At 69.5% G+C, this 56,477-nt stretch carries 50 protein-coding genes, 1 tRNA gene and 3 pseudogenes (1 of these 54 only partly in view); 28 read left to right on the forward strand and 26 right to left on the reverse strand.

Annotated elements, in window-relative coordinates; all coding sequences use genetic code 11:
* Positions 1-762, reverse strand: partial view of a zinc-dependent alcohol dehydrogenase family protein gene (locus IEY95_RS12900; protein ID WP_189186121.1) — the 5' portion only. The gene continues 231 nt to the left of window position 1, outside the view; the window shows 762 of its 993 coding nt (coding positions 1-762); its start codon is at positions 760-762; its stop codon lies off the left edge, out of view.
* Between the two features lie 76 nt (positions 763-838).
* Positions 839-2,308, reverse strand: a complete 1,470-nt coding sequence (locus tag IEY95_RS12905; protein ID WP_189186122.1) for an MFS transporter — start codon at positions 2,306-2,308, stop codon at positions 839-841.
* Between the two features lie 85 nt (positions 2,309-2,393).
* On the opposite strand from IEY95_RS12905, the gene IEY95_RS12910 reads away from it, so the two are divergent.
* Positions 2,394-2,780, forward strand: coding sequence for a MarR family winged helix-turn-helix transcriptional regulator (locus tag IEY95_RS12910; protein WP_189186123.1), 387 nt, complete (start codon positions 2,394-2,396; stop codon positions 2,778-2,780).
* A 92-nt stretch (positions 2,781-2,872) separates the two neighbouring features.
* Here the strand turns inward: IEY95_RS12910 and IEY95_RS12915 are convergent, their stop codons facing one another.
* Positions 2,873-4,381, reverse strand: a complete 1,509-nt coding sequence (locus tag IEY95_RS12915) for an FAD-binding oxidoreductase (RefSeq protein WP_189186124.1) — start codon at positions 4,379-4,381, stop codon at positions 2,873-2,875.
* 487 nt (positions 4,382-4,868) lie between these two features.
* Here IEY95_RS12915 and IEY95_RS12920 point away from each other — a divergent pair, with 487 nt between their 5' ends.
* Complete coding sequence (locus IEY95_RS12920) at positions 4,869-6,365, forward strand: vanadium-dependent haloperoxidase (protein WP_189186125.1); 1,497 nt, start codon at positions 4,869-4,871, stop codon at positions 6,363-6,365.
* A gap of 9 nt (positions 6,366-6,374) precedes the next feature.
* Positions 6,375-6,461: pseudogene (locus tag IEY95_RS48895) on the forward strand (NAD-dependent deacetylase); the annotation flags it as partial.
* Positions 6,462-6,782: 321 nt separating this feature from the next.
* Here the strand turns inward: IEY95_RS48895 and IEY95_RS12925 are convergent.
* Complete coding sequence (locus IEY95_RS12925) at positions 6,783-7,706, reverse strand: SDR family oxidoreductase (protein ID WP_189186126.1); 924 nt, start codon at positions 7,704-7,706, stop codon at positions 6,783-6,785.
* A gap of 86 nt (positions 7,707-7,792) precedes the next feature.
* On the opposite strand from IEY95_RS12925, the gene IEY95_RS12930 reads away from it, so the two are divergent.
* Both IEY95_RS12930 and IEY95_RS12935 read left to right on the forward strand, forming a co-directional pair.
* Complete coding sequence (locus tag IEY95_RS12930; protein WP_189186127.1) at positions 7,793-8,359, forward strand: TetR/AcrR family transcriptional regulator; 567 nt, start codon at positions 7,793-7,795, stop codon at positions 8,357-8,359.
* 200 nt (positions 8,360-8,559) lie between these two features.
* A complete protein-coding gene (locus IEY95_RS12935; RefSeq protein WP_189186128.1) occupies positions 8,560-9,363 on the forward strand; it encodes an NAD-dependent epimerase/dehydratase family protein in 804 nt (267 codons plus the stop codon).
* An 83-nt stretch (positions 9,364-9,446) separates the two neighbouring features.
* On the opposite strand, the gene IEY95_RS12940 is transcribed toward IEY95_RS12935, so the two are convergent.
* The 3 genes from IEY95_RS12940 to phoU all read right to left on the reverse strand — a co-directional run bounded on the left by IEY95_RS12940 (position 9,447) and on the right by phoU (position 10,855).
* Entirely contained in the window at positions 9,447-9,695 is a 249-nt protein-coding gene (locus tag IEY95_RS12940; RefSeq protein WP_189186129.1) for an SCO4226 family nickel-binding protein, read from the reverse strand.
* 176 nt (positions 9,696-9,871) lie between these two features.
* Positions 9,872-10,024 (reverse strand): hypothetical protein, encoded by a 153-nt coding sequence (locus tag IEY95_RS12945; RefSeq protein ID WP_189186130.1) that lies wholly within the window; start codon positions 10,022-10,024, stop codon positions 9,872-9,874.
* A gap of 141 nt (positions 10,025-10,165) precedes the next feature.
* Positions 10,166-10,855: a phosphate signaling complex protein PhoU gene (gene phoU, locus IEY95_RS12950; protein ID WP_189186131.1), complete on the reverse strand. Its 690-nt coding sequence runs from the start codon at positions 10,853-10,855 to the stop codon at positions 10,166-10,168.
* A 269-nt stretch (positions 10,856-11,124) separates the two neighbouring features.
* Here phoU and phoR point away from each other — a divergent pair, with 269 nt between their 5' ends.
* Together phoR and phoP are read left to right on the forward strand one after the other, a co-directional pair.
* Positions 11,125-12,402, forward strand: coding sequence for a two-component system sensor histidine kinase PhoR (phoR, locus tag IEY95_RS12955; RefSeq protein ID WP_189186132.1), 1,278 nt, complete (start codon positions 11,125-11,127; stop codon positions 12,400-12,402).
* 5 nt (positions 12,403-12,407) lie between these two features.
* The gene (gene phoP, locus IEY95_RS12960; RefSeq protein WP_010985401.1) at positions 12,408-13,079 is read left to right on the forward strand and encodes a two-component system response regulator PhoP; all 672 of its coding nucleotides are present in this window, start codon (positions 12,408-12,410) and stop codon (positions 13,077-13,079) included.
* A 105-nt stretch (positions 13,080-13,184) separates the two neighbouring features.
* Here the strand turns inward: phoP and IEY95_RS12965 are convergent, their stop codons facing one another.
* A complete protein-coding gene (locus tag IEY95_RS12965; protein ID WP_189186133.1) occupies positions 13,185-13,862 on the reverse strand; it encodes a DUF461 domain-containing protein in 678 nt (225 codons plus the stop codon).
* Between the two features lie 660 nt (positions 13,863-14,522).
* Here IEY95_RS12965 and IEY95_RS12970 point away from each other — a divergent pair.
* The 6 genes from IEY95_RS12970 (at position 14,523) to IEY95_RS12995 (ending at position 21,125) form a co-directional block, all read left to right on the forward strand.
* Positions 14,523-15,005 carry a CarD family transcriptional regulator gene (locus IEY95_RS12970; protein WP_003953493.1) on the forward strand — a complete coding sequence of 161 codons (483 nt, stop codon included), beginning with the start codon at positions 14,523-14,525 and terminating at the stop codon, positions 15,003-15,005.
* Positions 15,006-15,385: 380 nt separating this feature from the next.
* The gene (gene ispD, locus IEY95_RS12975) at positions 15,386-16,138 is read left to right on the forward strand and encodes a 2-C-methyl-D-erythritol 4-phosphate cytidylyltransferase (protein WP_189186134.1); all 753 of its coding nucleotides are present in this window, start codon (positions 15,386-15,388) and stop codon (positions 16,136-16,138) included.
* A complete protein-coding gene (gene ispF, locus IEY95_RS12980; RefSeq protein WP_189186135.1) occupies positions 16,128-16,631 on the forward strand; it encodes a 2-C-methyl-D-erythritol 2,4-cyclodiphosphate synthase in 504 nt (167 codons plus the stop codon). The genes ispD and ispF overlap by 11 nt, the downstream gene beginning before the upstream one ends.
* Positions 16,632-16,825: 194 nt before the next feature.
* The gene (gene cysS / locus IEY95_RS12985) at positions 16,826-18,226 is read left to right on the forward strand and encodes a cysteine--tRNA ligase (RefSeq protein WP_189186136.1); all 1,401 of its coding nucleotides are present in this window, start codon (positions 16,826-16,828) and stop codon (positions 18,224-18,226) included.
* Positions 18,227-18,327: 101 nt separating this feature from the next.
* Positions 18,328-19,269: a 23S rRNA (guanosine(2251)-2'-O)-methyltransferase RlmB gene (gene rlmB / locus IEY95_RS12990; protein ID WP_189186137.1), complete on the forward strand. Its 942-nt coding sequence runs from the start codon at positions 18,328-18,330 to the stop codon at positions 19,267-19,269.
* Between the two features lie 158 nt (positions 19,270-19,427).
* Positions 19,428-21,125, forward strand: a complete 1,698-nt coding sequence (locus IEY95_RS12995) for a DoxX family protein (protein WP_229702866.1) — start codon at positions 19,428-19,430, stop codon at positions 21,123-21,125.
* A 103-nt stretch (positions 21,126-21,228) separates the two neighbouring features.
* Here the strand turns inward: IEY95_RS12995 and IEY95_RS13000 are convergent, their stop codons facing one another.
* The 3 genes from IEY95_RS13000 to IEY95_RS13010 form a co-directional block, all read right to left on the reverse strand.
* Complete coding sequence (locus IEY95_RS13000; protein WP_189186138.1) at positions 21,229-21,960, reverse strand: nucleotidyltransferase family protein; 732 nt, start codon at positions 21,958-21,960, stop codon at positions 21,229-21,231.
* 129 nt (positions 21,961-22,089) lie between these two features.
* A complete protein-coding gene (locus IEY95_RS13005; protein ID WP_189186139.1) occupies positions 22,090-22,539 on the reverse strand; it encodes a hypothetical protein in 450 nt (149 codons plus the stop codon).
* Positions 22,540-22,815: 276 nt separating this feature from the next.
* Positions 22,816-23,952 carry an ABC transporter ATP-binding protein gene (locus IEY95_RS13010; RefSeq protein ID WP_189186140.1) on the reverse strand — a complete coding sequence of 379 codons (1,137 nt, stop codon included), beginning with the start codon at positions 23,950-23,952 and terminating at the stop codon, positions 22,816-22,818.
* 225 nt (positions 23,953-24,177) lie between these two features.
* Here IEY95_RS13010 and IEY95_RS13015 point away from each other — a divergent pair.
* Positions 24,178-24,251, forward strand: a tRNA-Thr gene (locus IEY95_RS13015).
* Positions 24,252-24,370: 119 nt separating this feature from the next.
* Here the strand turns inward: IEY95_RS13015 and IEY95_RS13020 are convergent.
* Positions 24,371-25,405, reverse strand: coding sequence for an endonuclease/exonuclease/phosphatase family protein (locus IEY95_RS13020; RefSeq protein ID WP_189186141.1), 1,035 nt, complete (start codon positions 25,403-25,405; stop codon positions 24,371-24,373).
* Positions 25,406-25,619: 214 nt separating this feature from the next.
* Here IEY95_RS13020 and IEY95_RS51050 point away from each other — a divergent pair.
* Positions 25,620-25,840 (forward strand): annotated as a pseudogene (locus tag IEY95_RS51050) (IS630 family transposase); the annotation flags it as partial.
* On the opposite strand, the gene IEY95_RS13025 reads toward IEY95_RS51050, so the two are convergent.
* Entirely contained in the window at positions 25,833-27,026 is a 1,194-nt protein-coding gene (locus IEY95_RS13025; RefSeq protein WP_444544763.1) for an acyltransferase family protein, read from the reverse strand. The pseudogene IEY95_RS51050 and the gene IEY95_RS13025 sit on opposite strands and share 8 nt — an antisense overlap.
* Before the next feature lie 308 nt (positions 27,027-27,334).
* On the opposite strand from IEY95_RS13025, the gene IEY95_RS13030 reads away from it, so the two are divergent.
* On the forward strand, positions 27,335-27,946 hold the full coding sequence (locus IEY95_RS13030; protein ID WP_189186143.1) for a tetratricopeptide repeat protein: 612 nt from the start codon (positions 27,335-27,337) through the stop codon (positions 27,944-27,946).
* An 85-nt stretch (positions 27,947-28,031) separates the two neighbouring features.
* Here the strand turns inward: IEY95_RS13030 and IEY95_RS13035 are convergent, their stop codons facing one another.
* Both IEY95_RS13035 and IEY95_RS13040 read right to left on the reverse strand, forming a co-directional pair.
* Positions 28,032-28,523, reverse strand: a complete 492-nt coding sequence (locus IEY95_RS13035; RefSeq protein WP_189186144.1) for a GNAT family N-acetyltransferase — start codon at positions 28,521-28,523, stop codon at positions 28,032-28,034.
* Between the two features lie 9 nt (positions 28,524-28,532).
* A complete protein-coding gene (locus IEY95_RS13040) occupies positions 28,533-29,456 on the reverse strand; it encodes an aminoglycoside phosphotransferase family protein (protein ID WP_189186145.1) in 924 nt (307 codons plus the stop codon).
* Here IEY95_RS13040 and IEY95_RS13045 point away from each other — a divergent pair.
* The 3 genes from IEY95_RS13045 to IEY95_RS13055 all read left to right on the forward strand — a co-directional run bounded on the left by IEY95_RS13045 (position 29,455) and on the right by IEY95_RS13055 (position 34,274).
* Entirely contained in the window at positions 29,455-30,108 is a 654-nt protein-coding gene (locus IEY95_RS13045; protein ID WP_189186146.1) for a rhomboid-like protein, read from the forward strand. The two genes, IEY95_RS13040 and IEY95_RS13045, sit on opposite strands and share 2 nt — an antisense overlap.
* Positions 30,109-30,118: 10 nt before the next feature.
* Positions 30,119-31,525 carry an NAD(P)/FAD-dependent oxidoreductase gene (locus IEY95_RS13050; RefSeq protein WP_189186147.1) on the forward strand — a complete coding sequence of 469 codons (1,407 nt, stop codon included), beginning with the start codon at positions 30,119-30,121 and terminating at the stop codon, positions 31,523-31,525.
* A 115-nt stretch (positions 31,526-31,640) separates the two neighbouring features.
* Positions 31,641-34,274 carry a glycosyl hydrolase gene (locus IEY95_RS13055; RefSeq protein ID WP_189186148.1) on the forward strand — a complete coding sequence of 878 codons (2,634 nt, stop codon included), beginning with the start codon at positions 31,641-31,643 and terminating at the stop codon, positions 34,272-34,274.
* Positions 34,275-34,344: 70 nt separating this feature from the next.
* Here the strand turns inward: IEY95_RS13055 and IEY95_RS13060 are convergent, their stop codons facing one another.
* Genes IEY95_RS13060 through IEY95_RS13070 form a run of 3 tightly spaced genes read right to left on the reverse strand, consistent with a single transcriptional unit; the run spans position 34,345 to position 38,089 of the window.
* Positions 34,345-35,844 carry an MFS transporter gene (locus tag IEY95_RS13060; RefSeq protein WP_189186149.1) on the reverse strand — a complete coding sequence of 500 codons (1,500 nt, stop codon included), beginning with the start codon at positions 35,842-35,844 and terminating at the stop codon, positions 34,345-34,347.
* Between the two features lie 56 nt (positions 35,845-35,900).
* Positions 35,901-36,881, reverse strand: coding sequence for a zinc-binding dehydrogenase (locus IEY95_RS13065; protein ID WP_189186150.1), 981 nt, complete (start codon positions 36,879-36,881; stop codon positions 35,901-35,903).
* A 41-nt stretch (positions 36,882-36,922) separates the two neighbouring features.
* Positions 36,923-38,089, reverse strand: a complete 1,167-nt coding sequence (locus IEY95_RS13070; protein ID WP_189186151.1) for an FAD-dependent oxidoreductase — start codon at positions 38,087-38,089, stop codon at positions 36,923-36,925.
* 123 nt (positions 38,090-38,212) lie between these two features.
* Between IEY95_RS13070 and IEY95_RS13075 the strand changes: the two genes are divergently transcribed.
* Positions 38,213-38,932, forward strand: coding sequence for a pentapeptide repeat-containing protein (locus tag IEY95_RS13075; RefSeq protein ID WP_189186152.1), 720 nt, complete (start codon positions 38,213-38,215; stop codon positions 38,930-38,932).
* A 68-nt stretch (positions 38,933-39,000) separates the two neighbouring features.
* Here the strand turns inward: IEY95_RS13075 and IEY95_RS13080 are convergent, their stop codons facing one another.
* Positions 39,001-39,501 carry a hypothetical protein gene (locus IEY95_RS13080; RefSeq protein WP_189186153.1) on the reverse strand — a complete coding sequence of 167 codons (501 nt, stop codon included), beginning with the start codon at positions 39,499-39,501 and terminating at the stop codon, positions 39,001-39,003.
* 273 nt (positions 39,502-39,774) lie between these two features.
* On the opposite strand from IEY95_RS13080, the gene IEY95_RS13085 reads away from it, so the two are divergent.
* Positions 39,775-41,181: a M1 family metallopeptidase gene (locus IEY95_RS13085; RefSeq protein ID WP_189186154.1), complete on the forward strand. Its 1,407-nt coding sequence runs from the start codon at positions 39,775-39,777 to the stop codon at positions 41,179-41,181.
* Positions 41,182-41,215: 34 nt separating this feature from the next.
* On the opposite strand, the gene IEY95_RS13090 is transcribed toward IEY95_RS13085, so the two are convergent.
* From IEY95_RS13090 to IEY95_RS13100, 3 genes and pseudogenes are all read right to left on the reverse strand, one after another.
* Positions 41,216-42,772, reverse strand: coding sequence for a M4 family metallopeptidase (locus IEY95_RS13090; RefSeq protein ID WP_189186488.1), 1,557 nt, complete (start codon positions 42,770-42,772; stop codon positions 41,216-41,218).
* Positions 42,773-43,128: 356 nt separating this feature from the next.
* A pseudogene (locus IEY95_RS13095) lies at positions 43,129-43,704 on the reverse strand (GNAT family N-acetyltransferase); the annotation flags it as partial.
* Positions 43,705-43,958: 254 nt separating this feature from the next.
* Positions 43,959-44,534 carry a TerD family protein gene (locus IEY95_RS13100; protein WP_189186156.1) on the reverse strand — a complete coding sequence of 192 codons (576 nt, stop codon included), beginning with the start codon at positions 44,532-44,534 and terminating at the stop codon, positions 43,959-43,961.
* A gap of 247 nt (positions 44,535-44,781) precedes the next feature.
* On the opposite strand from IEY95_RS13100, the gene arfB reads away from it, so the two are divergent.
* The gene (arfB, locus tag IEY95_RS13105) at positions 44,782-45,210 is read left to right on the forward strand and encodes an alternative ribosome rescue aminoacyl-tRNA hydrolase ArfB (protein ID WP_189186157.1); all 429 of its coding nucleotides are present in this window, start codon (positions 44,782-44,784) and stop codon (positions 45,208-45,210) included.
* Between the two features lie 260 nt (positions 45,211-45,470).
* Positions 45,471-46,400 (forward strand): sigma-70 family RNA polymerase sigma factor, encoded by a 930-nt coding sequence (locus IEY95_RS13110; protein ID WP_189186158.1) that lies wholly within the window; start codon positions 45,471-45,473, stop codon positions 46,398-46,400.
* Between the two features lie 46 nt (positions 46,401-46,446).
* Here IEY95_RS13110 and IEY95_RS13115 read toward each other — a convergent pair whose 3' ends face one another.
* Positions 46,447-46,929, reverse strand: a complete 483-nt coding sequence (locus tag IEY95_RS13115) for a flavin reductase family protein (protein ID WP_229702935.1) — start codon at positions 46,927-46,929, stop codon at positions 46,447-46,449.
* Between the two features lie 448 nt (positions 46,930-47,377).
* Here IEY95_RS13115 and cdgB point away from each other — a divergent pair, with 448 nt between their 5' ends.
* Both cdgB and IEY95_RS13125 read left to right on the forward strand, forming a co-directional pair.
* A complete protein-coding gene (cdgB, locus tag IEY95_RS13120; RefSeq protein ID WP_189186160.1) occupies positions 47,378-49,084 on the forward strand; it encodes a diguanylate cyclase CdgB in 1,707 nt (568 codons plus the stop codon).
* A gap of 115 nt (positions 49,085-49,199) precedes the next feature.
* Complete coding sequence (locus IEY95_RS13125) at positions 49,200-50,183, forward strand: carbohydrate-binding protein (RefSeq protein WP_189186161.1); 984 nt, start codon at positions 49,200-49,202, stop codon at positions 50,181-50,183.
* Between the two features lie 23 nt (positions 50,184-50,206).
* On the opposite strand, the gene IEY95_RS13130 is transcribed toward IEY95_RS13125, so the two are convergent.
* From IEY95_RS13130 to IEY95_RS13140, 3 genes are all read right to left on the reverse strand, one after another.
* On the reverse strand, positions 50,207-51,136 hold the full coding sequence (locus tag IEY95_RS13130; RefSeq protein WP_189186162.1) for a 1-phosphofructokinase family hexose kinase: 930 nt from the start codon (positions 51,134-51,136) through the stop codon (positions 50,207-50,209).
* 185 nt (positions 51,137-51,321) lie between these two features.
* A complete protein-coding gene (gene nagA / locus IEY95_RS13135; protein ID WP_189186163.1) occupies positions 51,322-52,467 on the reverse strand; it encodes an N-acetylglucosamine-6-phosphate deacetylase in 1,146 nt (381 codons plus the stop codon).
* Positions 52,467-53,417: an ROK family protein gene (locus IEY95_RS13140; RefSeq protein WP_189186164.1), complete on the reverse strand. Its 951-nt coding sequence runs from the start codon at positions 53,415-53,417 to the stop codon at positions 52,467-52,469. Before IEY95_RS13140 ends, nagA begins: the two co-directional genes overlap by 1 nt.
* 163 nt (positions 53,418-53,580) lie before the next feature.
* Between IEY95_RS13140 and IEY95_RS13145 the strand changes: the two genes are divergently transcribed.
* The 3 genes from IEY95_RS13145 (at position 53,581) to otsB (ending at position 56,368) form a co-directional block, all read left to right on the forward strand.
* Positions 53,581-54,846 carry an ABC transporter substrate-binding protein gene (locus IEY95_RS13145; RefSeq protein WP_444544764.1) on the forward strand — a complete coding sequence of 422 codons (1,266 nt, stop codon included), beginning with the start codon at positions 53,581-53,583 and terminating at the stop codon, positions 54,844-54,846.
* A gap of 209 nt (positions 54,847-55,055) precedes the next feature.
* Positions 55,056-55,283 (forward strand): DUF3263 domain-containing protein, encoded by a 228-nt coding sequence (locus IEY95_RS13150; protein ID WP_189186166.1) that lies wholly within the window; start codon positions 55,056-55,058, stop codon positions 55,281-55,283.
* A 221-nt stretch (positions 55,284-55,504) separates the two neighbouring features.
* The gene (otsB, locus tag IEY95_RS13155) at positions 55,505-56,368 is read left to right on the forward strand and encodes a trehalose-phosphatase (protein ID WP_189186167.1); all 864 of its coding nucleotides are present in this window, start codon (positions 55,505-55,507) and stop codon (positions 56,366-56,368) included.
* Positions 56,369-56,477: the final 109 nt, after the last annotated feature.

Raw genomic sequence — 56,477 nt, forward strand, 5'->3', positions numbered from 1 at the left:
CACCGGCAGCGTCGTGGCCTCGCTGCTCAGCGCTCCGTAGACGATCACGGTCCCACCGGGTGCGGCGGCCCCGATCAAGTCCGCCAGAGCAGGTCCTCCCACGGGGTCGAAGATGACGCGGGCGCCGTGGCCGTCGGTGAGCTCGTTCACGCGGGTGACCACGTCTTCCTCGCCCGTGACGACCACTGCCTCGGCGCCTTCGTCCAGGAGCCGCCGGCGCTTGGCGCTGCTGCGGGTCAGTGCCACGGGCCGGGCCCCCACGCTGCGGGCCACCTGGATCGCGGCCAGCCCGACGCTGCTGGAGGCGGCCGGGATGAGCACCGTGTCACCGGCCTTCAGGTCCGCGGTCTCGATGAGGGCGCCGTAGGCGGTCAGGTACTGCCCCCACAGGGCCGCGGCCTGCTCCCAGGACAGGGTGTCGGGGTGCTTGACCACCTCGGTGGCGGGCGCGATGGCCAGCTCGCCGTGGATGGGGTAGTTGATCGGCGTGTTGATCGGCGTGGGGATCATGCTGACGGCATCGCCGACGGTGAAACCTTCGACGCCTGGGCCGATGGCGTCGACCTCACCGGAGGCCTCCCATCCGATACCGGAGGGAAGCTCCACGAGGTGGTTGTTGCGGAACACCTCATCGGCTCGGTTCACCCCGAGAGCCCGGGTGCGGATGCGGATTTCGCCCGGTCCGGGTTCGCGGACCTCGACGTCGTCCAGGGTCAGGACCTCGGGGCCACCGGTGGCGTGAAATCGGACGATCTTGCTCATGTGAGTGGTCTTGCCTTTCAAGTCTGGGGATGGATGCGGCAGTTCAGGCTCGGCGGTCGGCCGTCACCCGGTGATCTCAGGTGACCTTGTCGAGCTCCGGTTGGTCGCTATTCCTGTCCGTCTGCGCAGTCGCCGTGCGGCGTCCCAGCGCCCCGGACAGGGCGACGAGCAGGCCGATGGCCGCGAGCACGGTGACGGTGATCATGGCGGGGGTGAAACCGGCGAGCAGGGTCTTGGGCCCGCTCTTGCCTTCGTTTCCTGCGGTGAGGACCGCGGTGACGATGGCGAGGCCGATCGCGCCGCCGATCTGCATGGAGGTGTTCAGCAGGCCGCCGGCCAGGCCTTGCTCGTGGTCAGGGATTCCCGAGGTGCCCTCGATCTGGAAGGGCGCGAACGCCAGCGTGAAGCCGATGCTGAGCAGGAGCATGCTGGGCAGCACACCTACGGCGTAGGGGTGGTCCCGGGCGATGGCCAGGAAGAGCGCGTAGGCGGCCACGTGCGCGATGACGCCGGCGATGATGCTGCGCGAGGTGCCGAATCGCGCGATCAGGTGCGGGATACGCGGCGAGGCGACGGTGACGATGGCGGCGGCGGGAAGGAAGCCGAACGCGGTCTGCAGCGCCGACCACTGCAGCACCTGCTGGAAGTACAGCGTCACCACGAACTGGAAGCCGACATAGGCGCCGAAGAACACCGACAGGCCCACGTTGGCACGCACCAGGGAGCTGGAGCGCAGGATGCCCAGACGGACCAGCGGCTGCGCGCCGCGCAGCTCGATCACCACGAAGGCGGCCAGCAGTGCGGCAGCGAGCCCGAACTCCACCAGCGTGCTCGCCGTGGTCCAGCCCTTCTGCGGCGCTTCGACCACGACGTAGACGAGCAGCAGCATTCCGGCGACCAGGGTGAGTGCGCCGGGCAGGTCGTAGCTGCCGACGGTGCGCGGGCCGTCCTTGGGCAGGGCGCGGATGGCCGCTGCCAGGGCGATCAGCGCCACGGGCACCGGCAGGAGGAATGTCCAGCGCCAGCCGACCTCGGTCAGTGCACCGGACAGCACCAGGCCCCCCGAGAAGCCGCTGGAACCGAAGAGCGTGTAGATCCCGATCGCCTTGTTGCGGGCCGGCCCCTCGGCGAACGTGGTCGTGATGATGGAAAACGCCGCGGGTGCGGTGAACGCCGCCGACACGCCCTTCAGGACACGGGCGACGATCAGAAGGGTCCCGTCGTCGACCAGGCCGCCGACCAGCGAGGTCACGGCGAAGACCGCGACCGCCGTCAGGAAGACGCGGCGGCGGCCGAGGATGTCGGCGGCGCGTCCGCCCAGCAGCAGAAAGCCGCCGTAGCCGAGGACGTAACCGCTGACGATCCACTGCAGTGCGCTTGTGGACAGGCCGAGGTCGGCCTGGATCGAGGGCAGGGCGACACCCACCATGTTCACGTCCAGCGCGTCGAGGAACCCGACGATCGAGACGGTGAGCAGGATTGCCCACAGCCGCGCGTTCCATGTGGGCGAGGACGTGGACAAGGGCGATGGAGCGGAAGGACTCATGCCGATAGGCTCACATGCTCGTATATAAAATGCAAGCGCATCTAATGCATGAACATTAAATGTGGGTGCATGCTACGTTGGCCGCATGGATGCTGGTGACGAGGGGCAACTGGTCAAGGAGTGGCACGATCTCGTGGTCCGGCATGCCGTCGTGCACCAGAGCCTCGAGCGCGAGTTGCAGGCACGGCACGGCATCGGCGTCAGCGAGTTCGAAGCGCTCGAAGCCCTCGCCTGCTCCGAGAACACCCAGTGCCGCGCCCAGGACCTCACCGACGTCGTGCACCTGAGCCAGAGCGCCGCAAGCCGGCTGATCGCCCGAATGGAACGCGAGGGCTTCCTCGAGCGCGCCCTATGCGAAGCCGACCGCCGCGGCATCCTCGTCGTCCTCACCGACGAGGGCCGCGAGCGTCATCTGGAGGCCCAACCCACACACCGCTCCGTGCTCGCCAGAACACTTCGAGAGACAGGCTGACCACCAGGGCCGACCGTCCAGCCAAAGGCTCAGGACGGGTAGGCACAGCTGAGCCCCCTCACCTGTCGGGAGGGGGCTCAGGTTCTGCTCGGTCAGCAGGACGCGGGCGGGATGCTCTGGTCGTACTGGAAGACGTTGTGCGGGTCGTACTTCGCCTTGATCCTGCGCAGCCGGTCGAAGTTGGATCCCCAGTAGGCGGTCTCCCAGTCCTGCACGCCGATGTTCGGCACGTTGACGTAGGCGCCGTCCACGTAGGGGCGCAGTGCCTGGCTGAATTCGGCGATCCAGGCCTGGGCCTGCGGGGTGAGCGGGTCGCAGATGCCCGGCTGGTCACTGCGCTTGCCCCAGCCGACGCCGGGCTCGGCGTAGAAGAGCGCGTCGCGGTGTGGGAACGCGGTGCCGCCGCGGGGGCTCTTCCTGACCGCCCCGCCGAATGCCTGAACGAAGAAGTTGCTGTCGTCCGTGGGGGCGTCCTTGATGAACGACGTGACCACGTCGATCGCCTTGGTCGGGAACGGCTTCTTGGCGAACTGTGAGTAGAACTTCCAGTTCGCGGGTTCGTCCTTGATCGGGATCTGGAATCCCGAATACACGTCGCCCCAGTTTCCTTCCTGCGTAGAAACCTGGGGGCTGTCGATCGACAGGATCGGGGCCAGCAGCTTTGTCGCCTCCGCGGGTGTTCCTTCCGCAAGGACCGCGAACAGCAGGATCTGGTTCCGGTGGATTTCGAGCTGAGTGCCGAGGCGGTTGTCGGTGTACGGCGCAGTGCGCTGGTAAGCCTCGAGGAGCCTGCTCAGGTCGTCGATTCCGTCCCACGTCGCCTGTACATACGCGACGCTCTTCAGCGGGGCCAGCTTGTAGGTGAGCGAGGTGACGATTCCGAAGTTGCCGTTGCCCGCTCCGCGCAGCGCCCAGAGCAGATCCGAGTTGTGGTTCAGATCAACCTTGATCACCTTGCCGCACTCGTCGCCCTTCGCGACGACGATCTCAGCGCCGATCAGGCTGTCGCAGGCCATGCCGAGCCAGCGCGTGAGGAAGCCGAACCCGCCGCCGAGCGTCGCTCCGGACAGACCCACGCTGCCTTCGGTCCCCGTCGTCACCGCGAAGTTGTGCTTCGCGAGCGTGGTCACCGCTTCCAGCTGGTTGAGACCGGAGCCGACCGTCGCGATGCGAGAGGCACTGTCGATGTGGACCGACTTCAGCTCACTGATGTCGATCACGAGGCCGCTGTCGACGTTCGACCAGCCCTCAAGGCTGTGGCGGCCGCTCCGGATCCGCAGTGCGACGTCGTTCTGCCGCGCCCACGTCAGGGCGTTCACCACGTCCTGGGTGTTCTGGGCGAAGACGATGACCAGCGGATAGTGGGAGAAGAGCTGGTCCCAGCCGAGACGCGCGTCCGTGTACCCGGGGTCGTTGGGGCGGACGATCCGGCCGGTCAGCTTTGCCGGCCCGCACTCCGCCCCATACCCATCGCCCCCGGATGCGCCGGTCACGGCGCTCGCACCGGGGGCTGCCGCGGCCGCGGCGCCCGACACGACGACCGCACCGGCACCGGCGACCGCCGTTGCCTTGAGCATTCCGCGACGGGAAAAGTCGTTCATGGTCCGTGTCCTCTCGACCGCCGGCAGACGCGAATCGGTCTTTTAGGAATGATTTAGGCGAAGTGGACGGTAGCAAGGACGGCCACGGTGGATCGTCTTGACACGCTCGCAACCACGGCCAAGGCGCCTGATGCCGTAGCTCTCCGCCTCGCGCGCCGGCCTCGCCCAGATGAATCCGTCAGTGCAGCGGCAAACCGGGGCGGCGCTTTGTGGCGCGCGGAGATCTGACGGACGAGCAGTGGGCGGTGCTGGAGTCGCTGTAGCCAAGGAACGACCACCGTTCGGTGGATCCGGAAATTGCTCACGCGAGTGAGACCTCGTCACGCCTGAGCCGTCACAGCTCGGTTGGCTGTCAATGCCCGGATGGGCATTTCCGAGTAAATCTTGATGTATATAAGATTCTCGGCTTATCGGCGTGGTTCATCTCGAACTTGGCATATCCGACATTACGTTGTCGCCGTTGATCAGCGACGTCGAAAGGAATGCCATGGCTCCCGAGCCCGATCACGGCCGTCAGTCGGCCGCGAAGTCAGTGCTCCCACGCCTGAAGTCCCGTGTTGGCGGACGCCAGGGACGGCTGCGGGCCGCCGTCGTGGCTGGTGCCCTGCTCGCCGGACTGAGTCCGGTGGTGGCCGGTGCGCCACCGGCCGCCGCCGCGACAGGGCACAAGGACGATCCGACGCAGTACTGGAACAAGGTCCTGCTCCAGACGTTTCGCAATGCGCGGGGCTGGGACGCCTCGCCCGGCAAACTCTCCAGGTCCGGGGCGATCGTCTTCGCGGCGATCTACAACGCGGAGAGCGCCTATCAGTACACGTACGGAACCCTGAAGTACGAGCCGTACCTCAATCGGCCGCTGAAGTATGCCGACAAACACTCGCGGCCGCGACCGGACGAGGAGGAGCGGCTGATCGACCGCACGGCGTACCGGATCATCTCGCAGCTGTACCCGGGCGATCAGGCCTACATCGACGCCAAGTACAAAGCCCGGACCGGCCGCTCCCCCCACTCCTACGACCCCCTCGACCGCCTGGTCGTCGACCCGGTGGTGAGGCAGATCAACAAGGCCCGGGCGGGCGACGGTTCGGACAACCCGAAGACCTACAGCCGCGACACCACCACACCTGGTGCCTGGCGGCCGACGGGTGAAGCGGCCGGCGGGGGTGAAGGGGACTGCAAGCAGCCGAGCGACGCGGTGACCCCGAACTGGGGCAAGGTGAGGCCGTTCGTGCTCCGCTCCGGCTCGCAGTTCCGGCCCCCCACTCTGCGAGGCTTCACGTCCTACGCCGATCTGGTGGCCAGCCCGGAGTACGCGAGCCAGCGCGACGAGGTGCGACGGGTCGGTGCCGTCGACTCCACCGAGCGCACCCACAATCAGACCGTCGTCGCCTGGTTCTGGGACCATGACCTGAACGGCACCTACCACCCCCCGGGGCAACTGCTCGAGCTGACCGGGACCGTCGCCAAGAAGTTCAAGCTCGACACGTACGAGACCACCCACCTGTTCGCGCTGTCGGCACTGTCGTTGGCGGATGCCGGGATCGCGGCCTGGGACAGCAAGTTCGACTCCCCGATCAACCTGTGGCGCCCGGTGTCCGCGATCCGGGCGACGGGCGGCGCGAACGCGAACTGGGAGCCTCTCAGCGCGGACCGCTCAGGGGCGCCGTTCACCCCGTGCTTCCCCGCCTGGACCTCCGGGCATGCCAACTTCACGGCTGCGTGGGCAGCCGCGATGAAGCACTTCTTCGGCCGTGACAACGTCTCGTTCACCGCACATTCCGAGGACCCGCACACACTCAAGGCGTACCGCCAGTTGAGCAGCTTCAGCCAGGTCGCCCAGGAGGGCGAGTTCAGCCGACTCTGGCTGGGCGTGCACTTCCGCTGGGACGCCGAGGACGGGAGGGCGATCGGTACCAACGTCGGCGACTACGTGTTCGCCAACGCGCTGCGGCCGACACGACAGGGCCATCCCCACGGGTACTGAAACGACACCGTGCTGGAACTCCGCGGCACCGCCCGCAGCGTGGTGTGCACGAAGTGCCACGCTCGCGGGCCCATGGAGGACGCCCTCGCGGTGCTGGATGAGGTCTGTCCAAGCCGGACTCCAGGCACGGCGGGTCGTCCTTGCCGTCCTCGACGCGGCCGGTAGGGCTGCGGCGAGGCAAACGCCGGCCTGATCGGTCGACACGCCCGTCATCGTGACTGACTGTCATGGGCTGAGGCTCAGACCTCCAAGACCGAGCCTCAGCCCAGGAGGGTGGCAGAGCGAACGGGTCGTGCCGGACCAGCGACAGCAGGTGCGTCGCTGACGGCAGGTGCGTCGCCGACGGCGGACGCGGATGCCGAGGACGATCAGCGGTGCTCCGCCGGGAAGCCGCACAGGTGGCGCCTCCGCGGCCGCTCAGGCGGTGGTGGCAGGGGTGTGGAAGTAATGACCCTTGTCCAGGTCCTCGAGGAGACCGGGGTGGGTCGGCTGCCAGCCCAGCAGTTCGCGGGTCAGGGTGTTCGACACCGGGGTGTCGAGGCCGATGAAGGCGCCGAGCCAGGTGAAGTGCTCGGCCGCGGCCTCGGGGGCCACGGAGGTCACCGGGACGTCGAGGTGACGGCCGATCACCTCGGCGACGTCGCCGATCGGGACGCCCTCCTCTGCGACGCCGTGCAGTACTGATCCCGCCGGGGCCTTCTCGACCGCCAGGCGGAACAGCTGTGCGGCGTCGAGGCGGTGGACGGCCGGCCAGCGGTTGGCGCCGTCGCCGAGGTGGCCGGAGACACCCCTGGCTCGGGCGATGGCGACCAGGGTCGCCATGAAGCCGTTGTCTCCGTCGCCGTGGCAGGTCGGAGACAGTCGCACCACGGACGAGCGCACGCCGCGCGAGGCGAGTGCGAGCACCGCCGCGGCGGTGGCCGATCGGATCGAGACCGGTGAGCCGTCGATCGTGGGCATGTCCCGCTCGGTCGCCACCCGCCCGAGCGCGAGGCCGACCACGCCGGAGGCTATGACGAAGGGGCGGTCGGTACCGGCGAGCGCGTCACCGAACGTGTCGACGGCGCGGCGATCGGCCTCGGCAGCGCCTTGGAAGTCGCCGGTGAAGGCGATGTCGTGCTTGAAGGCGAGATGGATCACCCCGTCCGACGCGGCAGCTGTGCTCCCCAGGACGTCGAGGTCGTCAACGGTGCCGCGGACCACGTCCGCCCCGGCGGCGGTGAGGGCGGCGGCGGAGGCGTCGGAGCGGGCGAGCCCGACAACCTGGTGCCCCGAGCCGATGAGCTCGGGAACGACGGCGGATCCGATCCAGCCGGAAGCGCCGGTCACAAAGATGCGCATGGGAGGAACCCCAAACTGTCGATGTCAGTTACTGTCATCGACCGTAACACCTGATGTCAGTTACTGTCATCGCGTAGGATCTGCGCATGGGTAGATGGGAGCCGAACGCGCGCGGACGCCTGGCGGAAGCGGCGTTGGAGCTCTATGGAGAACGCGGCTACGAACAGACCACGGTGGCGGAGATCGCCAAACGGGCCGGCCTCACCGAGCGGACCTTCTTCCGGCACTACGCCGACAAGCGCGAGGTGCTGTTCGACGGATCGGTCGCGTTGCAGGAGCTGTTCGTGAAGGCAGTCACCGAGGCACCGGAGTCCGCGGCGCCGATCGACGCGATAGCGGCGGGGCTCGAGGCGGTCTCCAAGGTGTTCGTCGGCCGCCGCGAGCACTCCCGGCAGCGCCAGGCCGTCATCGTGGCGAACGCGGAACTCCAGGAGCGCGAGCTGATCAAGCTCGCCTCGATGTCGGCCGGGCTCGCCGACGCCCTGCGCCGACGCGGCGTCGCGGAGCCGGCCGCGAGCCTGACTGCCGAGGCGGGGCTCGCCGTCTTCAAGGTCGGCTTCGAGCTCTGGATCGCGGCGTCCGAGGAACGCGAGATGGCGCAGGTGATGCGGGAATCGCTGGACGAGCTCAAGGCCGTGACCGCGAGCGGCTAGACGGGCGGACCGGTGGTCAGGACTGGCGTTGCTGCCGGTGGTGTCCGGCCGTGGCGGGATCGGTCGTTGGTACCTGGGTCGACCGCTCCCGTGCTCACGGAGATCTGCGGGGCCGCGCTTCGCACCCCCGGTTCCAAACCCTTTGATGAGTCGAGTTCCGGCAGCGATGATGCACGGGTTGTCGAGAATCTGGGGGCTCGGTGAGTTTGGGGACGGTAGCGGTAACAGGCGCGGCGGGGAACATCGGTGGCCTGGTACGAGAGGCGCTGCGGGGCGAGGCGGCGCGGTTGATCCTGCTCGACCGTGTGCCGCTTCGGCCGGAGGCTGAGAACGAGGACCTGCACACCGTGGACCTGCGGGACGCGGCCGCCGTAGAGGCAGCGCTCGCGGGGGCCGACAGCGTGCTGCATCTGGGCGGTGTGCCGGACGAGGCGCCTCTTCCGGACCTGCTCGAAGTCAACGTGCTCGGCACCCACCACGTCCTGGAGGCGGCGCGGCGCACAGGAATCGAGCGGGTGGTGCTGGCCGGCAGCAACCGCGTGACCGGCTTCTACCCGGCCGCGCACCTCACCGGTCCGCAGGAACCGGCACGTCCCGACGGCCTCTACGGGGTCAGCAAGGCGGCCGTCGAGGCCCTCGGGCGGCTGTACTCCGACAAGTTCGGACTGTCCGTGATCTGCCTGCGGATCGGCAGCTTCGAGCATGTGCCCACCGAACCACGGCATCTGGCGACCTGGTTGAGCCCGCGCGACACCGTCGGCTACATCCGGGCCGCGCTGACCGCTCCTCGGTCCACCCGCTTCGCCACGGCATACGCCGTTTCCGCCAACACCCGCCGCTTCTGGGAGCTCCCCGAACCGGCGGTACTCGACTACGCCCCCGTCGACGATGCCGAACTCCACGCCGGAGACATCCCGGGAGCCGACCTTCCGGCCGACCCGGACGCTCCCCAAGCCGGCGTCTACGCCTTGCCCGAGTTCACCCTCAGGCACCTCCGCCCCTGACCCACCCGCCGATCGCCAGGGCGCACCCGCTGAGCACCCGGCGGCCGTCAGTCGGTGGCCGTCATGCCGTCAGCCGGTGGCCGTCATATGGACAGGGGCACCGGATGGACCTCGTCCGTCGGGTGGCCGGAGCGTTCGTGGATGCGTTGGACCGCTTCGGCCGAGGGGGCCTCGGAGAGGCAATACACAATGCCGGACTGCGGGTCCGCCCAGGCCCGCTCGAAGTGCACGCCCTCTTCCTTCTCGATGGCGAGGTCGGCCTTGTGCGCCTCCATCAGCTGGTCGGCCGTGATGCCCTTCATTCCGTGGTGGACGTCCATGAACTGCGTCATGGCCTCTCCACCTCCTTCCGCGTCGGCTCACTCGCCCTGTTCCGTCTTCTCCATGCTGCGCCCGTACGGCGGCGGCGGCGAACTCGGAGTCACCGGTACATGAACCGGTACACGGACCGGCACATGGAAGGGCCCCGCCGTGATGACGACGGGGCCCTTCTGTTGCGCTTGTGCGATCAGCCGCACTGGCAAGGATTGCCGGACTGACATCCGCACCCGCAGCCGGAGCCGCAACCGCAGGCGCCGAACAAGGGGAGGCTTTTGATGTCGGTGGGCTGCTCGGTGTCGAGGTCCTGCGTCGGGTCGGGCGTGCTGGGGGATTCGGCCATGGGTCCCTCCTTCAGGCACGAAGGTGTGCGAGGCACACTGCACCGCACAGCTCCTGTCGCCCATTTGATGCCCACCGAGGCAGGGGTATCAACGGCGCACACTCGGCGCACTGAGGCTTTCGCGCGCCCCCAGAGCGGGGATCAGGCCCCCTCCACCCCCGTCACCGGCTGGATGTCCGCCTGCAGCTCGTCCGCGTGCTCGCCCGTCACCAGGAACACGACGCGCTTGGCGACCGCCACCGCGTGGTCCGCGAAGCGCTCGTAGTAGCGGCCGAGGAGGGTGACGTCGACGGCCGTCTCGATGCCGTGCTTCCAGCGGTCGTCCAGCAGGTGCTGGAAGAGCGTGCGGTGCAGCAGGTCCATCTCGTCGTCGTCCTGCTCCAGCTGCAGGGCGAGGTCGACGTCCTTGGTGATGACGACCTCGGCCGCCTTGGCCATCAGGCGCTGGGCGAGCTGGCCCATCTCCAGGATCGTGGCGTGCAGGTCGTGGGGGACCGCGCGCTCGGGGAAGCGCAGCCGGGCCAGCTTCGCGACGTGCTGGGCCAGGTCGCCGGAGCGCTCCAGGTCGGCGGACATACGGAGCGAGGTGACGACGATACGGAGGTCCGTCGCCACCGGCTGCTGGCGGGCCAGCAGGGCTATCGCCCGGGCCTCCAGTTCGTGCTGAAGATCATCGACCTTCTGGTCGGCCGCGATGACGCTCTCGGCCAGCTTCAGGTCGCCGTCGAGGATGGCCGTCGTGGCGCGTCCGATCGCCGACCCGACAAGCCGGGCCATCTCGACCAGGCCCTCGCCGATCGAGTCCAGTTCCTCGTGGTACGCGTCCCGCATCAGGTGGTCCCTCTCTTACGTCAGCTTCGGGGGTTCCGGGGGCCGGGTCCCGCCCTGACCATTGGACATGGACCAATGGACATGACCACCGGACATGAGCTCCGGACAGGCCCGTGAACCCCACGCTCCCACGTTCCGGCCCGTACGCGTCCGTTTCCGTCACCCCAAATGAACCATCCCTAGCTCCTAGGTGAACTCTGGGCGACGAGTGTTCGAGGTCGCACCCGGATGGCTGTGGCCAGCGGTGACGTCATGCCTAACCTGGATGCATGGACGTGAACGCGGCGGTCGCCGCAGCGGCAGCGATCGCCGGAGTGCTCACCGGTGTCATCGCCATGCTGGCGTTCCGCTGGAGCGAGCGCGACCAGAAACGCCCGACCCGCACTTCGCTGCATACGGACCCGGTGCTTCCGCCGGGTGTCGACACCGTGCTGTCCGTGCTCCGGTCCTCAGCCGTGGTACTCGACGAGGCGGACGCCGTGGTCAAGGCCAGCTCGGCCGCGTACGCCCTCGGGCTGGTGCGCGGCGGCAAGCTGGCCGTCGAGCCGATGCTCCAGATGGCGCGTGACACCCGTCGAGACGGGGAGATACGTCAGGTGGAGCTGGACCTGCCGAGGAGGGGGACGGGGAGGGGGGAAGCCCTCGCCGTCTCCGCGCGCGTGGCGCCGCTCGGCTCCCGGCTCGTGCTGCTCCTCGTGGAGGACCTGACGGAAGCACGCCGCATCGAGGCCGTACGACGCGACTTCGTCGCGAACGTCAGCCATGAGCTCAAGACACCCGTCGGCGCGCTCTCCCTGCTCTCCGAGGCCGTCATGGACGCCTCGGACGACCCGGAGGCCGTCGAGCGCTTCGCCGGACGTATGCAGATAGAGGCCACCCGCCTCACCAACCTCGTACAGGAGCTCATCGACCTCTCCCGGGTCCAGAACGACGACCCGCTGGAGGACGCCGAGCCCGTACGGGTCGACGAACTCGTCGCCGAGGCGATCGACCGCTGCCGCCACCAGGCCGGCACCAAGCAGATCACCATGGCCGCGGGCGGCACCGCCGACCTGAGCATCTGGGGGAACAGGGGCCAGCTGGCCGCCGCCCTCGGAAACCTCGTCGAGAACGCCGTCAACTACTCACCGGCCCGCACCCGCGTCGGCATAGCCGCGCGCCGGGTGACCGGGCCTGGCGGAGACCTCATCGAGATCGCCGTGACCGACCAGGGCATCGGCATCTCGGACAAGGACAAGGAGCGCATCTTCGAGCGCTTCTACCGCGTGGATCCGGCTCGATCCCGCCAGACCGGCGGCACGGGTCTCGGTCTCGCGATCGTCAAGCACGTGGCCGCCTCGCACGCCGGGGAGGTCACGGTGTGGAGCTCCGAGGGTCAGGGCTCCACCTTCACCCTGCGGCTGCCGGAGGCCGGTGCGGCCCGCGACCGCGTGACCGAACACACCATGCCCGGACTCGACGAAGAGGACGAGACCGAGCAGCACGACGGGACGACCACCGTCTCATCCCCGTACGAACCGCTCCCTGCCCCGGAGGTCCTTCCGTGACCCGTGTGCTCGTCGTCGAGGACGAGGAGTCCTTCTCCGACGCCCTGTCGTACATGCTCCGCAAAGAGGGCTTCGAGGTCGCCATCGCGACCACCGGGCCCGACGGACTCGACGAGTTCGAGCGCAACGGCGCCGACCTCGTCCTCCTCGACCTGATGCTGCCGGGGCTGCCCGGCACGGAGGTCTGCCGCCAGCTGCGCGGCCGCTCCAACGTCCCGGTGATCATGGTCACCGCCAAGGACAGCGAGATCGACAAGGTCGTCGGGCTGGAAATAGGAGCCGACGACTACGTCACCAAGCCCTTCTCCTCCCGCGAACTGGTCGCCCGTATCCGGGCCGTCCTGCGCCGCCGCGGGGAGCCGGAGGAGGTCACTCCGGCCGCCCTGGAGGCCGGGCCCGTCCGTATGGACGTCGACCGCCACGTGGTCACCGTCTCCGGCTCCAAGGTCGACCTCCCCCTGAAGGAGTTCGACCTCCTGGAGATGCTGCTGCGCAACGCGGGCCGTGTCCTGACCCGCATGCAGCTCATCGACCGGGTCTGGGGCGCCGACTACGTCGGCGACACCAAGACCCTCGATGTCCACGTCAAGCGCCTGCGCGCCAAGATCGAGCCGGACCCGGGCGCGCCGCGGTACCTGGTGACGGTGCGAGGCCTCGGCTACAAGTTCGAGCCGTAAACCGGCTGCGCGGGACGGCTGCCGGAGCACGACGAAGGGCGGTACCCCCTCTGGAGGGGTCCCGCCCTTCGTGCGTGGTACGAGGATGATCTCGGCGTACGCCGCTCAGTTCCCGGAAGCCGACCCCGAGGCGGTCGCCGTGGCCGTCGCGCTCGACGACGCCGCGTCCGTGGGCGTGCCCGACGCGGACTCGGACGGGGAGCCCGAAGCCGACTCGGACGGCTTGCCGGTCTCGGACCCGGTCGCGGAGGACCCCGGCGCCGCCGGGATGTTGCTCGGGCCCCACTTGGAGAAGTAGCTCTCGGCCGGGACCACGAAGGAGCCCAGCTTCACGTCGCCGGTCTTGCTGAACGTGAACGCGACCTGCTGCACGCTGCCGTCCTTCACGGCCTCGCGACCGTTGGGCAGCACGGCGGAGGCGTTGTCCTTGCCGCCGATCACGAGGGAGCCGCCGGCCGGGACGACGAGCTTGCCGGTGCCCTTGGCCGGCTTGAGCTGGGCGGCCGTGCCGGTCCCCGTGAGGGTGATCGAGTCCAGCGTCTGGTCGGTGCTCCCGTTGTTGAAGAGGGTCGCGGAGACCACGGCCGGGCCGGTCGACTGCAGGTCGGGCTGGGTGATGACCAGGGCGTTCTGGACCTTGATGTCGCCAACGGTGGTCGCCGCGTTGTCCGGCTTGACCTCCAGCGTCTGTGCGTTGCTGCCGGCGCTGCACGCGGCGAGCGAGGCGATCGAGAACGCGATGGCGGCGGCGGCGAGAGCGCCGCGTCGAAGGCTGCTGCTCACGGCGGCGGCAACTCCTTGAACGTGGGCGAAGCAGGGCGACTTCGTTGTAAAGCCGCCCTAAGGGTCTGTCAGCGGCCTTAGGTTACCGAGCCGTTCCCGCGCCACCGCACCCGACCCTCCCCAAGGTCTCGACTTCGTTCGACCAGGGGGTAACCGCACCCAAGCACCGGCGGGCATCGTTGCGCCGTGTGTGCGCCCCGTCCCGCGGGTACTTCATCGCCGTCCCATGAACTACTTTGGCGACGTACTGGTCCGCCATTCACATAAGTACCCCCGGCATCCGCTTGCGGATTTCACGTATGGAATGCGTGGCGGTCCAGAAAATGGATCTTCGGCCCGAGAACGGTGACCGTGATCAATTCCGGATTCGTCTCGTACTCGGCTCCGGTCACCGAACGGAGTAGCGGAAGTCGCACTCTTGGAGCCGGACAAACCGGTACGTTCGGACCCTGGTCAGCCGCTTCCGATGTGTGTAACGTGCGCGTTTCACTTCCCTTGAACAGCCGCTCCGACCTGCGAATACCCTCTTCCGCTCACCCCTCGCAGCACGTTCCTGTTGCGGTTGTCAAGCCCCGAGATATGCCCTGACCTGCGAAAACGCCATTCAGAAGACGCCGTATCCGTGTTACCCTGGATAGCCACGGAAGGGGTACCTGTCACATGACGTTCAAGGTTGGCGACACCGTGGTCTATCCCCATCACGGGGCCGCGCTGATCGAGGCCATCGAAACTCGCCAGATCAAAGGCGTGGACAAGACCTACTTGGTGCTGAAGGTCGCCCAGGGCGACCTGACGGTGCGTGTGCCAGCGGACAATGCGGAGTTCGTCGGCGTGCGTGATGTGGTCGGTCAGGACGGGCTGGACCGGGTCTTCGAGGTGCTGCGCGCGCCGTACGCCGAGGAGCCCACGAACTGGTCGCGTCGTTACAAGGCAAATCTGGAGAAGCTCGCCTCCGGCGATGTCATCAAGGTCGCGGAAGTCGTGCGTGACCTGTGGCGTCGTGAGCGTGAGCGTGGACTCTCCGCCGGTGAGAAGCGCATGCTCGCCAAGGCCCGCCAGATCCTGGTGAGCGAGCTCGCCCTCGCGGAGAACACGAACGAGGACAAGGCCGAGGCCCTGCTCGACGAGGTTCTCGCGTCCTGACGCAGGCAGTCGCCGAGGCGGTCGTCGTCCCGGCGTACACAGTCGCCGAGACGGCAGTCGTCTTGACGTACGCACAAGCCCGCGCAGCTGCGCAGTGAAATGCCGCGGTGCCCGATGACGCAATTGCTGTCGCCGGGCGCTGCGGCATGTTCGTACCCGCTTCGTCCTCGCGCCCACTCGGTATACCGGATGTTCACTCGGTATACGTATACCGGTGTATCCGATACCTGGTGTACCGGGCCCGGGCAGCCGACTCGACCGGATGTCACGGAAGGGTCCCCGGTCAAGGCGTCGCGCCCGGCACTCCCCCAGCTCTCCGAGCAGGGGGTACCCCCAGGCCATACCCACCCCGGCCGAGCACACAAACCTGACAGGAACCGATGTCTGACGATTCGCGCCCTTCGCTTTCGGGATCGCGTACGGCGGCGGTGATTCCGGCCGCCGGCCGGGGCGTGCGCCTCGGCCCCGGCGCCCCCAAGGCGCTCCGCGCGCTGAACGGCACCCCGATGCTCATTCACGCGGTCCGCGCGATGGCCGCGTCCCGAGCCGTCTCGCTGGTCGTCGTCGTGGCCCCGCCCGACGGCGCGGCCGAGGTGAAGACCCTGCTCGACGCGCACGCGCTGCCCGAGCGCACCGACTTCCTGGTCGTCCCCGGCGGAGACAGCCGCCAGGAGTCCGTGAAGTACGGGCTCGACGCGCTGCCGCCCGGCATCGACATCGTTCTCGTGCACGACGCGGCCCGGCCGCTCGTGCCCGTCGACACCGTGGACGCCGTCATCGAGGCCGTACGGGAGGGGGCTCCCGCCGTCGTACCGGCGCTGCCCCTCGCCGACACCGTCAAGGAGGTCGAGCCCGCGGCCGTCGCCGGTGCGCCGGAGCCCGTCGTGGCGACACCCGAGCGGGCGCGGCTGCGCGCCGTGCAGACACCGCAGGGGTTCGACCGCGCGACGCTCGTACGCGCCCACGAGACCGTCACCGACAATGTGACCGACGACGCGAGCATGGTCGAGCAGCTGGGGCTGCGGGTGGTCGTGGTGCCCGGGCACGAGGAGGCGTTCAAGGTGACGCGCCCGCTGGATCTCGTACTCGCGGAGGCGGTTCTGGCGCGGCGGAGGCTGAACGATGGGTTCTGAGCGGCCTGATGTGCCTGTGCTGCCGCAGGTCGGCATCGGTACCGACATTCACGCCTTCGAGGACGGGCGGGAGCTGTGGTGTGCCGGGTTGCTGTGGGAGGGGGAGGGGCCCGGGCTCGCGGGGCACTCCGACGCGGACGTCGTCGCGCATGCCGCGTGCAACGCGCTGTTCTCCGCTGCCGGGCTCGGTGATCTCGGCGCCCACTTCGGGACCGGGCGGCCCGAGTGGTCCGGGGCCTCGGGCGTCACGCTGCTGACGGAGGCCGCGCGGATCGTGCGGGCGGCGGGGTTCGTCATCGGCAATGTCGCCGTGCAGGTCGTCGGGCCGCGTCCGAAGATCGGGAAGCGGCGGGACGAGGCGCAGAAGATTCTGTCGGACGCGGTGGGGGCGCCGGTGTCGGTCTCCGGCGCCACGACGGACGGTCTTGGTTTCCCCGGGCGGGACGAGGGACTGATGGCGGTGGCCACGGCGCTGGTGGTACGGGCGAGCTGAGCGGGGGGTTCGTTCGCCCCTCCGCCCCTGCCTTCCCCCAACCCCCCGCTTCGGCCTGAACGGCCGCGTCCTCGAACGCCGGACGGGCTGAAAGGCAACGCCCGACGTCAGCGATGGCCCCCGTATGTCACGAATACGTGCCCCTTGGGGCGGAGGGTCGCGGGGCACTGCCCAGGGCCCACTACCCTGGAGTGGTGACTATTCGCCTGTACGACACCAGCGCCCGGCAGATCCGTGACTTCACCCCGCTCGTGCCGGGTTGCGTCTCGATCTACCTGTGTGGCGCCACCGTGCAGGCCGCACCGCACATCGGACACATCCGCTCGGGCCTCAACTTCGACATCATGCGCCGCTGGTTCGAGTACCGCGGCTATGACGTGACGTTCATCAGGAACGTCACGGACATCGACGACAAGATCATCACCAAGTCGGCCGACCAGGGCCGCCCTTGGTGGTCGATCGGGTACGAGAACGAGCGGGCGTTCAACGACGGTTACGACGTGCTCGGGTGCCTCCCCCCGACCTACGAACCGCGCGCCACCGGGCACATCACCGAGATGATCGAGATGATGCGCGGCCTCATCGAACGCGGTCACGCGTACGAGGCCGACGGGAACGTCTACTTCGACGTGCGGTCCTTTCCCGAGTACCTCCGGCTGTCCAACCAGGAACTGGACAACCTGCTCCAGCCGTCCGGCGAGGGCGAGACCGGCAAGCGGGACGCACGCGACTTCGCGATGTGGAAGGCCGCCAAGCCGGGGGAGCCGAGTTGGGAGACGCCGTGGGGACGCGGGCGTCCCGGCTGGCACCTGGAGTGCTCGGCCATGGCGCACAAGTACCTGGGCTCCGCCTTCGACATTCACGGCGGCGGACTCGATCTGATCTTCCCGCACCACGAGAACGAGATCGCGCAGGCCAAGGCCTTCGGCGACGAGTTCGCCAAGTACTGGGTGCACAACGCCTGGGTCACCATGAGCGGCGAGAAGATGTCGAAGTCCCTCGGGAATTCGGTCCTCGTGAGCGAAATGGTCAAGACGTGGCGGCCGATCGTCCTCCGCTACTACCTCGGCACCCCGCACTACCGCTCGATGATCGAGTACAGCGAAGAGGCCCTGCGCGAGGCCGAGTCGGCGTTCGCGCGGATCGAGGGCTTCGTGCAGCGGGTGGTGGAGAAGGCCGGGGGAGTCGTCGAGCCCGCGCCCGAGGTGCCGCCCGCCTTCGCCGAGGCCATGGACGACGACCTGGGTGTGCCGCAGGCGCTCGCCGTGGTGCACACGACCGTGCGGCAGGGGAACTCCGCCCTCGCCGCCGACGACAAGGAAGCCGCCGTCGCCCGCCTCGCCGAGGTACGGGCCATGCTCGGCGTCCTCGGTCTCGACCCGCTCGACCCGCACTGGGCCGGTGAGGGTGACCGGGGCGAGGATCTGCACGGCGTCGTCGACACCCTCGTACGCCTCGTGCTCCAGCAGCGTGAGGCGGCGCGCAGCCGTAAGGACTGGACGACCGCCGATGCCATCCGGGACCAGCTCAACCAGTCCGGTCTCGTGATCGAGGACGGCCCGCAGGGGCCGCGCTGGACGCTCGGGCCGCGCTGAGCGTTTCTTGATCGATTGTGCCGCCCGGCTCTCCGGGCGGCACACTCATATACGACACTCGAAATACGTACGTACGCACGCTTCACACAGACAGGTAGGTCATGGCCGCTAACAACCGCCGCATGTCCGGCAAGAAGGGCGCGCAGGTCGGCAGTGGCGGCCAGCGACGCCGGGGCCTGGAAGGCAAGGGCCCGACCCCGCCCGCCGAGATGCGCAAGGGGCACAAGAAGAACCGCATCGCCACCTCCAAGGCCAAGCAGACCGCGCGCCGTCCCGCGCCGCGCGGCCGCGGCGGCAAGGGCACGTCCGAGATGGTCGTCGGGCGCAACCCCGTGGTCGAGGCGCTGCGCGAGGGCGTGCCCGCCGTCACGCTCTACGTCCAGCAGTTCATCGACAACGACGAGCGGGTACGGGAAGCTCTTCAGCTCGCCGGCGAGCGTGGTGGCATCCACCTCATGGAGGCGCCGCGCCCCGAGCTCGACCGTATGACCAACGGGCTCAACCACCAGGGTCTCGTCCTCCAGGTCCCGCCGTACGAGTACGCACACCCGGAGGACCTCGCCGCCGCCGCGTACGACGAGGGCCAGGACCCGCTGATCGTCGCCCTCGACGGGGTGACCGACCCGCGCAACCTCGGTGCCGTCGTCCGGTCCGTCTCCGCCTTCGGTGGGCACGGTGTCGTCGTGCCCGAGCGGCGCGCGGCCGGCATGACCGCCGGTGCCTGGAAGACGTCCGCCGGTACCGCGGCCCGTACGCCCGTCGCCCGGGCCGCCAACCTGACGCGGGCCCTCGAGGCGTACAAGAAGGCGGGCCTCATGGTGGTCGGCCTCGCCGCGGACGGTGAGGTCGAACTCGGCGAGCTGGAGGCCCTGGGCGGCCCCGTCGTCATCGTCGTCGGCAGCGAGGGCAAGGGGCTGTCGCGGCTCGTCGGCGAGACCTGCGACTTCCGGGTGCGGATTCCGATGCCGGGTGGCGCGGAGTCGCTGAACGCCGGTGTGGCAGCGGGAGTTGTGCTGTACGAGGCGTCGCGCCGCCGCGCCTGAAGCGCCTGAACAGCCGCGCCGGGTGGGCCCGGCGCGGCTGAACGGATGTGCGCGGAGTCACCCGTGCAGGACAATCCGGACGACCGTGATGACCTTGACGCGGTCCGGACAGATCGGCGCGGTCAAAGCAGTGTCCTAAACACACATCACTCGGTTAGATGAGTGTGGACACCAGAACACCCCGCACACCCACGGGGGACCGCTCGTCGGGATTCGACGACGCTCCCGCGCTGAGCATGGTGAAGGTGCCGAGCGATCCGGCGCAGGTCATCGTCAATCATGCGAGCTTCCGCGTGCAGCTAGGCGCCGCGCCGCGGAACCAATCCTCGCGTCCCGCACGGCACTTGAGCTCCACCGGCGACACCGCGCGGTTCCCCGTCGGCGGTACGGCGGGCAGAGCGGGCGCGGCCGGTTCGGCCGCCGGGGCCCGCCGCCGCGCCCCAGTCGTCTGGAGCGGGAGGTCTGCGCCGGACGACACGGGCGCCCACCGGCTGCTGCAGGCCGTACGGAGTACAAGCCTGCGCCATGGCGCGGTCGATCCGGCGGGCGACGCCGGCGCGACCCAGGTCATTCCGCGCTTCGACGAGCATGGCTACGACGCGGACCTGACCGTCGAGACGATCGAGACGCCCCTCGTCGGCAGCCAGCGCACCCACTCTCCCGAAACCGGCGCGACCCGCCTGCTGCCGCACATGCGCACGGTGGGCAGCGCGTACGACGAACCGGCCTACACGGGCGGCGTATTCGAAGAGGACGCCTTCGAGGACGAGGTCTTCGAGGACGAGGTCTTCGAGGACGAGAAGGAGAACGGCGAGGCGCACGTCAGGCGCCATGCCGCAGACCCTGTCCGGCATGCCTACTACCCCGGCCGCCGCATGAACCTCGGGGTCGTGCTGCTCCCGCTGCGCGTCTTCCTCGGGTTCATCTCCATCTACGCCGGCATGGGCAAGCTCTGCGACCCCGTCTACTTCGACGGCGGCAAGCGCGGCTCCATGGTGAAGTGGCTCAACACCCTGCACCCGTGGGAAGTCGCCGAGCCACTACGGCAGTTCGCGCTCCAGCACCCCGTCGGCGCCGGGCTCGTCATCGCCTTCTTCCAGGTCATCGTGGGCGTGCTCACGGTGCTCGGCCTGTGGCAGCGGGTCGCCGCCGTCGTCGGCGCGATGCTGTCGGCCGCGCTCATCGTCACCGTCAGCTGGAAGACGGTGCCCGCCTACGACGCCCCGGACATCATCTACCTCGCCGCCTGGTCCCCGCTGATCATCGCGGGCGCCCCCGTCTACTCCGTCGACGGACGCCTGGCGAGCGAGGCGTGGCGCAGGCTCGGGCCGCGTGCCGACATCTGGGAGCTGCGGCACCGAGTGCTGCGCCGCGGCGCGCTCGTCTCGGCCATCGTCGTGGGCCTCACGCTGCTCATCGGCTCGCTCCTCGGCGGCGCCGTCCGCGACGCCGACCGGGTCGTCGTCCCGGGCCCCGGCGAGGCCCCGCGCAACGAACTGCCCGGCTCCCCGCTCCCCGAGACGCCCGGCAAGCGCCACCACAAGGCCACCCCGTCGGCCTCCGAGGCGCCCACCCAGGGCAGCTCCTCGTCCCCGTCGGGCGCGGCCACCACACCGGGCGCGGTCGGCGAGACCGGCACGGTCAGCAGCGGGCCCAGCCAGACGGCGGGCACCACCGGCCAGGCCCCGCCCCAGCAGTCCTCACCGGTGCACCAGGCCCCGAGCACCAGCGCGGGCCCGACGTCCAGCGGCGGCACGTCGACCGGCGGCTCCTCGGGCGGCGGCTCGACGGACGGCGGCTCCGGCAGCGGCGGCTCCTCCGGGCAGCCGGGGCTGGTGGGTGGTCTGTTGGGGTAGGTGGGCCGGTGGGCGGCATCCTGAAGCAGCCCACCGGCTGATACGACGACGAAGGGGTCCCACACGGTCGACGTGCGGGACCCCTTCGACGTACCGGACGTGTCTAACGCCCCAGCGCGGCGAGCTCCTTCGCCGCTTCCTGCAGATCCTTCGCCGTGTCGATGGCGCGCCAGTACGCGCCCTGGGGGATCGGGAAGCCGGCCAGGCGGCGTTCGCGGGCCAGCCTGGGGAACGTGGTGCGCTCGTGGTCGCCGCGCTCGGGGAGCATGTCCGCGAACTCGGCGGAGAAGACGTAGACGCCCGCGTTGATCTCGTACGTGGTGGGCGGGGACTCGATGAAGTCCGTCACGCGGCCGAAGCCGTCCGTCTTGACGGCGCCCCACGGGATGCGGGGGCGGGCGAGGGCGAGGGTCGCGGCCGCGTCGCGCTCGGTGTGGAAGTCCGCCATGTCGCGCAGCGAGAACCGGGTCCAGATGTCGCCGTTCGTCGCGTACCACGGCTGGTCGGGGTGGGGGAGGTGCGCGGCGGCGTACTTGAGGCCGCCGCCGCGGCCGAGGGGCTCCGTCTCGACGACCGTCTTGACGTTGACGGGCAGGTCGGCAGACTCCAGCCACTTCTGGAGGACCTCCGCGAGGTGGCCGCAGGACACGACGACATCGGTCACGCCCTCTTCGGCGAGCCAGGTCAGCTGGTGGCCGATGATCGGGGTCCCGGTGCCGGGGATCTCGACCATCGGCTTGGGCCGGTCGTCGGTGTAGGGACGCAGCCGGGAGCCCTGGCCGCCGGCCAGGACAACGGCTTGAACGGGGCGCGACGCGGCGTTCGGATCGGTCATGACCGGAACTGTACGTGGCGCCCCGCTCGCGGCTTCTGGCGGCAACCGTTCCTTAATCAGCCGTTACCCGGCGGTCCCGAATCGGCCGCTTCATGGCGGTCGGAGCTAAGCGGCCAGAAAGGCCGTGGGTCAGAAGTGCGTGGCCGCGACCCCCGAGGCGAAGGACGTGTCGCAGACGGGGCGGGCGAAGGACTGGGCGCGCGTCGGGCCGTACGCGCGGACGGCGGCGCGGCCCAGGGCGCGGGCGATGGCGACGCAGTGCTTCGCGAGTGACGGGCGCTCGTTCACCGCCTCCTGGAGGTGGGTGAGCGCGACGCCCGGGTTCTTCTCCTGGAGCTCCAGCAGAAGCTTGTCGCGCAGGACCTCCTGTGGGGCGCGGGTGACCGCTCGCGTGGAGACGTCCTCGGAGGATGCGGTGAGCACTGAGCTCGAGGGATTCCCCGACCAGTTGACTCGGGTGACCGCGAGGGTCCCGGAGAGCACCAGGACGACAGGCAGAACGAGGGCGAGGGTGCGGCCGATCCGGCGGGCGGGGCCACGGCCGGGCCGGGTCCGTTGGTTAGTGGTGGAGTGCTTCACGCGAGTGAGGGTAGCGCGGGGTGATGATTTGGCGACATTTAGTCACCGGTTCGGGGGATAAGGAAGCGGCGATTTTTGGGTAGTGCGTTGACGCACAGGTATCGAAACGTCCGGTCTGCCGGGGTATTTGTCGACAACGAAGAGGGCCCCGCAGCAGGCTGCGGGGCCCTCTTCGTCAACTTGGGTGAATTCCACCCCTACGGGGTGTTGGAGCGACCTCTGGGTGTTGATGCCGCCTTGGGCGCGTCAGGCGCGTCAGGCGGCGCATCGGTCGCGTCAGTCGGAGAGGCGCTCGCCCGTCGAGGTCGAGAACACGTGGGTCTCGCCCGGACGCGGCACGACGTGCAGCGTGGCGCCCTTCTCCGGTACCGCGCGGCCGCTGACGCGGACGACGAGGTCCTTGAGGTCGTCGCCGACCTTGGCGCTGCCGTAGACGTAGCCGTCGGCGCCGAGCTCCTCGACGACGTTCACCGAGACGGCGAGGCCGGCCGGAGCGTCCTCGGTGTCCTTCGACAGCGACTTGGCGGCCTCGCCGTTGTGCTCGACGATGTCGAAGTGCTCGGGGCGGACGCCGACGGTGACCGTGCGGTCGCCCTTGTCGGCGGCGGCCTTGAGCGCCTCGCGGTTGACCGGGACGACGCTGTTGCCGAACTTCACGCCGCCGTCGGTGATCGGGACCTCGACGAGGTTCATCGCGGGGGAGCCGATGAAGCCGGCCACGAACAGGTTCGCCGGGCGATCGTACATGTTGCGCGGCGAGTCGACCTGCTGGAGCAGACCGTCCTTGAGTACGGCCACGCGGTCGCCCATGGTCATGGCCTCGACCTGGTCGTGGGTGACGTACACGGTGGTGATGCCGAGGCGGCGCTGCAGCGAGGCGATCTGCGTACGGGTCGAGACACGGAGCTTGGCGTCGAGGTTCGACAGCGGCTCGTCCATGAGGAAGACCTGGGGCTCACGCACGATGGCGCGGCCCATGGCGACACGCTGGCGCTGACCGCCGGAGAGGGCCTTCGGCTTGCGGCCGAGGTACTCGGTGAGGTCGAGGATCTTCGCCGCGTCCTCGACCTTCTGGCGGATCTCGGCCTTCGGGACACCGGCGATCTTGAGCGCGAAGCCCATGTTGTCGGCGACCGTCATGTGCGGGTAGAGCGCGTAGTTCTGGAACACCATGGCGATGTCCCGGTCCTTGGGCGGCAGGTGTGTGACGTCGCGGTCACCGATGCGGATGGCGCCGGCGTTCACGTCCTCGAGCCCCGCGAGCATGCGGAGCGAGGTGGACTTGCCGCAGCCGGAGGGACCGACGAGGACGAGGAACTCGCCGTCCTCGATGTCGATCTCCAGAGCATCGACGGCGGGCTTCTCGGAACCCGGGTAGATCCGGGTTGCCTTGTCGAACGAGACAGTGGCCATGGTGATGGGCCCCCTTCACCGGCAGGAACGTGCCGGACGATCCGTTGTAAAGGTGGTGGTGTAGTCCACAAGAGTGAACTGGGTCAGGACGGTACCTGGCGTTCACTCGGTCTGTCAGTACCTGTGGCCCTGTGAACTTCGCGGAAATTTTCGACAGGACACGGCTGGGACCTGGGTACACTGCACGGGCGTGCCTGCGTGCACGCCGGGCACGCACGCGTGCAGGCCTCCTTAGCTCAGCTGGTCAGAGCGCCGCTCTTGTAAAGCGAAGGTCGTCGGTTCGAATCCGACAGGGGGCTCTCCTGCCCAGCAGCACCAACGCCCCGGCCGATGATCGGTCCGGGGCGTTCGACGTCCACAGGTGACGTCAACCGGGGCGGTCACCCACGGTCGAGGCGGCGCCTGAGTAGGCGATCGGCTATCGGACGCACAGCCGTACCACCAGGCCGGCGTGATCGGACGGCCACAGGCCCGTGGGAGTCCGGTCCCTCACCTTGTCTCCGATCAGGTCGGCGGAGACGGCAGAAAGGTGTGTGGGCTGGTAGAAGACGTAGTCGATGCGCTCGCTGAGTTTGGACGGCAGGTTGCGCAGATCGGGGTCCTGAACGGCGGTGAATCCACCCCCGGGGCCGTGGACGGTCCGCCAGGCGTCGTCGTAGCCACCGGCGGTGAACGTGCCGTACGGTCCGGTCGCTTCGGGCAGGGCGTTGAAGTCGCCGAGAGCGGTGACGGGATACGGCGACTGTGCCAGCGCGGCGTACAACTCCTGCGCCTGGGCGTTTCGAATGGGCGGCACCCCTGGCTGCAGGTGTGTGGTGGCCACCCGCACCCGTGTCGGCTTGCCCTTGACAGCGACGTCCACCGCGGACCAGCCCCTCGCGGTGGTGAAGGTGACTCCGAACGGGGTGGTGACGACGAGCTTCGCGGCATAGAGGTGCGACTGCGCGTTCGTCACCGGGAGTCCGTCCTGTACCAGGATCGCGTCCCGGTTCGTGAAACTCGCCCGTTCGGTGGCACTGATCGGCAGGGTGGTGGTGCCGGTGTTGTCGACCGCGGCGGCCCGGTAGTGGAGACCGGCCCGGCGCAGCTCGCGGAGCAGGATGTCCAGGAAGTCATAAGTGGTGTGGAGGGGACCGGTCAGCGGGCCCTTCTTCCACAGGGCCACCTCCTGCAGGCCGATGACCTCGGGGCGCTCCTTCCTGAGCAGGCGCGAGATGGCCCGGGCGCGGGACGGGAAGTCGGTGGCGACCACCTGGTCGTAGGCGATCCCGGCTCGCTCGACGAGCTCCTGCGGGGTCTGCGCAAGGGCCAGAGGCGCGAGGTCGGCGCCCAGATAGATGTTGTACGTGGCGACCTTGAGCTGCCGCGTTCCGGCCTGAGCCGGCGCGGCCAGGCCCAGTGTCGCGGCAACCAGCCCCACGGCGACCAGAAGTGACGCCCATCTGCGTGCCATTCGCTTCTCCTCTCACCGCCCAGGTCAGATCACGCCGTCCGGAGCCTCACGCCATCCCGGATCCGCTCATACTGTCCTGAACTATCCGATAAAGTCATGTACTCGCATGATTGGGCGGACGTGAGTGAGAGAGCCCGTGGGTCAGACGGTCGCCGCTCAGAATCACTCGTCTTCGTGACAGCAACAGCAGCAACAGCAGCAACACCGAACACCGAAGAAAACCGAACGTGACGAGCGGCGGATCGCTGCCTGGAAGGACGAGCAGTGGCCCGTCATAAAAGGCGGGCGGCGGACCTGGGCGCCTGGCTCTGCTTCGAGGATGAGGCCGGGCAGGGCCTGAGGCGCCCCAAGGGCCGCGCCTGGGGCCGGCGCGGACGCACTCCTGTGGCGCGGGTGACCGCCCCCGGCGCCAAGCCGCCATCCACGATTACCCTCTCAGGGCCGGGCTTTCCACCTTCGCGACCGTTACCGTATCTCGATTCTCATGCTCCGGCGGCATTTCCGTCGACCAGGCTTTTTTCAGCCGCAAAGCCGGAGATTCAATGAGATGCCAAGAGATGACAGCCATGACGCCTGCGGTCACCGCCGACAGAAGGAAGTACGGAAGAAACCCCCACCGGGTGAAATTGGCAGCCGAGAGCAACTGCTGGATGGGAAATGCGAAAATGTAGATCCCGTACGAGTAGTCACTCTTCTTGCCGATTTTTCGTAGCGGGATCGGCGCGCGCATCGCAGCCCAGAGAAGTAGGTACGCGTACGCCGGCAGCCCAATCACAGAGAAGCATCCGTAGCGGGCAGAAAGTAGGAAGGCCACGGCACATACCACGGCAAGTGCGGTGTTCATCGGGAGATATTCACGGTAGAGCTCCGCAAGAGCCCCCAACGCGAACATGAAACACAACGCGAGCAGGTAGCCGGCAAAGATGTTTCCCAGAAACGGCATATCAAGACTGCCGCGGTTCAGTGCATACGTGGGAGCTCGAAAGAGAGGATAAGTAATTGCCTCCATGACCAAAGCGCCGAACAGGAAGGACGTCAACAGCAGTACGGCCCAACGCGCCCTGCGCAGCACCCCGAATGCGGCCAGAAGTGCCACACCCACATAACAAAGCGACTCGTAGGAGAGTGACCAGAGGGATCCATTGAAGACTCCCCGGAATGGTACTGTCCCCAGAAGGCCAGAAATTCCCGGCTGGTGGATGCCGACGGACCAGTTCGAGGAAAGATACGCCCAAGGGCCGGCAGCGTGATTCCAGAACTCACCGTTCGGCATTTTTTCAATCGTCGCCACCAAGGGGGCGAAGCCCATCGCGGTGACCGCCAGGGCGAACCAGAATCCTGGAAGGATCCGCAACGCGCGGTGCCAGAAGAATCGGACGGGGCTGAGGCGGAATGCGCTTCGAGTAATAAGAAGACCGGAGATCACGAAGAATCCGCAGACTGCCAAGGTGCCGACGTCCGTCTGCCCTCGACACAGAGACAGCCCCAGGTTTTCTTCTCCGAAACCCAGCGGAAATGAATGTGATGCCACGACCGCCAGGGCCAGGAGCAGTCGCAATCCACCAAATCCGTTACTGGTCGACCAAACACTTGCAAGAGTCCTGACATCCTTAGGTGACATCAGCTGCTTATCCTAACTCTGCGGCAAGTCGGGAAGGGGTGGCGCTAGTCGATGGAGCGCACCGTAGCGGCTCCCCCTTGAGAATGTCTTCGACAGGTCCTCCGTCGTGGCGTTTTCTCCGACGCGCTGACGTGACAGATTCTTTTATCACGCGGCCGTCGAGTACAGGAGGATGTCGCGATCCGCATGAAACGCCGAGAGCTGGAAGGTTGTCGATGTAACACATACCGGTGGTTCGGTGGCTACCATCGCGCTCGGGCTTCATAGGGAACTCGTGACCATTCCCCCACTCATGAAATGTGAGCCAAGTGAACAATAGGAAGTTGTTGACAGGAGTCGGTGTAGCCGTCGCGAGCGCTGCTGGAGCTGCTGTTTGGGCCCTGTTGTTCCAGCAAGCGAGCACTGCGGGCACCAATCCCGCGGTCACGCCGCCTGCGGCGTCGAACGCCGCCGCGCTGCTGCAGGACGGCCTGCTGCAGGCCCAGAGACACGACTTGGACGGGGCGGAAGTCACGTTCCGGCGGGTTCTGCAGGTAGACCCGAACAACAAGATCGCCTGGTACGACATCGGTGTCGCCGCAACACAGGACGGCAGGCCCGGCGATGCCCTTGAGGCGTACGACGCCGCGCTGAAGATCGACCCGTCGTACACCCAGGCCCTGTACAACAAAGCTCTGCTCTTGAAGCCAAGTGATCCCGAGCAGACAATCGCCCTGCTGAAGCGGACAGTCGCCATCAACCCGAAGGCGTCCACCGCCTATTACCATCTCGGCGACACGCTGATGAGGAGGGGCCGGGACAGCCAGGCGCGGGATGCCTTCCGCCGAGCCGTCGCGGTCGATCCTGCTTTGCAGTCCCAGGTTCCAGAAGAGTTCAGGGAATCTACCGCCCCTTCCCCCACTGCGAGCGCAGACGAGTAATCGACCGTTGTCAGGATGAGCTTCTACGGCGACGACTCCTGAGACCTGGGCTCCGACAGCTCGGAAACACCCGAGGCTCCGCCGCTCACGAACCCGGTCGGCGTCCGTCGCCCAGCGCCCGCAGCGCCCCGTCCGTCAGCCGGTACACCGTCCACTCGTCCTGCGGACGGGCGCCCAGCGACTCGTAGAAGTCGATCGACGGGCGGTTCCAGTTCAGGACGGACCATTCCAGCCGCTGGTATCCGCGCTCCCCGCAGATCCGTGCCAGCTCCGTCAGCAGTGCTTTGCCGTGGCCGGCTCCGCGGGCCACGGGGCGTACGTACAGGTCCTCCAGGTAGATGCCGTGGACGCCGCGCCATGTCGAGAAGTTCAGGAACCACAGGGCGAAGCCGACCGGCTCGCCCGTCGTGTCGTCCACCGCGATGTGCGCGTACGCCGCCGGGCGCTCGCCGAAGAGCGCCTCGTGCAGCTGCTCCGGTGTCGCCCTCGCCTCCTCCAGGGCCTTCTCGTACTCGGCCAGTTCACGGATCAGGGCGTGGATGACGGGGATGTCGGCGGGGGTCGCGGTGCGAATCATGGGGCGAGGCTAACCGGGGATGTCGCGCAGGCGGCGGGCGATCTCCAGCTGCTCGGCCTCCAGGGGGCGGCCGTCCTCGATCTCCCAGAGGGAGTTCTGCAGGACGCGGGCGAGGGTCCAGGCGCGGGCCCGTTGCCGGTCCAGTCCCATCACGTCCGTCATCGCGTCGAAGCGCCGGCGGATCTCGTCCGCGTCGAAGCGGTTGTCGAGGGCGGGACACAGATCGAAGCCGGGGTCGCCGGCCAGCGGCTTCGGGTCGATGGCGAGCCATGGGGCGCGGTCGCAGGCGAGGACGTTCTCGTAGTGGAGGTCCCAGTGCAGGAGGCGGTCGCCGGGTTCGGCGACGACCTCGCGTACGGCGGCGCCGCAGTCGGCGAGGAGGCGGCGGGAGGACGGGTCCGGAACTCGCTCCAGCGCCCACGGCAGCCGCTCCAGCATCGCTTGAGCGATGTCGCCGAGCCGCCGTATGCCCGGCGGTGCCGGTACGGAGGTGAGGTGGGCCAGCAGGCGGGCGATGACCAGGACGGCCTCGCGGGTGTCGGGCTCGTGCGCCAGCATGCGGGCCGGGTCGAGGCGCTCCAGGAGCATGGTGCCGGTGGCCGCGTCGTGTTCGAGGAGCCGTACCGCTCCGTCGCCGTCCCAGACGCGCAGGGCGACCGGCTCGCCCTCGTTCTCCTCGTCGAGGAGCTGGAGTTTGAGGACGGCCGGAGTTCCGTCGGGACGGCGCACGGGAAGGACCAGGGCCGCCACCCCGTGCATGGAGGGGCCGTCGGGGCGCAGCTCCCAGCGGTCGAAGAAGTCCGCGGCCCGCTGCGGGAGCGCGGTGATGAACGCGCGACCGGCTTCTCCGTTGTACTTGAGCTGAGAGGCGGCCAACTCATCCGGAATGTCGATCACATAGGGGACCCTACTGGCGTGGGTGAATCGGCTCATGCGAATTGATGGGGGCCTCCACAGGGTGTGGAGGTACATGTGCAGTGCCCCCGGTACCTACGTCTGGCTCGGGATCCTCTTCGTCACCACGGTGGCCGTGCACCAGATGTCGCCGGAATTCGAGGAGCAGTTCCTGCGGCAGCGCTCGACCAACATCCACGAGCTGTCGAACAACCCGGTGCGGGTGCTGATCGGCAGTGCCATGTGGATCGACGGCGGGCGCTGGGCGCCGTACGCCGTCCTGTACGCCGTCTTCCATGCTCCGGCCGAGCGCTGGCTGGGCACCGCGCGCTGGCTGCTGGTGTGCCTGGCCGCGCACGTGCTGGCCTCGCTCATCAGTGAGGGGGCGCTGCTGCTGGCCGTCCGGCACGGGGTGGCGCCGCACTCGGCGGTCAACACGCTGGACATCGGGGTGAGTTACGCGCTGGCGGGAGTGATCGCGGTGCTCACGTACCGGATCGCGTCGCCCTGGCGGTATCCGTATCTGGCGGTCGTCCTCGTCGGGTACGGGGTGCCGCTCGCGATCGGTCGCACCTTCACCGATCTCGGACATTTCATCTCGGTGCTGATCGGTCTGGCCTGCTATCCGCTGGTCAGGGGCCGCGGAAAAGCACGGAATCCGAAGGAGACAGTGGCCGCTCTCAGGGGTTAACGTCCCCGCCATGAGCAGCTCGGCAAGCAATGTCGTGAACGGCGGCATCTCCTTCTGGTACGCGGACGACGGCCTCCCCGAGACGCGGGAGCCGCTGCCCGGCGACGCGTCCGCCGACGTCGTCATCGTGGGCGGCGGCTACACGGGACTGTGGACCGCGTACTACCTGAAGAAGGCGGCCCCCTTCCTCCGTATCACCGTCCTGGAGCAGAAGTTCTGCGGCTACGGCGCCTCGGGGCGCAACGGCGGCTGGCTCTACAACGGGATCGCGGGCCGCGACCGGTACGCCAAGCTGCACGGCCACGAGGCGGCCGTGCGCCTTCAGCAGGCGATGAACGAGACGGTGGACGAGGTCGTCCGGGTCGCCGCCGAGGAGGGCATCGACGCCGACATCCATCAGGGCGGCGTCCTGGAAGTGGCGTACACACCCGCCCAGTTGGCCCGGCTCAAGGCCTTTCACGCGCATGAGCTGTCGTACGGGGAGAAGGACCGCGAGCTGTACGGCGCCCGTGAGACCGCCGAGCGGATCCGGGTCGCGGACGCGGTGGGCTCGTCCTGGACACCGCACGGGGCGCGGCTGCATCCGGTGAAGCTGGTCAAGGGGCTCGCGGCGGCCGTCGAGGCGCTCGGTGTCACCATCCACGAGCAGACGCGGGTCACGGAGATCCGCCCGAAGCACGCGGTCACGCCGTACGGCACGGTCCGTGCGCCGTACGTGCTGCGCTGCACGGAAGGCTTCACGGCCTCCCTGAAGGGCCAGAAGCGCACCTGGCTGCCCATGAACTCGTCGATGATCGCGACGGAGCCCCTGTCGGCGGAGCAATGGGAGTCGATCGGCTGGGAGGGCCGCGAGACGCTGGGCGACATGGCGCACGCGTACATGTACGCGCAGCGCACCGCCGACGACCGGATCGCGCTCGGCGGTCGGGGCGTCCCGTACCGCTTCGGTTCGCGCACCGACAACGACGGCCGTACACAGCCGGCGACCATCGAGGCGCTGCACGAGATCCTCGTCCGCTTCTTCCCGTCCCTGGCGGGCGTGCGGGTGGCGCACGCCTGGTCGGGTGTTCTCGGCGTCCCCCGCGACTGGTGCGCCACGGTGACCCTGGACCGCTCGACGGGCCTCGGCTGGGCCGGCGGCTACGTCGGCTCGGGCGTCGCCACCACCAACCTCGCCGCGCGCACCCTGCGGGACCTCGTCCAGCAGGACTCCGGGCAGGCGGGCGGGACCGACCTGACCGGGCTTCCCTGGGTCAATCACAAGGTCCGCAAGTGGGAGCCGGAGCCCTTCCGTTGGATCGGCGTCCACGGCATGTACGCCACCTACCGCACGGCAGATCACCGCGAACTGACCACGCACAGCGCCCAGTCGTCGCGTCTGGCTCGGATGGCGGACCGGTTGGCCGGGCGGCACTGAGAAAGCTTTGCTCTCTGATTGCCGTCCCACAGCTCTCTCATAACTCCCCTCCCCCCAAAGCTGTTTGGCAGCTTGTGTCATGTACGCCACGGCTTCCTCAGGGGAGGGCACTTTCATGGCAGCCAACGGCTTCCGAAGAAGGAGACGGGTGTGGGCGGTCCTCGCCGCGAGCGCCGCTCTGGGTCTGACGGTTACGCAGGCCCAGGCGTCGTCGGGCGGTGATACCGACCCCTTCGGTGTGCGAGCGCTACAACGACAGGCCCTTCTGAACCAGCAGAAGGGCCTGTCGGCGTTCGCGGAGGACCCGGGGGACGAGGACGAGGACGAGTCGGGGAACATCGCCGAGCAGGCCGACCAGTACGCGGAGGCGCGGACCTCGCCGGGGATCGTGGCGCCGGGCGCGTACGGGGCCGCGTACGACGAGCTCTCCGGTCTGCGGCACACGGGCGGCAGTTGGAGCGATGTCACCCGGCTGCCGTACGACTCCGACGACTCGCGCTACCGCGACATCAACTCCAATTCCAGCGGCGGCGCGGGCAGGGTCACCGGACGGGTGACCGGGCTCGCGGCCGACAGCCACGGGTATGTGTACGCGGGCTCCGCCAACGGCGGTGTCTTCCGGTCGAGCCGTGGGGGCGGCCACTGGAAGAACATCTCCGACCGGCTGCCCGCCCTGTCCACCGGCGATCTGCAGCTCGACCCGGGCGGCCGCCTCTGGTACGCGACCGGCGAGGCCAACACCAGCGCGACCTCTTTCCTCGGGACCGGCGTCTACGTCCTCGACGATCCGCGCAAGGGCAGCTTCGGCCCGCGTGACCGGGTCGGCGGGGACGAGCTGGAGTCCACGTCCATCAACGCGCTGCGGTTCGGCGGCGGCAAGGTGTGGGCCGCCACCACGCGCGGGGTGTGGAGTCATTCCACCAAGTCCCTGAAGGGCGCTTGGAAGCTGGAGTTCGCGCCCAACCCCGACTATCTGCCGGGTGGTTCGAAGGCGTCCGATCTGTCGGCCGCGTACAAGAACATCACCAGCGACATCGCCATCGACCCGAAGGACCCGAGCAAGGTCGTGCTGGCCGTCGGCTGGCGCGGCGGCGACACGTACAACGGCTTCTACGCGAAGGGCAGCCGGGGCTGGGAGCGGCTGACCGGCCTGGGGGATCTGCCGGCCAACAGTGAGGACGTCGGCAATGTGACCTTCGCGCGCAGCGCGGACGGGTCGCGGTACTACGCCATCGACCAGTCGCCCGAGATGACCGCCGAGAACCCGGACAGCGGTCTCGAGGGCGTCTTCGTCTCCAAGTCCGGTTCACCGACCGGGCCCTGGACGAGGATCGCGGGATACGAGCAGCTGCGGGACTCCGGCTCCGCGCTCACCGGTGACGGATACCAGCCCGGCATCCAGGCCTGGTACGACCAGTTCCTCCAGGTCGACCCGAAGGACCCCGACCATGTGTACGCGGGCCTGGAGGAGGTCTTCGAGACCAAGAACGGCGGCGCGAGCTGGAGCGTGCCCGGGCCGTACTGGAACTTCGGCTTCGCCTGCTGGTCCATCGACCCGGCGAAGCAGAGCGGCGACTGCCCGGCGACCACCCATCCCGACCAGCACTCGGTCGCGATCGGCAGTGACGGGGGTGCTCCGTATGTGGTGGTCGGCGACGACGGCGGTGTCTACAAGCGGCCCGTGAAGGGAAGCGCCGACGCCTCGGGGCACGCCACCGACTGGAAGTCCCTGAACGACGGCACGATGGACGCGCTGCAGTACTACTCGGTGGGCGTGGGGACCGACTCCCGCGGCCTCGCCGTCACCGGCGGCCTGCAGGACAACGGGCAGTCGGTCCTGCGGCCCGGTGACCGTGTGATGGGCTCCAACTTCGGCGGGGACGGCGGCGACACGATCGCCGACCCGGACAACGGGTGCAACATCGCCGCGGAGTACGTCTACCTGGCGGTCTCGGTCACCAACAACTGCGCGGTGAACGACGGAGGGTGGGTCACCGACCCGTCGAAGGCGACCTCGTACTCCGTGGCCCCGCCCGACAACGCCACCGGTGAGGCCCGCTTCATCGCCCCGCTGAACGCCGACATCAAGGACAAGAACACCTGGGTCGCCGGCGGCCGCCACGTCTGGATCAACACCCATGGGTACGCGATCCGCAGCGGCGGTGAGTGGTTCGGCGCGTACGACCTCGGAGTGGGCCACACGGCCACCGCCGTCGCCTCCTCGGGCGGCAAGGTGTACGCGGCCTGGTGCGGCCCCTGCAACAACCAGGGCTTCACCCGGGGCATCGCGGTGGGCAACGCCGACGGCACGGGCTGGCACCAGCTGACCCTCCCGGTCGACGGCACGGTCCCCAACCGCTACCTGTCCGGCCTCGCCGTCGACCCGGCCGACTCCGACCATGTGCTGCTCGCCGTCAACGGCTTCTCGCGCAAGTGGACCGAGGGTCCGGGCGCGGGCGTCGGGCACCTGTTCGAGACGAAGGACGGCGGGGTGACCTGGAAGGACGTCTCCGGGAATCTGCCGGACGTGCCCGCCAACTCGGTGGCCCTGCTGAAGGGCGGCGTCGTCGCGGTCGGTACGGACCTCGGCGTGCTGGTGCGGACCTCCCGGTCCTCCGGCTGGAAGGTCGCCGGGGACAACCTGCCCACCACGGCCGTGCTCCAGTTGCGCACCGGGCCCGACGGGCGGCTGTACGCGGCTACGCACGGGCGCGGGATCTGGGCGATCGACGTACGGCGACTGCGCTGATCCCCTGACAGGTACGGCAGCGGGGCGGGACCGGACCGGGTCCCGCCCCGCTGCCGTGCGGGCGGCCGGTTCAGGCCACCGACTCGGGCAAGCGCGCGCCCGCGGGCGCGCGCTTCGGGGGCTTCGCCGTGACCATCAGGCCCGCGACCAGGCCGGCCAGCAGCATGATGCCGACGACCCACCAGATGGCGACGGTGTAGCCGTGCACGATGCCCTCCTTCGTGACCAGGGCCTGCTGGGCGGGATCGTGGAGGTGGGCGGCGATGTACGCCGCGGCACTGGTGGTGGCGACGGTGTTCAGGAGGGCCGTACCGATCGAACCGCCGACCTGCTGAGCGGTGTTGACCGTCGCCGACGTCACGCCCGAGTCCTGCGGGGCGACCCCGGCGGTGGCGGTGGCGAAGATCGGCATGAAGGTCAGGCCCATGCCGAGGCCCATCAGGATCAGGCCGGGCAGCAGCCGGCCCGAGTAGTCGGAGTCGACTGTCAGCCGGGTGAAGATCAGCATGCCGCCGGCCGCGAGGATCATGCCGGGGACCATCAGCATGCGCGGCGCCACGTACTGCAGCAGCCGGGCCGAGATCTGCGTGGAACCGACGACGATCGCGGCCGTCAGCGGCAGGAAGGCCAGGCCGGTCTTCACGGGCGAGTAGCCGAGGACGACCTGCAGGTAGTAGGTCAGGAACAGGAACATGCCGAACAGGCCGATGACGGCGAGGGCCATCGTCAGGAAGCAGCCGGCGCGGTTGCGGTCCTTGACGATGTGCAGGGGGAGCAGTGGGCTCGGGGCCGTCCTCTGCCAGAGAACGAAGGCGGTCAGCAGGACGACGCCGACCGCGAACAGGGACAGCACCAGCGGGTCCGTCCAGCCGCGCGGCGCCGCCTCGCTGAAGCCGTAGACGAGCGCGACCAGTCCGCCGCAGCCCAGCACCACACCGGGGATGTCGAGCCGGGCGCCCTTGTTGCCCGGGGGGTCGCGCAGCAGCGAGAAGGCGCCGAAGACCGCGATGATCGCGATGGGGATGTTGACGTACAGGCACCAGCGCCAGTTCAGGTATTCGGTCAGCAGCCCGCCCGCGATCAAGCCGATCGCCGAACCGCTGCCCGCGAGGGCCCCGTAGACGCCGAAGGCCTTTCCGCGCTCCTTCGGGGCGGTGAAGGTGGTGGTGAGCAGCGACAGCGCGGAGGGGGCCAGTACGGCGGCGAAGGTGCCCTGGAGCGCGCGGGCGCCGAAGAGCATGCCGGGGCTGGTGGCCGCGCCGCCGACCGCGGAGGCTAAGGCGAACCCTGTGAGCCCGAAGACGAAGGTGCGTTTGCGGCCGACGAGGTCGGCGATCCGGCCGCCGAGCAGCAGCAGACCGCCGAAGGCCAGCGTGTACGCCGTGATGACCCACTGCCGGTTGCCGTCGGAGATGCCCAGGTCGTGCTGCGCGGAGGGGAGCGCGATGTTCACGATGGTCGCGTCCAGGACGACCATCAGCTGTGCGAGGGCGGTGATCACCAGGCCCCACCAGCGGTGGGGGTCGGCGTCCGCGGGAGCCTTGGATTCACCTGTTCGGGTGACGCTCACTCGGTCAGAAGACCATGAATCGGGACGTATCGCATCTCTTGTCGTAGGGCCGTCGCTCAGGGCTCCAGCACCACCTTTCCGATGGTGCCCCGGGTTTCCAGCGCCCGGTGGGCGGCGGCCGCCTCGGCGAGCGGGAAGCGCGTCACGGCGGGGCTGAGGCGACCGGCGGCCGCTTCGGTGAGGGCGCGCAGTTCCAGGGTCCGTACGGGGTTGGGGCCGCCCGCCCTCCGCAGCATCACGGGGCCGAGCACCTGCTCCGTCACGCCCTCGACGACCAGCGGCTCCCCGTCCTGGATGCCCTCGCCGGACCAGCCGAAGACGATGTGCTTGCCGCCGGGCCCGAGCAGGCCGACGGCGGCGCGGGCGATCTCGCCGCCGACGCCGTCGAAGACGACCGTCGCCGTGCGCGGGCCCAGATGTGCGCGGACCTGCTGCGGCCAGGTGGGGTCCTTGTAGTCGACGGCCAGGTCGGCGCCGTTCTCGCGCACCCGGGCCACCTTCTCCGGGCCGCCCGCCAGACCGATCACGGTGGCGCCCGCGTGCTTCGCGTACTGCACGAGGAGGGTGCCGATGCCGCCCGCGGCGGCGGGGACGACGGCCACCGCATCGGGGCCGAGCTCGGCGAACTGCAGGATCCCCATGGCCGTACGGCCTGTTCCGATCATGGCGACGGCCTGGGCGAAGTCCAGGTTCTCGGGGATCTCGTGGAGGCGGTCGACATCGGTCACGGCGAGTTCGGCGTAGCCCCCGGGTGCGAAGCCGAGATGGGCGACGACGCGCTTGCCGAGCCAGAGACCGGCCACGCCCTCACCGAGGGACTCGACGGTTCCGGCGACCTCGCGGCCCGGGATCGTCGGCAGTGGTGTGGGCTCGGGGGCCGGGCCCCGCATGCCCTCGCGCAGGGCCGCGTCCAGGAGGTGGACGCCCGCCGCGGCCACGGCGATACGGACCTGGCCGGGGCCCGGCTCGGGGTCCTCGGCCTTCTCGTGCGTGAGGTTCTCGGCCGGGCCGAAGACGTGCAGGCGGATGGCGTGCATGGTGGGTTCCCCAATCGTTCCGAGAAACCCAGCTTTCAACCTCAAGCATGCTTGAGGTCAAGGCGTTCCCGGATCCCGAAGGCCAGCGCGACGGCTTCGAGGGCGCTGTTGAAGGAGACCTCCGAGAGGACCCCGGGGGCGGCGACCTGGTCTCCCGCGAGGTAGACGCCGTCGCCCCGGTCGATGGACGGCCGGTCCCGCCAGCTCGTGCCGGGCAGGTCGACCGCGCCGGTACGGCCGTTGGCGACGGCCTCCCGCCGCCAGACGACGCGCTCGCGCCAGCCCCCGAAGGCGAGGTCGAGCAGGTGCTCGGCACGGGCGATGCCGTCCGTCCCGGACTCGTGCGGGGCGATCGGGATCTGGCCCTGGATGAGCTGCTCCCCGGCCGGGGCGAGGGTGCGGTCCTGAGCCGTGAACCGTTCGATCCAGCCGGGCGCGTCCAGGTCGGAGACGGCGAAGGCGTCCCCTCGGCGGGTGCGCACGGCCAGGTCGACGAGGGTCGTCCGCCCGCTGTTCCAGGTCAGCGAGTCGTCCTTGAGGAGCTGGCGGGCGGAGGCGAGGGAGGTGGCCACGATGACCGGCCCCTGACCCACGGGGACGGTGTCCACACGGGCCAGGGTCTCCATACGGACGCCGAGATTCCATGCCCGGGCGGCCATCCGGTCGATGACGCTCGCCCAGCCGCCCCTCGGGTAGTGCGCCTCCGGGGGCAGCTTGGTGGCCCGGCGCAGCCGTTCCTGCACGAACGCGGCGGAGAGCGCGCCGGGGTCGTGGTGGAAGAGGGCGACGGCGGAGTAGTGCGCGGCGGCCCGGGCGCCTTCCTCCCCGGCCTGTTGGATCGCCCACGTCATGAAGTCGACGTCCACCGGCGCCTGTTGTGAGGAGCGGCGCAGCAGCTTGAGCATCGCGAAGGGCGGGGTGCGGCGCAGGGCGCCCTTGTGGTGCAGCCGCAGCCGGGCGGCTTCCAGGGGCGGGATCGGGGCGAGCGGCCCGATCAGGTCTCGCTGCTTGAGCCACGTCCAGTGCGGGCCCCCGCTGTAGAGGGCGTGGGGGCCGTCGTTCGTCCGGTACGGGCCCTCGGCGGTGCGGGCCCGGCCGCCGAGCGTGTGGTGCGCCTCGTACACGGTGACCTTGGCACCGGCCTCGGCGGCGGTGATGGCTGCGGTGAGTCCGGCGAAGCCGCCGCCGATGACGGTGATGTGCTGCATGGTTGGCCTCTCCCTGCTGTGGGGCGTCTTGGTGAATACGACAGGTCGAGGGCCCCGGAATGTGACATGGGCGGCGTCATCGCAGGTCGGGGGATTGTCAGTGGCGGCGTGCAGTATGGGGGCATGGCGAGGAGAGCGGCGGGCGGGAGCGGCGGTTCGGGCGCGAAGGCGTCCGGGACCGGGGTGAAGGCGGCACGGCGACCGGAGGTGCGGCTGCCGGCACTGGAGCCGTACGGCGGCGGGGAGTTGGAGCCGGACGGGGACTACGACGGGCTGGAGTTCCAGGAGCTGGACTTCGTCGGGCAGGACGGCGGGGGCGCCCGTTTCATGGACTGCGCGCTGACGGGCTGCGCGCTGGACGAGACGTCGCTGCATCGCGCGCGCGTACTGGACTCGGTCCTCACGGGCATACGGGGCGTGGGCACCGATCTCGCCGAGTCGACCCTGCGCGACGTCGAACTGATCGACGCCCGCCTCGGCGGAGTGCAACTGCACGGATCCGTGCTGGAGCGCGTCCTGATCCGCGGCGGCAAGATCGACTACCTGAACCTGCGCAAGGCCCACCTCAAGGACGTCGTCTTCGAGGGCTGCGTCCTGGTCGAGCCGGACTTCGGGGGCGCCCGGCTGGAGCGCGTCGAGTTCGTGGACTGCGTCCTCAAGGGCGCGGACCTCACCTCGGCGACCCTCACGGACGTGGACCTGCGCGCGGCCGCGGAGCTGGACATCGCGCGGGGAGTGGGCCGCCTGGCGGGGGCGGTGATCAGCCCGGTCCAGCTGATGGACCTGGCGCCGGCGCTGGCGGCCGAGATGGGGGTGCGGGTGGTGGGGGGCGACCAGGACTGATCGGGCAGGGGCGATGCGGCCCCGCCGTTCTCCTCGGACCGGCCGACGCGTAGGCGTGCGGGGTGGGGTCAGCTCACCCGGGGGAAGCGGGCCTGGAGGGTCCAGATCGCCGGGTTCTCGGCGAGGTCGTCGTGCAGGTCGGTGAGGTCGGCGATCAGGTCGTGCAGGAAGTCGCGGGCCTCGCGGCGGAGTGCGGAGTGGGAGAAGGTCAGCGGTTCCTCGTCGCCCGGCATCCAGTCGGCCTCGATGTCCACCCAGCCGAAACGGCGCTCGAAGAGCATGCGGTCGGTCGACTCGGTGAAGTCCAGCTCCGCCTGCTGCGGCCGGGAGGCCCGGCTGCCGAGCGGGTCCTGGTCGAGCTGCTCCACGATGTCGCACAGCGCCCAGGCGAAGTCGAGCACCGGCACCCATCCCCAGGCTGTGGACAGCTCCCGGTCCGCCTTGGTGTCGGCGAGGTAGACGTCGCCGCAGAACAGGTCGTGCCGCAGCGCGTGGACGTCCGCGCGGCGGTAGTCGGTCTGCGGGGGGTCGGGGAAGCGGTTGGAGAGGGCGTAGCCGATGTCGAGCACGTAGGTGATGGTGTCACGGCGGGCCGGGCGGCTCGGCCGACCACGGGGTGACGGTGCCGGGGCGCCCGAGAGCGGTGTCGCCCTAGGCCCTGTCGTCAAATTCCCGTCTGCCCCGCGACGCCATGCACGCACTCTCGCCGCACCGGGCACAGACCCAAGTACATCCAGTACGAGGGCCTGTGCCCGGCACGCCGAGAGCACGCACCTGACGCCGCAGGGCCCGCCCTCCGGGCGGACGACGGGAATGTGACGACAGGACCTAGGATCAGGGATGTGCCCCGATCTTCCGTCGCCGTCCCCTTTGCCCTGGCGCTCGTCGTCGCCCTCACCGGGTGCAGTGGAGGCGGCGTGCACGGGAAGCCCGGTGCGTCCGGTGTCCGCGACCCGTACTTCCCGAAGATGGGCAACGGCGGCCATGACGTCACCCACTACGGTCTGACGCTCTCCTACGACCCCAAGGCACGGCATCTCGTCGGCACGGCGGAGATCACGGCCAGGGCCACCCAGAACCTCAGCGCGTTCAACCTCGACCTCAAGGGGCTGGACGTCGACGGCGTCACCGTCGAGGGCAGGGTCGCCCGCTGGAACCGCGCCGGACAGGAGTTGACCGTGCGTCCGCACGACGACCTCGACCAGGGGGAGACGTTCCGTGCGACGGTCCGCTACTCGGGCGACCCCGAGACGATCACCGACCCCGACAGCTCGCAGGAGGGCTGGCTGCGCACGGCCGACGGCTCGCTCGCCCTCGGCGAACCCACCGGCTCGATGGCGTGGTTCCCCGGCAACCACCATCCCTCCGACAAGGCGTCGTACGACATCAGGATCACGGTCCCGAAGGGCCTGCAGGCCGTTTCCAACGGTGAGTTGAAGAGCGAGACGACCAAGAACGGCCGGACGACCTTCGCCTGGCACACCGCCGAGCCGATGGCGAGCTATCTCGCCACGGTCGCGATCGGCACGTTCAGGATCACGCGCTCGACGATGAAGAACGGCCTGCCGGTGTACGTGGCCGTCGATCCGACGCAGGTCGAGGCGAGCAAGAAGGTGCTCGCGCGCATACCCGAGATCATGGAGTGGGAGGAGTACAACTTCGGTCCGTATCCCTTCTCCTCGACGGGCGCGATCGTCGGCCGCCCGGACGACGCGGACTACGCCCTGGAGACCCAGAACCGCCCCGCCTTCCCGGGTGCCCCCGGGACCGAGCTCCTTGTCCACGAACTGGCCCACCAGTGGTACGGCGATTCCGTCACCCCCAAGACCTGGCGGGACATGTGGCTCAACGAGGGCTTCGCCACCTACGCGGCGTGGCTGTGGCAGGAGGACCACGGCGGCGACACGGCCGACGAGATCTTCCACTCCCTCTACAAGGGCGACTACTACGAGAGCAAGGAGGAGAACCAGGCCGTCTGGGCCTTCCCGCCCACCAAGCCCTCCGACGCCGCGCACATCTCCGACGGCCCCGTCTACGACCGTGGCGCGATGGTCCTCCACAAGATCCGCCAGACCGTCGGCGACGACACGTTCTACGACATCATCCAGGGCTGGGCCGCCACCCACCGCCACGGCAACGTGGACACCGACGACTTCACGGCGTACGTCGAGAAGAAGGCGCCGGACAAGGACTTCAGCGAGATCTGGAAGGACTGGCTGTACGGGGAGGGAAAGCCGGACCACCCGTGAGGGGCGGGGTGGCCCGACTGCCGGTCTCCGGCCTCTAGTTCACGTTCACCGCGGTCCAGGCGGAAGCGACCGCCTGATACTCGGCACTGCTCGCGCCGTACAGGTCGCTCGCCGCCTTGAGGGTGGCGACGCGTGCGGCGGCGTAGTCCGTCGAGGACGTGAAGTACGTGGTCAGGGCCTTGTACCAGATCTGGTAGGCCTTGTCGCGGCCGATGCCGGTGACCGTCGAGCCGTTGTAGGTGGGCGAGTTGTAGCTGACGCCGTTGATGGTCTTCGCGCCGCTGCCTTCGCTCAGCAGGTAGAAGAAGTGGTTGGCGACGCCCGAGGAGTAGTGCACGTCGAGGCGGCCGACGGTGCGCGACCAGTAGTCGGCGGAGCCGCCGTCCTTGCTGGGCTTGTCCATGTAGCGCAGCGGGGTGCCGTCGCCGTTGATGTCGATCTTCTCGCCTATGAGGTAGTCGCCGACGTCGGAGGAGTTGTTCGCGAAGAACTCGACCGAGGTGCCGAAGATGTCGGACGTCGCCTCGTTGAGACCCCCGGACTCGCGGGTGTACTTCAGTCCGGCCGTGGCGGCGGTCAGGCCGTGGCTCATCTCGTGCCCGGCCACGTCGAGCGAGGTGAGCGGGTGGGTGTTGCCGATGCCGTCGCCGTACGTCATGCAGAAGCAGCTGTCGGACCAGAAGGCGTTGACGTACGCGGTGCCGTAGTGGACGCGGGAGTAGGCGGCCTTGCCGTCGCCGGCGATGCCGTTGCGGTTGAACGCGGACTTGTAGAAGTCCCAGGTCACGGCGGCGCCGTAGGCGGCGTCGACGGCCGCGGTCTGCCGGTTGGCGGGTGTGCCGTCGCCCCAGCTGTCGTCCGCGTCGTGGAAGAGAGTGCCGGTGCCGGACGTACCGCCGTTCAGGTCGTACGTCTTGTGGCCGCCGCGACCGCCGTCGATCAGGTCGTAGCCGCCGGAGGAGGAGGCGGTGGTGCCGAGGGCCACGGTGCCGCTGTACTCACTGGCGCCCGTGCCGGTGTCGATCGCCTCGTAGTCGTACAGCTTCTTGCCGGTGGCGGCGTCGGTGATGACGTGCAGTTCGCTCGGGGTGCCGTCGTGCTGGAGACCCTTGACGACGGACTCGTACGCGAGGACGGGCTTGGCGGGGACGGCCCAGACCACCTTGCGGGTGGTGGTGGACGTGGTCTTCGCGGAGCCGGCTGCGCTGAGCGCGGACTTCTTCGCGGCGGATGTGGGTACGGCGGCCTCGGTGGACGCGACGGATATCCGTGCGGCGGTCGCCTTGTCGACGCCCTTGAGCGCCCCGTTCTTCGCCACGTGAGTGACCAGGTCGCCGCCGAGGACGGGCAGCCCGGCGTAGGTCCGCTCGTAGCGGGTGTGGACCGTGCCGTTCGCGTCCTTGACGACATCCCGGACGACGAGTTTCTCCTGGGCGCCGAGCCCGAGCTTGTCCGCCGTCGCACCGGCGTGGGACTGGGCCGACGTGAGGGCGGCGTTGCGGGCGGAGGCGCTCAAGGGGAGGGCTGTTGCCCCACCGCTCTGGTCCGGGGCGGCGGTGGCCGACCCGTTCTGCACGGCGAGTACGACCATCGCGGCGGATGCGGCGAGGGCGGTGACGCGGAGCGCGGTCTTGCGCGGGGTGTGCGCGGCGCGGGACTGCAGTCTCACTCGAACTCCTTCAGACAGGCCACAGTTGAGCCACAGTGGGCTCACAGCCGTGGGGTGTGAGGATGAAGCCTGAGGGGAAGTGCGAGGAGAGGGTGACACTCGGCACCGTGTGTTTGACAGAGTGCCGTCAAGTCTTTACTCGTTCGTGTCCTGAAACCGTACGGTCGAATCCGCTATGCGGACGTCCCGGCGGCGCCCAATCCGGCCAGTAGCAACGGCAGTTGGGGCGGCCAGAGGGCGTCCGTCGTGTCGGCCAGCTCCTGCGGGGTCCACCAGCGCCAGTGCAGAATGAGGAAGACAGCGCCGTCGGGGTCGAGCACGGCGACGCGCGCCGCCCGCCGCGGGGTACGCAGCGCCTTGCGCAACACCGCGCAGGGTCGGCCGAGTCGGCGGTCCTTGCGGTGGTCGACGACCTCGTATCCGAGGGTCGTCCAGAAGGCGAGGCCCCGGGGATTGTTGTCGAGTACGGCGAGCCGTACGGCGTCCCGCCCCGCGCCCCGGAACCGCCTCTCGACGCTCGCCGCCAGCTCCCGGCCGTATCCCTTGCGCTGTTCGCCCGCGTCCACCAGGAGCAATCCGATCCACGGGTCGGGATCATCCGGGTCGGGATGCCGCGCGAGGGTGATCACGATCCCGACGAGCCGCCCCTCGCTTCGTGCGAGCAGCACGTCCACGTCCGGGTTCGCCAACTCCTCGGCGAGCGCGGCCGCGACCTGCTCCGGACGGATGTCGTCGGGGTCCGGGAAGTCCCCGCTCAGGGCGTGGAAGTCGCGGAGGGAGGCGTGGAGCGCGGTGAGTTCGGCGAGGAGGGGTGCCGGGATGCCGTGGCCGGCGGTGAGGGCTTCGAGGATCACGCCGGGCAGGCTAGCCCGCTCGCGAGCCCGAACCGGATGGTCGGCAGACAGGCCGGACCTGATGCGGCGGTACGGCCAAGTGCACCGCGGCCCTAGGTCCTGTCGTCACATTCCCGTCGTCCGCCCGGAGGGCGGGGCAGACGGGAATTTGACGACAGGACCTAGCGCCACGTGCGCACACGGCACGTCCGCCCGGCCGGGAGAGCTTCTCCGGACGGGCGGACGTCAGGTGTGCGGCGTGCCGCGGGTGAACGTCAGACGTTCACGCCGAAGTCCTGGGCGATGCCCACCAGGCCCGAGGCGTAGCCCTGGCCGACCGCGCGGAACTTCCACTCGGCGCCGTTGCGGTAGAGCTCGCCGAAGACCATGGCCGTCTCCGTGGCCGCGTCCTCGGAGAGGTCGTAGCGGGCGATCTCGGCGCCGCCGGCCTGGTTGATGATGCGGATGTAGGCGTTGCGGACCTGGCCGAAGTTCTGCGAGCGGGTCTCGGCGTCGTAGATGGAGACCGGGAAGACGATCTTGTCGACGTCGGCCGGGAGGCCCGCCAGGTTGACGTTGATCGCCTCGTCGTCGCCCGCGCCCTCGCCCGTGCGGTTGTCACCGGTGTGGACGATGGTCTGGTCCGGGGTCTGCTTGTTGTTGAAGAAGACGAAGTGGGCGTCCGAGTAGACCTTGCCCTGGGTGTTGACCGCGATGGCCGAGGCGTCGAGGTCGAAGTCGGTGCCCGTGGTGGTGCGGACATCCCAGCCGAGGCCCACGGTGACGGCCGTCAGGCCCGGAGCCTCCTTGGTGAGCGAGACGTTGCCACCCTTGGACAGGCTTACAGCCATTGGGAGTCCTTCCCTCGTTGCGTACGGGCTTCGTACTGGGGACGAAGCTACCGGTACCCGTATGAACGCCGAGAGGGGTACCCGAGGTTCCAGGTCTCTTTACTTTCTTTACCGAGGTGAGAACCGAAGGGGAGAGCGATTCCGGGACCGGACCAAGGGCGGGACTCTCGTACGGTCCTGAACGAGAATCTCGTACGGCCCTGAAAACGAGGTGACGTGGGCCCGTCACGCACGCGACCATGGATCCATGTCCGGTCCTTACGTCATCCGCGGCTCCGTCTCCCTTCCCGAGGCCGAGCTCATGTGGCGTTTCTCGCGGTCCAGCGGGCCCGGCGGACAGCACGTCAACACCAGCGACTCGCAGGTCGAGCTGCGGTTCGACCTGGCGAAGACCGAGGCGCTGCCGCCCGTGTGGAAGGAGCGCGCCCTCGCCGGGCTCGCGGGGCGCCTCGTCGACGGCGTCATCAGCGTCAAGGCCTCGGAGCACCGCTCCCAGTGGCGCAACCGCGAGACCGCGGCCGTACGACTCGCCTCCCTGCTCGCCGAGGCCACCGCCCCGCCGCCCAAGCCCCGCCGGCCCACCCGTATCCCGCGCGGGATCAACGAACGCCGACTGCGCGAGAAGAAGCAGCGCTCCGACACCAAGCGCGGCCGCTCCGGGCGCGACTGGGGCTAGGGGGTTTCTGATGGATCCGCCCGGCACGCACTCTCGCCGCACCGGACAAAAGCCCTAGTAGCTCCTCCCCCACGCTCGGCTTCGCTCGCGCGGGGGGACCCCCATCGAGGACTTCCGCCCGGCACGCCGCGAGCACGCACCGAACGCCGCTCCTTCTTCCACGGAGATCCATCAGAAACCCCCTAGGGCCTGTCACATCCCTTCCACGCGATCCGTCACACCACTGACGGGACGGACCGCGACGAGGAGATGTGACCGACATGAGCGACAGCGAATTCCCGGGTGCGCCGGGTACACCGGGTGCGCCCGGCAGGAGTGAGGCCGAATTCCTCGCCGAGCGGTTCGAGTCGCACCGGAGTCATCTGCGCGCCGTCGCCTATCGCATGCTCGGATCGCTCACCGAGGCCGATGACGCCGTGCAGGAGGCCTGGCTCAAGCTCAGCCGGACCGATGCGAGCAGGGTCGACAACCTCGGCGGCTGGCTGACGACCGTCGTGGGGCGGGTCTGCCTGGACATGCTGCGTTCGCGCAGGACGCGCGGGGAGGAGCCCCTGGCGGAGCCCGGCGACGTCGTCGTGCGGATGCCGGATCCCGTCATCGGTCCCGCCGACGGCATCGACCCCGAGCAGCAGGCGCTGCTCGCCGACTCGGTGGGCCTCGCCCTGCTCGTCGTACTGGAGACATTGACGCCCGCCGAGCGGCTCGCCTTCGTGCTGCACGACCTGTTCGCCGTGCCGTTCGAGGAGATCGCGCCCATCGTGGGCCGTACGCCGGCGGCGTCCCGTCAGCTCGCCAGCCGGGCCCGGCGCCGGGTCCAGGGCGGGGCGCCCGCGCCGGATCCCGACCTCGCCCAGCAGCGGGAGGTCGTCGACGCGTTCCTGGCCGCTGCGCGCGAGGGCGACTTCGACGCGCTCGTGGCGGTGCTGGATCCGGATGTGGTGGCGCGCTCGGAAGGCGGCGTGACGGCCGGGGCGATCGCCGTGGCCTCGGGCGCGAGCCGCTTCGCCCACCTCGCCCGTGTCGCACGGCCCGCCCTTGTCAACGGCGCCGCGGGTTTCGTGGTGGTCGCCGAGGGCCGCCCTGTCGGTGTCCTCGCCTTCACGGTCGTACACGGCAGGATCGCCGTGATCGACATCCTCAACGACCCGGAGCGGCTGGCCGGGCTGGATCTGACGCTCCTGGAGGGCTAGGGGGTTTCTGATGGATCTCCGCGGCGTCGCGACATACTAGGAGCCGCTACCCCAACTGCCGGTAGCGGCCCTTGAAGTACGTCAGTGGTCCGCCGTCCGCGCTCGGCACGTGGGCCGTCAGCACGCGGCCGATGACGAGCGTGTGGTCGCCGGCGGCCATCCGCTGCTCCGTGCGGCACTCCAGGGTCGCCAGGGCGCCGCCCACCAGGGGCGCCCCGGCGATCTCGCCGCGGACGTACGGGATGTCCTCGAAGAGCAGCCGGTCGCTGATGCGGCCCTTCATGGCGAAGCGGCCGGCGATGTGACGCTGGCTCTCGGAGAGCACGGAGACGGCCCACAGGGGCTGTTCGGCGAGCAGGTCGTCCATGCGGGAGCCCTCGCGCAGGCTGACCAGGACGAGGGGCGGGTCCAGGGAGACGGACATGAACGCCGTCGCGGTCATGCCGACGTCGTCGCCGCCCGGGCCCTCCGGGTCCAGCGCGGGCTCGTGCGCGGTCACCAGGACCACACCCGCGGCCAGCCGGGTCATGGCGGCGCGGAACTCGTCATTGCTCACCCCCTCAGCATGCACGGACGCGGAGGGTGGAGCGGCAGGGGAAGTCTTCAGCACGCCAAGACGCTAGTGTCCGCCCTCGGGTCGGCACATCGGACCTCGGCCCGAACCTGGTCCTAGGACCATGGACGGACACAATCAGTCACGGTCCCTGCACAGCTCCCCACCATGTGTTCAGTAATCGCATGGGGAAAATACAGAAACCCCACTCAATTGTTCACGTTCACCTGTGACTTGAGTCACAGGGGCCATAAATTGTTGACCCTGTGTACCGAGTGGGCAGCGCGCTGTGATTCAGTGGCGGAGACGCCAAGCACGAAGCTACCAAGCAGTACGCGGAAGAGCATCGAAGAGCACACACCGAAGAGCACCTAGTACGCCGAGAGAACCCTGGAGTTGCTGCGAGGTCTCGAGGGGAGGGTGAATGGAGACCGAGTCGGAGCCCTACGTCCGTCTTGCGACCCTGCGGCAGCTGCATCAGGTGATGGCGGACATGAACACCGCCCGCAGCCTGGCCGACACGCTGCAAACCGTCGCCGACGGCGTGGTCACCGGCCTCGGCTACGAGCTGGCGTGTGTCAACCTCGTACGCCCGGACGGCGACCTGGTGGTCGCCGCGTTCGCCGGCAACTCCGCCGCCGAGGCCCTGATCACCGGCCGCGTCGGCTCCCGCACCTCCTGGGACCGCCGGCTGAACATGGGCGAGGCCTGGGGCGATCTCAGGTTCATCCCGCACACCGAGGGCTGGGTCCTCGACGAGGACGACGTACCGCAGTGGTACACCGACGGTCCCGCGCCCCGCTTCGAGGACGAGTGGCACCCCTCCGACCGCCTCTTCGCGCCCATGTACACCCCCAGTGCCTCCGGCGCCGCCTGCGGCGAGCTGATCGGCGTCCTGTCCGTGGACCGGCCGCGCAACGGCCGACGGCCGGGCGCGTGGGGCCGTGAGGCGCTCCAGATGTACGCCTTCCAGGCCGCCATCGCGATCAGCAACGCGCGTCTACGTGCGAACATGCAGCGCGCTCTGGTCCGCCTGGAGCGCGAGCAGCAGGCCCTTCGCGCCAGCGAGGAGAGCTTCCGCCAGGCCTTCGAGTACGCCCCGTCCGGCATGGCGATCGCCGAGATGGGCGGCGACCAGCACGGCCGGATACTGCGGACGAACGACGCCCTGTGCCGCCTGCTGGGGCGCCCCGCCTCCGCGATGCGCCGCTACTCCTTCTCCGATCTCGTGCACCCCGAGGACATCGGCACCCTGCTGCGGACCTCCGCCGAGGGTGGCCGGGCCGAGCTGCGGCTCGGCCGCCGCGACGGCACCTATGTCTGGGTCCATCTGCGCAACTCCGTCGTGGCGGACGCCGCCGACGGCCCCCGCTTCCTGCTCACGCACGTCGAGGACATCGAGGAGCGCAAGCGCCGCGAGCTGCAGCTCGCCCACCGCGCCTCGCACGACGCGCTCACCGGCCTGCCGAACTCGGCCGAGCTGCGCTCACGGCTCAGTGCCCGCCTCTGTCAGCGCCCGCAGTCCCTGCCGCCCGGTGCGGTGGCCTCGCTGGACGCGGCGTACGCGCACGGCCAGTACGCGGAGCTGCCGGGCGCGCCGTACGAGGGGAACGGCCATCCCGCCTACGACGGCAACGGCCACGGTTTCGACTTCCGGGCCGACTCCGAGGCGTACGACGCCTTCGACCACCATGTGCATACGATCGCGCCCGAGGGCGAGACGGACGACGGCACCAAGGGGCTCGCGGTGCTCTTCTGCGACCTCGACGGCTTCAAGTCGATCAACGACCGGTTCGGGCACAACGCGGGTGACGCGGTTCTCATCGAGGTGGCCAGACGGCTCACCCAGGGCGTCCGGGACGGCGACACGGTGGCCAGGCTCGGCGGCGACGAGTTCGTGGTGCTCGCCGACGGGCTCGGCCGCGCGGACGCCCAGGACCTGGCCGTACGGCTGCGGAACGCGATCATTCCGCCCATCCGGGTCGACGGACGGGCGGTCCGCGTGGGCGCCAGCTTCGGCATCGGATGGGCACACTGCGGCATGACGGCGGACGAGGTGTTGAAATCCGCTGACGAACGGATGTACGTCGAGAAACGGTCTCGTCCCAAAGCACACAGGCGTGCGGGATAAAGAGCAGGTCAGTGGGTCGATGCGGTGAAGACCACCCGTTTGGTCCTGCTGGAGCGGGTAGGCTCGCCATTCATCCGTACCGCATTTGAACCGCACCTGTTGAGGAGACCAAGGGATGACGTCCGGCAACAACGGCGCGAGCACGCCCGAGGACGAGGACCCGTTCGGCTACCTCTACGCCGATGGTCAGGCCAACGGAGCCACCCCGCCCAGTGGAGGCGGCGGCTACGGCTACCCCGGCTCGGTCAACCGGGTGCGGCCTGTCGGTGAGCGCCAGTACGGCGGCCAGCAGGCACCGACCGCGCAGTACGGCCAGCAGGCACCGACCGCGCAGTACGGCCAGGTCCCGCAGCAGCAGGCGTATGGCCAGCAGCCCGGCTACGGCCAGCCGAACGCGCACTACGCCGCCCCCGAGACGGTCCCAGGCGGGGCGCCCACGACCGTGCAGGCGCCGGTCAGCGGCGGGCGTGGCCGTGGCCCGAACACCAAGGGCCTCCTGATCGGCGCGATCGCCGTGGTCGCGGCGGTCGTGATCGGCATCGGGGTGGCGATGATCGGCGGCGACTCGGACGACGACAAGTCGGGCAACGAGGCGGGCTCGACCCCGTCCACCGCACAGAGCGCGGAACCGAGCCGGTCGGCGTCCCAGAGCGCCGGTGCCGTCGCGGAGCTGCCGAAGATCGACGCGAAGGCACTGAACCTGGGGACCGGTGTGGCGACGGCGTCGGACGTCGACGGCGCCAGCTCCGACGGCGGTGTCTATGTGCAAGGCCTCAACAGCGTCGGCGCCTCGGTCACCTGGACCGTCAACGGGATTCCCGAGGACGGCCTCTACACCCTCTTCGCGGGGTACAGCGCGACCGGTGACAACCAGTCGATGACGCTCACCGTCAACGGCAAGACGTTCGGCAGCAAGCTGAACCTGGGCAACTTCACGGGCGCCGCCGACGGCGACTTCGCCAAGGGCTGGACCCAGACCTACGCGTGGCCCACCCTCAACAAGGGCACCAACACGATCTCCCTCTCCTGCCAGGCCGGCGACAAGTGCAACATCCTGCTCGACCAGCTGTGGGTGAAGCAGGGCAAGGTCAAGAAGTAGCCGGCCGGCCTGCGCGACGGCGGTCACGCCGCCGTCGCGTCCCCCGTCACCGTTATCTGGTCCAGCAGGGTCTCGTACGCCGCGTGGTCGAACTCGCCTGCTGTGGGGGCCAGTACGGTCGCCGCGGACAGGGCGACGGCTCGGGCGAGGCGGTCGGGCCAGGAGAGGTGTTCGACCAGACCGGAGAGCAGGCCCGCCACGGCCGAGTCGCCGGCGCCCGTCGGGTTGCCGTGGACGCGGCGCGGTGGGGTGGCGCGCCAGCGGCCGTCCGCGTTGGCGGCGAGGAGGCCCTCGGGGCCCAGGGAGGCCACGACGGTGTGGGCGCCGCGTCGGCGGGCGTCCCGGGTGGCCTGCAACGGGTCGTGGGAACCGGTGAGTTCGGCGAGTTCGTCGGCGTTCGGCTTGACGATGTCGGGGCGGGCCGCGACCCCGCGCCGCAGCGGTTCGCCGCTGGTGTCGAGGAGGACCGGGACGGCCGCCGCGCGGGCCGTGCGGACGAGCCCCGCGTACGCGCCCACCGGCACCCCCGGCGGCAGGCTGCCGCACAGGGCCACGGCCGAGGCGGAGCGCAGCAGCACCTCGTACGCCTCCTGGAAGGCCGCCCACTCGGCCGGGGTGATCTCCGGGCCGGGTTCGTTGAGTTGAGTCGTGTCACCCGTCGTCGTGTCGACCACCGCTATCGTGCGGCGCGTCGATCCCGTCACCGGGACCAGCGCGTCCACCACGCCCGGCGTGCACATGAGTTGGTCCTGTACCGCGCGGCCGGTCGCGCCGCCCGTGTAGCCCGTGACCGTCACCTCGTGGCCGAGGGCGGCGAGCACCCGGGCCACGTTCAGGCCCTTGCCGCCCGGGCGTTCGGTCACCTCGGTCACCCGGTGCGAGGTGTGCGGCCGCAGGGACCGTACGCCGTAGGTGATGTCGAGAGCGGTGTTCAGCGTGACCGTGAGGATCACCTGGGCCGACCTCCCCCGAAGAGAATCATGATGCAGACGCCGCGTATGCGCTTACCGGTTGTTCCGGAGGCTCGATCATGCCAAAGACAACGGCGGTCGGCCCAGTCCCGCGGGCCAACCGCCGTGCTTGAACAGCCAATTGTTGTACGTCGGTAGTCATTCGCCGTGCGCCGGCAGGGGACCAATCACCCCAGTTGGGGATCGACCACCCATTCGCCCTTGCGCATCACGCCCTTGAGCCCGAAGTCGGCGTCGAGGACCACCAGGTCGGCGTCCTTGCCCGGCTCCAGCGACCCCACCTTGTCGTACACGCCGAGCAGCCGCGCGGGGTTGGCGGAGAGGGCCGCCACGACGCCCTCGACCGGCAGTCGGTCGACCGTCACCGCGCGCTGGAAGGCGCGGTCGAGCGTGAGCGTCGAGCCCGCGATCGAGCCGCCCTCCACCAGGCGGGCGACGCCGTCCGCGACCTCGACCTCCAGCGGGCCGAGCATGTAGCGGCCGTCGCCGAATCCCGCCGCGTCCATCGCGTCCGTGATGAACGCGACCCGGTCCGCGCCCGCGTGATGGAACGCCAGTTGCAGGGAGGCCGGGTGCAGATGTGTCCCGTCATTGATCAGCTCGACCGTGATCCGCTCGTCCTCCAGGAGGGCGGCGATGGGGCCGGGGGCGCGATGGCCGAGCGCGGGCATCGCGTTGAACAGGTGCGTCGCCACGGTCGCGCCCGCGTCGATGGCCTCCTGCGTCTGCTCGTACGTCGCGTCGGTGTGCCCGATCGCCGCGATCACCCCGTGCTCGGCCAGCAGGCGTACGGAGTCGATGCCGCCCGGCAGTTCGGTGGCGAGGGTGACCATCTTGGCCCGGCCGCGCGCCGCGTCGATCAGCTTGCGGACCTCCGCCGGGTCCGGGTCGCGCAGCAGTTCCTCGGAGTGGGCGCCCTTGCGGCACGGGGAGATGAACGGGCCCTCGAAGTGGATGCCCGCGATGTCGCCCTGCTCGGCCAGTTCGGACAGCAGTCCGGCGCGCTCGGCCAGGCCGTGCATGTCGCCGGTGACGGTCGAGGCGACGACCGTCGTGGTGCCGTGCAGCCGGTGCGTGTGGACGCCTTGGAGGACCTCCTCGACGGTCCCGGAGGTGAAGGACGCGCCTCCGCCGCCGTGGTTGTGCATGTCGACGAAGCCGGGCACCAGCCAGTGGCCCGAGAGATCGACCGTCTCCGTCTCCGTGGGGGCGCTTCCAGCGATCCGCGCGCCGTCGATGATCACGCGGCCGCCGTCCACGATCCCGGTGGGCAGGACCACCCGGGCGCCGGCGAAAACCTTGCTAGGGGCCATCAGGTGGTTACCTCCGAGCGGTCGGTGATGTCGGTTTCGAGTAGATCCCAGGCCAGCAGGCCCGCGCCCAGACAGCCGGCCGTGTCGCCGAGGGCCGCGGGAACGATGGACGGCAGCTTCTGGAAGGTGACGCGCCGCTCGACGGCGGCCCGCAGCGGTGTGAACAAGGTTTCTCCCGCCTCGGCCAGCCCGCCACCGATGATCAGGGTGCGTGGGTCCAGCAGGGTGAGCGCGGTGACGAGCCCGTCGGCGAGCGCGTCGACGGCCTCCTGCCAGACGGCTGCGGCTCGCGGATCCCCGGACTCCACGGCCTTCGCGCAGTCCGCCGCGTCCGCCTCCGGATCACCGGAGGCCTCGGCCCAGGCCTGGCTGACCGCCGCCGCGGAGGCGAACCGCTCCAGACAGCCGCGCTGCCCGCAGGGACAGGGGGTCCCTCCGGGGCGTACGACGATGTGGCCGATCTCGCCCGCGAAGCCGTGCGCGCCCTCCTCGACGCCGCCGTCGATACCGATGGCGCCGGCGATACCGGTACCGAGGGGGACGAACAGGAAACGGTCCGCGCCCTGCCCCGCGCCGATGCGGCCCTCGGCGAGCCCGCCCGTGCGCACGTCGTGGCCGAGTGCGACGGGGACGCCGCCCAGCCGGTCGCCGAGCAGCCGGCGCAGCGGGACGTCGCGCCAGCCGAGGTTGGCCGAGTACACGGCGATGCCCCGCGCGGCGTCGACGATGCCGGGTACGGCGAGCCCGGCGGCGGACGCGGGCTCGCCGAAGTGCTGCTCGCCGTACCCGCGCAGCTCGGCTGCGAAGCCGAGGATCGTCTCGACGACGGCGTCCGGACCGCGCTCCCGGCCGGTCGCCCGGCGGGCCTGATGGAGCAGCTCGCCGTCCGCCCCCACGAGGGCGGCCTTCATCCCGGTGCCGCCCACATCGAGGGCGATGACATGTCTCACGGGGGACAGTGTCGCCCCTTACCCCAGGAGAGGTCTAGTCCACTCACGTGGTGTAGACCTTGTATCCGCATTCCGAGACAGATGCAACGAACGCAGAAGCAAAGAGGGCCGGTCTCCGGCGCAGTTCGGCCGGAGACCGGCCAGGGGTTGGGAGAAAGACGCAGTGCAGCGGCGTAGGACAGGACTGATCGCGGTGGCCTCCGCTCTGGGCATGACGGCGACCCTCGCGGGCTGCGGCGGCTCGGGCGGTTCCTCGGAGGTGACCCTCAAGCTGGTGGCCGCCGACTACGGCGACTCCAAGGCCAACAGCTCCCAGAGGTACTGGGACAAGCTGGCCAAGGAGTACGAGGCCGACCACCCGAGGGTCAGGGTCGAGGTCAGCGTCTACTCCTGGACCGACGTCGACCGCAAGGTCAAGGAGATGGTCGCGGCGGACGACGCCCCCGACCTGGCGCAGATCGGCGCATACGCCGACTACGCCGCCAAGGGCGAGCTCTACAGGGTCGACGACCTGCTCTCCATACCCGTGCAGGCCAACTTCGTCCCGCAGCTCACGGACGCGGGGGAGACGGACCGGACGCAGTACGGCATGCCGTTCGCTTCCTCCACGCGGCTTCTCTTCTACAACAAGACGCTGTTCTCGCAGGCCGGGCTCACCCCGCCGCAGACGTGGAGCGAGCTGGCGGCCGACGCCAAGGCGCTCAAGTCCGAGGGAGTCAAGTTCCCGTACGCGCTGCCGCTCGGGCCGGAGGAGGCGCAGGCCGAGACGATGCAGTGGCTGCTCAGCGGGGGCGGCGGCTACACCGACGACGTCGGCACGTACTCCATCGACTCCCCGCAGAACATCAAGACGCTCACCTGGCTCAAGGACGAACTGGTCGGCAAGGGGCTCACCGGACCCGTCGCGCCCGCGAAGCTGAATCGCGCCGACGCGTTCTCCGCGTTCACTCGCGGCGACGTCGGGATGCTCGTCGGGCACCCCACGCTGATGCAGAAGGCCGCCAAGAAGGGCGTGAAGTTCGGCATGGTGCCGATGCCCGGCATCGACGGCAGGGCCAAGGCCACGATGGGTGTCGCCGACTGGATGATGGCGTTCAGGAAGAACGGCCACGGCAAGCAACTCGGCGACTTCCTCAACTTCGTCTACGACGACAAGAACGTGCTCGCCTTCTCCCGCGAGTACGACCTGCTGCCGGTCACCGCGTCGGCGTCCGAGGCCATGGCCGCGGACAAGAACGAGCAGGACCTCGGCCCGTTCCTGGACCAGCTCCCTTCCTCCGTGCTCTACCCCGTCGGGAAGACCTCCTGGGCCGGGATCAGCGCCGACGTCAAGAAGCAGATCGCCCGGGCCGTGAGTTCGGGCGGGAGCCCGACCGGGGTCCTGGGCAAGCTCCAGATCACGGCGACGACGCAGGACAGCGCGGCGTAGGCCCTGTCGTCAAATTCCCGTCTGCCCCGCGACGCCATGCACGCACTCTCGCCGCACCGGGCACAGACCCAAGTACATCCAGTACGAGGGCCTGTGCCCGGCACGCCGAGAGCACGCACCTGACGCCGCAGGGCCCGCCCTCCGGGCGGACGACGGGAATTTGACGACAGGACCTAGCGCTGTCGGTGCCGGGGGATACGGTGCTGTCCATGGAGGACCTCACCCCACGGGAACAGGGCATCCTCGCGATGGAGCGTCGCGGGTTTTCGGGCCCGGGGGCCAAGGAGCGGGCGATCCGGGAGCAGCTGGGTCTGCCCCCGGTGCGCTACTACCAACTCCTGAACGCTCTGCTCGACGACCCGCGCGCCCTCGCCCACGACCCGATCACGGTCAACCGCCTTCGCCGGGTGAGGGAGGCGCGCCGGGGGGAGCGGTGACCTGGGGTGCGGGTGGGTGGTTGTTCGCCCCCTCCGCCCCTAAAAGGGGCGCGGGGAACTGCGCGATCTTTTGAGCGGGGGTCTGGGGGCGGCAGCCCCCAGGTATGGGACGGGCAGGGGCGGAGGGGGCGAAAAAACCACCCACCCGCACCCTCGTCGGCGGCCGTGTGTGACCCGATGAGCCATGGGTGCGCCCGGCCCCGCGCGGATAGGGTCGGCGTATGGGCAGCCTTCCGGAATCCCCGGAGTCCACGGACTCCTTGCCGACGCCAACGACCGCCGCCGGACGCGACGGTCTCGACGCCATCCTCACCCGCCCCACCCGGGCCGTGATCGCGCTCGACTTCGACGGAACCCTCGCACTGATCGTCCCCGACCCCGAACAGGCCCGCGCCCACCCCGACGCGGTCCCCGCCCTCGCGGCCCTCGCCCCGAAGGTCGCCTCCGTAGCCGTGATCACCGGCCGCCCGGCCGGCGTCGCGGTCCGGCACGGCGGCTTCGCGGGCGTACCGGGCCTGGAGCACCTGGTCGTCCTCGGCCACTACGGCGCCGAACGCTGGGACGCGGTGAGCGCCACGGTCAGCGCCCCCGCCCCGCACCCCGGTGTCGCCGCCGCCCGCGCCGAGCTGCCCGGGTTCCTCGACAGGATCGGTGCCTGGCAGGGCACCTGGATCGAGGAGAAGGGTCGCGCCGTCGCCGTCCACACCCGCCGCGCCAGCGACCCGCAGGCCGCCTTCGAAGCACTGCGCGAGCCCCTCACCGACCTGGCCACCCGGCACGGTCTGATCGTCGAGCCGGGCCGCATGGTCCTCGAGCTGCGCCCGCCGGGCATGGACAAGGGCGTCGCCCTGCTGGAGTACGTCCGCGAGATCGGTGCCGAAGCCGTCCTGTACGCCGGCGACGACCTGGGCGATCTGCCCGCCTTCGCCGCCGTCGACAAGCTCCGCTCCGACGGCATCCCCGGGCTCCTCGTCTGCAGCGGCAGCTCCGAGGTCGCCGAACTCGCCGACCGGGCCGACCTGGTGGTGGACGGCCCGCCCGGCGTCGTGCGACTGCTGTCCGCGCTCGCGTCTCAACTGGACTGATCGGCAACGGTGTTGGAGGGGGCGGAGACCGGGTTCCGGAAGTGGTCCGGTCCGCCCCCGGTCACCGACCCCGCCCCGCGCGCGGGCGAACCGGCCCGCAACCGCGTGT

Origin of the sequence: Streptomyces albiflavescens (assembly GCF_014645835.1) — a bacterium.
In the GTDB taxonomy this organism is placed as follows: domain Bacteria; phylum Actinomycetota; class Actinomycetes; order Streptomycetales; family Streptomycetaceae; genus Streptomyces; species Streptomyces albiflavescens.

Coding starts and splice junctions, on each gene's coding strand:
- IEY95_RS12915 (WP_189186124.1), bottom strand. CDS start 4,381: ATGAACGACTTTTCCCGTCGCGGAATGCTCAAGGCAACGGCGGTCGCC.
- IEY95_RS12925 (WP_189186126.1), bottom strand. CDS start 7,706: ATGCGCATCTTTGTGACCGGCGCTTCCGGCTGGATCGGATCCGCCGTC.
- IEY95_RS12940 (WP_189186129.1), bottom strand. CDS start 9,695: ATGACGCAGTTCATGGACGTCCACCACGGAATGAAGGGCATCACGGCC.
- otsB (WP_189186167.1), top strand. CDS start 55,505: ATGGGCAGCCTTCCGGAATCCCCGGAGTCCACGGACTCCTTGCCGACG.
- IEY95_RS13150 (WP_189186166.1), top strand. CDS start 55,056: ATGGAGGACCTCACCCCACGGGAACAGGGCATCCTCGCGATGGAGCGT.
- IEY95_RS13045 (WP_189186146.1), top strand. CDS start 29,455: ATGCGAATTGATGGGGGCCTCCACAGGGTGTGGAGGTACATGTGCAGT.
- IEY95_RS12920 (WP_189186125.1), top strand. CDS start 4,869: ATGGCTCCCGAGCCCGATCACGGCCGTCAGTCGGCCGCGAAGTCAGTG.
- IEY95_RS13100 (WP_189186156.1), bottom strand. CDS start 44,534: ATGGCTGTAAGCCTGTCCAAGGGTGGCAACGTCTCGCTCACCAAGGAG.
- IEY95_RS13075 (WP_189186152.1), top strand. CDS start 38,213: ATGGCGAGGAGAGCGGCGGGCGGGAGCGGCGGTTCGGGCGCGAAGGCG.
- IEY95_RS12910 (WP_189186123.1), top strand. CDS start 2,394: ATGGATGCTGGTGACGAGGGGCAACTGGTCAAGGAGTGGCACGATCTC.
- IEY95_RS13050 (WP_189186147.1), top strand. CDS start 30,119: ATGAGCAGCTCGGCAAGCAATGTCGTGAACGGCGGCATCTCCTTCTGG.
- IEY95_RS12945 (WP_189186130.1), bottom strand. CDS start 10,024: ATGGCCGAATCCCCCAGCACGCCCGACCCGACGCAGGACCTCGACACC.
- IEY95_RS13065 (WP_189186150.1), bottom strand. CDS start 36,881: ATGCACGCCATCCGCCTGCACGTCTTCGGCCCGGCCGAGAACCTCACG.
- IEY95_RS12995 (WP_229702866.1), top strand. CDS start 19,428: ATGAGTGTGGACACCAGAACACCCCGCACACCCACGGGGGACCGCTCG.
- IEY95_RS12970 (WP_003953493.1), top strand. CDS start 14,523: ATGACGTTCAAGGTTGGCGACACCGTGGTCTATCCCCATCACGGGGCC.
- IEY95_RS13090 (WP_189186488.1), bottom strand. CDS start 42,772: ATGGTCGTACTCGCCGTGCAGAACGGGTCGGCCACCGCCGCCCCGGAC.
- rlmB (WP_189186137.1), top strand. CDS start 18,328: ATGGCCGCTAACAACCGCCGCATGTCCGGCAAGAAGGGCGCGCAGGTC.
- IEY95_RS13125 (WP_189186161.1), top strand. CDS start 49,200: ATGACGTCCGGCAACAACGGCGCGAGCACGCCCGAGGACGAGGACCCG.
- IEY95_RS13020 (WP_189186141.1), bottom strand. CDS start 25,405: ATGGCACGCAGATGGGCGTCACTTCTGGTCGCCGTGGGGCTGGTTGCC.
- phoR (WP_189186132.1), top strand. CDS start 11,125: ATGGACGTGAACGCGGCGGTCGCCGCAGCGGCAGCGATCGCCGGAGTG.
- cdgB (WP_189186160.1), top strand. CDS start 47,378: ATGGAGACCGAGTCGGAGCCCTACGTCCGTCTTGCGACCCTGCGGCAG.
- phoU (WP_189186131.1), bottom strand. CDS start 10,855: ATGCGGGACGCGTACCACGAGGAACTGGACTCGATCGGCGAGGGCCTG.
- IEY95_RS13040 (WP_189186145.1), bottom strand. CDS start 29,456: ATGAGCCGATTCACCCACGCCAGTAGGGTCCCCTATGTGATCGACATT.
- nagA (WP_189186163.1), bottom strand. CDS start 52,467: ATGGCCCCTAGCAAGGTTTTCGCCGGCGCCCGGGTGGTCCTGCCCACC.
- IEY95_RS13035 (WP_189186144.1), bottom strand. CDS start 28,523: ATGATTCGCACCGCGACCCCCGCCGACATCCCCGTCATCCACGCCCTG.
- arfB (WP_189186157.1), top strand. CDS start 44,782: ATGTCCGGTCCTTACGTCATCCGCGGCTCCGTCTCCCTTCCCGAGGCC.
- IEY95_RS13010 (WP_189186140.1), bottom strand. CDS start 23,952: ATGGCCACTGTCTCGTTCGACAAGGCAACCCGGATCTACCCGGGTTCC.
- ispD (WP_189186134.1), top strand. CDS start 15,386: ATGTCTGACGATTCGCGCCCTTCGCTTTCGGGATCGCGTACGGCGGCG.
- IEY95_RS13055 (WP_189186148.1), top strand. CDS start 31,641: ATGGCAGCCAACGGCTTCCGAAGAAGGAGACGGGTGTGGGCGGTCCTC.
- IEY95_RS12905 (WP_189186122.1), bottom strand. CDS start 2,308: ATGAGTCCTTCCGCTCCATCGCCCTTGTCCACGTCCTCGCCCACATGG.
- ispF (WP_189186135.1), top strand. CDS start 16,128: ATGGGTTCTGAGCGGCCTGATGTGCCTGTGCTGCCGCAGGTCGGCATC.
- IEY95_RS13025 (WP_444544763.1), bottom strand. CDS start 27,026: ATGTCACCTAAGGATGTCAGGACTCTTGCAAGTGTTTGGTCGACCAGT.
- IEY95_RS12930 (WP_189186127.1), top strand. CDS start 7,793: ATGGGTAGATGGGAGCCGAACGCGCGCGGACGCCTGGCGGAAGCGGCG.
- IEY95_RS13110 (WP_189186158.1), top strand. CDS start 45,471: ATGAGCGACAGCGAATTCCCGGGTGCGCCGGGTACACCGGGTGCGCCC.
- IEY95_RS13115 (WP_229702935.1), bottom strand. CDS start 46,929: ATGACCCGGCTGGCCGCGGGTGTGGTCCTGGTGACCGCGCACGAGCCC.
- IEY95_RS13070 (WP_189186151.1), bottom strand. CDS start 38,089: ATGCAGCACATCACCGTCATCGGCGGCGGCTTCGCCGGACTCACCGCA.
- IEY95_RS13000 (WP_189186138.1), bottom strand. CDS start 21,960: ATGACCGATCCGAACGCCGCGTCGCGCCCCGTTCAAGCCGTTGTCCTG.